Genomic DNA, 49,271 nt, shown 5'->3' with positions numbered 1-49,271 from the left:
TGTTTATCCCAGAGCCACATTAGGTGGGTTAATTTAACGCAAGTTCGATGGATAAAAAACAGCAAAAAGCTTGCTAGATATAAAACATGAGAAATTGAGCAGGTGCATTCGTGAGAGGTCAAGGTCAAATATCATTTGTCAATAGAGAATAGTACTTAAAATATTGCTAAAAATCGGGTCGGAAAGATAATTTTTGAGCAGTTGATCGCCTCATCTTAATACCTGGGTTTAGACTAGTTCGACGATAAAGCCGGTGCAAAAGTAAATTTCCAAAAAAAAATAAGCATACGAATTTAAGATGTTTCTAGGAACTAAAACTAAGGCTTTTAGGCTTTATAGAATGAGCCTTCTGAGTTTCGCACCGAGAACTAGACTAAACTCTAGCGATACACATGATTCATTCTTGCCCACTAAGTGCAGTACGGTAGTTAATTTAGTTACTTCGTTTCGTCTCCATTTCCAGCATAATTTCTAATTGACAAATAGTAAGTTTAGTTTGGATTCTCACCGATGAGGCAAGTGTAGTAATGTTGCTTTCTGGTTTGAAAGCTTATAAATACAAAATTATGGAGTCTATCTATTAACAATTGCTACAACTATAAATTAGGTTAGCGATCGCACGAAGTAATTTAGCTGGCTCCACTGGTTTGGTGATATGCTGCCCAAATCCGGCGGCAATTGCCTGTTGATAATCAACCTCACCAGCATAAGCTGTAAGAGCGATCGCGGGAATTTTTCCTCCAAGTTCTGGTGACATAGCTCTAATTTGACGAATCAGCATATAGCCGTCTACTTCTGGCATTCCAATATCGCTTAACAGCAAATTTGGCTGGAACTGAGGCATAATTCGTAGTGCTTCCATCGCAGATGCCGCCTGGATTACTACCGCGCCAGATTGCTCCAAAATGAAAGCAATTAACTCTCGTGTATCCCGCTCATCATCCACAAGCAGAACTTTCAACCCCTTGAAATCGGGCAAATTATCAGCTTGAGAGGCTATCTGATGGCTATTTAGATCGACCTTAATTAACGGTAGCATGACTGTAAAGGTTGCTCCCTGTTCTTCACCCAAACTTTCTGCCTTAACTGTGCCGCCATGTAGCTCGACAATGTGACGAACAATAGCTAATCCTAAGCCTAGTCCGCCAAATTTTCTAGTGGTTGCGCCATCAGCTTGTCGAAAGTAGTCAAAGACGAATGGTAAAAAGTCAGGGCTAATTCCCTTACCTGTATCACTGACTCGCAATTGAACTTGAGAACCAACAGACTCTAAACTGATTTCTATCTTTCCACCTTGGGGTGTAAACTTAATAGCATTGGAAACTAGATTCCAGATAACTTGCTGCAAACGACTGGAATCACCTCTAACTAAAAATTTAGAATTTGAAGTTTGGCATTTTAAATTGTTAGGTTGCTGATTAAAATCGATAGAGTCTAAATTTATTTGAGAATTGTCTAATCCAAAATCCTTCGATGGTTCCTGAGCCTTGTCCTTCGCGTAGCGTCCCGCAGGTAAGGACTGAGTGCTTGCGTCGAAGTCTAAAATCGTAAATTGCAAATCGATCGATTTGGCTTCAGCGGCTAGACGTACAGTTTCTATTGCTGCGGCGATCGCAGTTTCTAAATTCACATAAGCAATATTCAGACTCAGTTTACCTTGGAGAATGCGAGAAACATCCAGTAAATCTTCGATTAATTGGGTTTGCAGCTTGGCATTGCGTTCAATGGTTTCGAGAGCGCGAGTAGTGGTTTCTTCATCATACTTTTTCGTTTGTAGTAATTTCGACCATCCCAAAATCGGGTTTAGCGGCGTGCGAAGTTCGTGGGAAAGCACTGCCAAAAACTCATCTTTGATTCGATTAGCTTGGATTAATTCTTCTTTGCGTCGCTGTAACGAAGCCATTAACTGAGCGCGTTCCAGAGCAACCGCCACCTGATCGGAAGTTGCTTGTAATAAAGCTATTTCCCCAGAAGTGAAATTGGTACGGGTGCGACTGGCAAAGCAGAGGACACCAAGCAGCTTTCCTTGAGCAATTAACGGTTGACCTGCGTAGGCTGTAATTCCTAAAGCATGGAGGATGTCGGCATGGGGATGGGTAGAGTGCGGCACATTATTGACGACGATTTGACGGCGTTCTTGCACCACTAGTCCGCATATCCCTTGATTAAATTCCAGGTATTCAATTGCTTGAAATACTTCATCAGTAATGCCGTTCCAAGCTACTAACCGAAGTTTCTGCTTATTTTCGTGTGTATCGATTAAATAGTGAAAGTAACAGTGCAAATCCATTTGCGCCGAGAGTTTGCTAAACAAGCTGTTCATTAGATCCAAGGGGCGCTCGGTTGAAAGCAAATCACTGGTCGTTTCCGAAAGCAGTTTAAGTCTTTCACTGCGCTCTTGTAAGGCTTGTTCTGCAAGCTGACGTTCGCGAAGGGCGCGTTCGCGTTCGGTAATGTCAATTGCAACCCCTCCTACCAAACGTTGACCAGAGGCATCGGCAATCGGAAACTTATAAACAAAAAATTCGCCAAGGGTGCCATCTGTGCGTGGGGCAGACTCAATCGTTTGAACAACCTGATTCCTTTCGGCAACTATTCTAATGTTATCGAGGAGGGGTTGAGCAATTTGGACTGGGTATAGGTCAAAAATGTTTTTATCGATCGCCTTATTTGTTGCTACATTGAACATGCTCAAATAAGTTGGACTCAGGTAAAGTACGCGTCCGTATGCATTCGTAATCCATGCGGCGGCAGGAATATTATCCATAAAAGCTTGAAATTGCTCTTGGCTCTGACTCAGTGCTTTTTTAGCTTGTTTGAGATCGCTAATATCCAGAATAAATGCGACTGATTCATGCCGAGATTCTCCTAAAAGGGAGTAGCCAACTACAACTGGGACGCTGGAACCATCTTTGCGAATAAATTCCTTCTCATAAGGAGTACAGGTTCCCTTCGCTATTGCTTCGGCAATAGCCAATTCGTCTAAATATTGATACTCAGATGGCGTGATATCAGCCCAGCTTAATCTACCTGCTTGGATATCCTCTTGGGTATAGCCGACAATTCGCAAAAACTCGTCGTTGGCTTCAGTGATGCTACCATTCACATCACCAAAGAGAATGCCAACTATATTAGCTTTCACAAAACTCCTGAGCCGTTCCTCACTTGCTTGAATTGCTGCTTCTGCCTGTTTGCGTTTGCTGATATCTGTAGTGCTACCAACTAAACGTACTGGCTTGCCATCAGCATCCCGTTGCACCACTATTCCTCGATCTAATACATAGATGTACTGATTGTTTTTGTTGCGAATTCGGTACTCCGCAGCATAGCGATCGCTATTTGCCAAAGCAACTCGCGCTTCTTCTTGTACATATTGCAAATCCTCTGGATGGACAAGCTCACGCCACCAACTACCAGTTGCTTCAGCTTCTGCAAGAGAATAGCCCAAAATTCGAGTTAACCCATCAGTTCTTTCAACGCTATCTTGTTCTATATTCCAGTCATAAATCAGACAGTTGACCGCAGATGCGGCTAACTCAAACCGCTCGTTCGCTAACCTCAGACGTTCCTCTTTCTGTCGCAAAGTTTGTTCTACTTGTTTGCGTTCAGTGATGTCTCGGAAGAAAATGTCAAGACCATCTTCACTAGGATAGGCGTGAATTTCCAGCCACAAGTCATATTTGGGTGGTAAGTAGTAGTGATACTCGAAATGGACGGGAATTTGCTCTGCCATCGCCCGTCGGTAATTTAGCTCTAAATTTGTGCCTAACGATATCGGCCACTCCTCCCAGTGCAACTTACCAATGACCTCTGTGCGGGGTTTACCGTTAATTCGCTCTGCTTCGGCATTTTGGTAGATGATTCGCCAGTCCCGGTCTAGAGTAATAAATGCATCACTCATGTTTTCTAGAGTGCGTGTGTTCCGCTGATTGGCTTGCTGTAATGCCGCTTCTGCTTGTTTGCGATCGCGTAGCGCCGCTTGCTGTTCGCTCAAATCAACAACAAAGGCAATGACCGTTTCTTGATTATCTCCCAGCATTACAGAACCGAGCAGAACCGGAATGCGATCGCCATCTTTACGAATGTATTCTTTCTCAAAAGGCTTACATATTCCTGTAGTTTTCACTTCTTCCACTAAACGTTCGCTCAAAAGAAGATACTCAGGTGGGGTAATCTCGCGCCAGTTGATTTGGTTAGCCGAGAAATCTTCTCGCGTATAGCCGATCATCTTCAGAAAAGCATCATTAGCTTCGATGATGAAGCCGTTGTTGATATCAGTTACGATTACCCCAATGATGTTAGATTCTGCCAGTCGGCTAAACCGCATTTCGCTATTTTGCAACAATTTGAGGCTTGTCTCTGCTTTGCGTCTAGCAGTTCGCAACTCTGAAGAAAGCGCAGTAATTAAGAAGGATACTAGTGAGAATGTGGTTAATCGTACCAGAACTTTGAGACTGAGGAAATCGAAGGAGTAGACTGGATCGATCGAGAAATAGAGCGCAGTTGTCACAGATAAAGCGATCGCTAGTACTCCCAGTTTCATACCACCATACCAGGCGCTGACTGCCACAGCAGCATAAAATAATGTCAACACGCTCGGATCGAAAACTGGCAGTAACACTTTTGTCAACAGCAGTGCCGTTATGACTGCCAAAATCATCACACTAAATGCTATGAAGCGATAACGCATTATCCAAATTTTTTCAGGTACTTTCACCGCCATCCTAAAAGTCCTCCCGTTGCTCCGATTTTGGGAGATACTCATTCACTAATCTTTTATCTGCTTTGCCCATCCTTTCTAACATTTCTTCAATCAGCTTTAGTGCCATCTGTGAAGGCACTGTAGATCCGTTCTCCCAACGATTGATTGTTCGTAAGGAAACTCCTAACTTGGCTGCAAACTTTTCTTGAGAAAGATGGAGTTGCTGCCGAAGTTCGCGGATCAAATCTGAAATTTTGATTGGTTTTCTTAGTTCCATAGTAGGAAGAGTAGGACAGATGTCTCGCCATTCGTCTCCAGCTTGAGGATGAGTTTTAATAATCATCAGTCGTTATCAATTTCATCTTTTGGCGGAACATCAATATTCAGTTATCAGTGTTCGTGGCTTACTGTTGGCTGTAGAAGGTATATCTAAAATAAACATTAAATTTTGCCTGATATAAGATTCACAATAGTATTATTTAAAGCGGTTTAATTAAATTCCGATCGGCGATCGCGCACAGCTAAAAAATTGGTGGCGCGTGATATTTTCATGAATTGCATTGATATTAATTTTTCATATTTTTTATATAACAAGTATCTATATACAAGCTCATTTTGGATTTGATAAAAGCTTTTATCTCGCTAGTATAGCAACTACGGCAGATTGCCAAATGGTGAGTTACAGATAATCGTATGGGCACAACACGTTATGCCTTTATCCGTGTACTTCTCTGGTAAGATGGCAGTTACAAAACTAAGAAGCTATAATGCGCTTTTAATAAAATCATTTTGCCTAATCCTAATTTTTAACTGTTTTGATTAATCAACGCTCGGAAAACTTATTAAACAGTCAACAGGAAAATGTACCAGGTGAAGGCTATATATTTAACTGGTTTGATTGGTTTTGTCTTTGGTATCCTCCAGGGTGGCTAATTTTATTCAATCGCCATTGGCAGCACTACCACCCAGATCCAGATGGTTGGAATTGGCTAGAATATGGATTATTTTTAATTCCTGGTGGATTTTATCTAGCGTTGCTGAGTCGTTGGTTGCGTCTGGGTTTTCGTTCACCTCGAAAAGAAGTTGGTGAATTCGATCCTAAATATCAACAAGCTTTTGGCAAAGAAATTCTGGCCCCTATCGTTAAATACTATTTTCGGGGAGAGTTACAACAAGTTGAAAACTTGCCGCCAACAGGGCCATTGATTGTGGCAATGAATCATGCCGGGATGTGTTTTCCTTGGGACTTTTTAACCTTGGCTTATTTATTAAGTGAAGCCAAAGGATGGGTAGTCCAACCGATAGCAAATCCAGTATTATTTGAGCATCCTTGGGTGATTTGGTGGCTACCACCTCAATGGTCGCAGGTTTTAGGTGGAGTGCGAGCCGAATTAGATGATTTTGAGTCAGCTATTGCCCAAGGTAAAATTCTTTTATATGCACCCGAAGGTACTCGCGGGCCTGGTAAAGGTTGGAGAAGACGCTATCAACTAGAAAAGTTTCATGTGAGTTTTATTCAGTTGAGCGATCGCTATCATATTCCCATTCTGCCAGTCGTTTGCATCGGCAGTGAATCTCTGCATCCTTGGGCTGTTAATTTCACCAAGTTACAACGATTAGTCAAACTACCATTCTTACCTTTGTCGCCTTTGATGTTTGCCTTACTTCTGTTTCCCTCAATGGGAGTTTGGGCAATGAGAACTCGTTTGCGTTACTTTATTCAACCTTTGCAACCAGTAGAATTGGACAACTACTCAAAGAAAGGGCGTGCAGTTGCTTATCAACAAGCGCAACAATTACAAGAAAAACTGCAACTCCAAATTAGTCATTTTTTGGGTAAATATTAAGCTCGACTATATCCATATTTTCCGGTTTCCCCCCTTTACAAGGGGGGATTAAGGGGGGTGAAAATGTGATTAAAATCACAGCCAAACACTTTTAAAACAACCTCTAATACTACAAGCTAAATTTTGTTAATTACAACAAGTTTACGATGTGGTTAAATTAAATGAAAGCTGCTGTAAGTTTGTAGTGCATTTATGCAACCTGGGACGCTGATGGCTGTTGTGAGTGCGATCGCCACTATACTATTGACAAGCCAACAATAGAGAAAATCGTTGAAAACATTGGTAATGCTGTCTGGAGGTGTTGTTAAGAATAAAGTTATTGTTCCTACCACAGCTTGTCCGTTTGTTGGCAATACAACCTGTTTTGTTACCAATGCTTATCTGTTAGTAACGAAACTTATGCGTTCATTACCAATACAACTTATTTTGTTACCAATGCTTATTCGTTAGTAACGACACTTATCCGTTTGTTAGCAACACAACCTGTTTTGTTACCAATGCTTATCTATTTGTGGCAAATGCTAATGCCATCGTTTGCCGTCAACCCTTATGGAAAATTCCGAGATTTTTCTTGGATTTAGTAAAGAAGATATGGGTGCAAATAATCAGCTTCGTCTCTGAAAGGGGATTTCACAAATTATGATGCCTGTGGATTTATCCCTCGACTACAAACTTCGACAGGAATTAAAGCCGCAAAGACTGAGAAATATCAGTGATTCTCCTAAACAATTAACCAAATCTTTGTGAGTCGAAACAGGCCGCTAAACCGACTCCACTGAGGAAGCGCCGAAACGATAGCCTTTGCCGTAGACTGTGTGAATCAGCGTAGTTTCTTTACCTACCTCAATCTTACGCCGCAGCAAGCGAATTAATGCCGCTATCACATTGCTACTGGGTTGTTCTGACTCTTGCCACAAATTTTGCATAATTTGGGCATGAGTCAGAAGTTGTCCAGTGTGTTCCATAAAATATTGCAACAACTGACTTTCTTTTTGCGATAGCTCAATTATTCGTCCTTGGCGATAGGCTACTTGATTTTCACAATCGAGTTCTAAATCAGCAACGGTTAAACGTCCGGTGGTGGTTTCATAAATTTGAGTACCAGAACGACGCAATAAAGCACGGACTCTTGCTAATAATTCCCGTAGTTCAAAAGGTTTAACCAAGTAATCGTCCGCACCAGCATCTAAACCTTGTACGCGGTCATCAAGAGTATCTTTAGCTGTAAGAAACAATACGGGAGTGGTTTTGCTTTGGCGGCGCAATTCCTGACAAATCTCTAACCCCGTTTTTCCTGGCAGCATCCAATCTAAAATAAGTAGGTCATAACTGCCAGTCTGTGCAAGTTCGCTGCCAGATGTCCCATCATAAACGGCATCTACGGCATAACCCTCACGAGTTAACAAGCGGCTCAAAGGTTGAGTTAGTTCAACTTCATCATCAACTAATAAAATTCTCATGCTGCTTGTGGTAAGCATATAGAGATATTCTCAATATTATTCAACTGCCAAGACGCTAAGGATACCAATCAAAAAAATGCTGACTGTTGCATTGCCAAAAGGGGAACTACTTAAAAATAGCATCCGCTTGCTACAAGCTGTCGGATTAGATTTTAGTGCTTTTTTAGATTCAGGAACTCGCCAACTTCAAATTCCTGACACTAAGGGAGTTGCAAAAGCTTTACTGGTACGGGCGCAAGATGTACCTGTTTATGTGGAATATGGTCAAGCACAACTAGGGGTTGTTGGTTACGATGTGCTGCGAGAGAAGCAGCCGCAAGTTGCCCACTTGGTAGATTTGCAGTTTGGTCATTGTCGGATGTCAGTGGCGGTAAAAGAATCAAGTTCTTACCGCTCGCCTTTAGATTTACCACCGCATGGTAGAGTTGCTTCAAAATATGTAAATTGCGCTCGTGAATATTTCCATAGCCTGGATTTACCTGTGGAAATAGTGCCATTGTATGGTTCAGTAGAGTTAGGGCCAATTACTGGTATGTCAGAAGCGATCGTAGATTTGGTTTCTACAGGGCGGACTTTGCGCGAAAATGGTTTGATTGAAATTGCTAGTCTGTATGAAAGCACGGCGCGATTGATTGCTCATCCTCTGAGTTACCGCTTGAATACGGGTAATCTGAGTGATGTGATTGGCAAGCTGCGGGAGGCCGTTTTGGTAAAGGTTTAATAAATTCATGTAATTCGTAATAACGCTTTTTTAGATGCTCGTTCCTAACTAACGCTGTACTATTTTTTGTACAGCGTCTCGTATTCAAGTGACTTGCAACAGAAAAAATACTCAACTGTTATACCAATTCAATTAATGATTGCAACATATCCTTTGGTAAAGACGCGATTCATCGCGTCTCTACAAATGGTCTATTTGTTGCATTATTTTTTCAAATTGGTATAACTAACTTCTGCTGAAAAACTAGTTAATAAAAATTGTCGGTTGGGTTAAGCAAAGCACAACCCAACACTTCCTTGACTTTGTTGGGTAACACTAAAGTTCTACCCAACCGACGATTTTCTTAACTGAACGGTATTGAGTTGTATCTATAATTATTTTTGCAGACAAAGTAAGATGTTTTTGAGCTTTAAAATTTGATGCGATCGCAAAAAATAAAACTAGTATTGTTTTGAGCAAAGTTGTTAATAATAAAAAGCACTTTCCAATTATTCTTAACACGAAGTAGGTGAAAAGATGTTTCAAGCTACTCGCCGCCGTCTTGCAATTTGGTACACTGCGGTCACTGCTGTATTACTGCTACTGTTTGCCAGTGGCGTTTATTTATACGTTCGTACTACACTGATTGAGCGGATTGATGACACCCTTAACCATGTAGTGGAAATAGTGGAGCGTTGTCTCACAACCAGTGGTTGTGCATCTACACTAATATTTGAGCCAATTAATACTGATACAGATAAATTTCGCATTAATGTAGAAGCCAGTTTTGGTAATAATACCGACACTGGAGAAGATGACCACATTGATTTAGAATGGTTTAGTCCAACAGGTAAATTACTTTGGTCAACGCTATCTGAACCCCTAAATATTCCCATTCGTGTCAATCGCACTGGTGAAACTGTACGCGTAGTCAAAGCAGAAAGTGAAAATTCAAAATTCAAAATTTCTAACTCCCCACTCTTATTACGCCAAGTCACCCAACGCGTAGAAGTGAAGCGACAAGTATTAGGATATCTGCGCGTTAGTCATCCCTGGTTTGAAGTTACTAAACCTAGTCGCCAGTTAATTTTTGATTTGGCATTAGGTATTGGATTAATGGTGCTTTCTGTAGGTGCAAGTGGTTGGTTTCTTTCCGGTAAAGCGATGGAACCGGTGGGTGAATCTTATCAACGTCTTAAACAATTTACTGCTGATGCTTCCCACGAACTGAGAAGTCCGATCACTTTGATTCAAACTAACGTGCAGGTTGCCCTTGCTGACTTGGATTTAGCAGAAACAGAAACGACTACTTCTTTACAATATCGACAACAGTTAAAGGTGGTGGAACGGTTAACGCAACGTTTAGGTAAGTTAGTCAATGACTTACTCTTCCTAGCAAGACAAGATAGCGGTATTAGCAAAGATACTTTTTCACCTTGTCCGTTGGACGCTTTGCTAATAGAGGTGGTTGAAGAACAACAATTGTTAATCCCTGAAAAAGAAATTGCCCTTTCTCTAGACTTAGTTGACCCTCCTATCTCTGAAACTAGCCCCGAATTACTGGAGAATTGGTTCACCCTTGTAGGTAATTGGGATCAATTGGTGCGGCTGTTCACAAATTTAATTGCTAACGCTTTGCATTACACTCCAGCAGGTGGACGCGTGAAAGTGGAATTGGCGCGGATAGAAGGAATAAATCGTGTTTCTGGACTACGTAACACCAGTGCCCAGTTGCAAGTTAAGGTGAGTGATACCGGAGTTGGAATTCCAGCGGAAGCACTACCACGTTTGTTTGACCGCTTTTATCGAGTAGATCCAGCACGTACTCATAGAACAGGAAATACAGCCACAGCTAGCGCTACAGGTTCAGGATTGGGATTAGCGATCGCTCAAGCTATTGTCGAACATCATCACGGTCATATTCAAGTTGAAAGTGCCCAAGGCATTGGTACTACCTTTACTATCACTTTGCCAATAACTCTTGAGTATTAATTTATTAATAAATTTTTATTTCTTGTGATAGATGTAAAATTTTATTCGATTCAATTTGACTTTAATTACGATCGAGAAAATAAATCCTCTCGTAGTACGCTGAATTTGACTGCGATCGAAATGTATTTAATGACAATGATTAACATTTCAAATCTTGAGAATGAAATATTTCAAAATTTTTGAGATGATTTTCGTATCTTTAGCTAGATGCGATAAATCAAGTGGTTGGTTGAATATTTAGATGTACTCAAAGACCGATTAAAACCTAATTTAATTTTCGGCTAGAGAAATTTTTTTAACAAACAAATCGAAGTTTTCTAGGAGTCAAGAATGAATATGAAGTCTCAAAATTTTCGCCAGTCTAGCAAGTTATTTGGCGCTCTTTGTGGGGGATTGCTAATTAGTCTGCCAGCAATTCCTCAAGTATTAGCACAAAATTCTCCTGTCAAGGTTAACCCAAGTCCCAGCATTTTTAGCGAACCACCCTACAACCGCTCTCAGGCTCCCGGTTCGCCAGAATCAGGTGTCACACCACCACGCCCAGTTCCTCCAACTGAGGGGCAAGTATCTCCCGTACCACCACGCCCAGTTCCTCCGGCTGAGGGGCAAGTGTCTCCTGTGCCACCACAACCAGGTGCTAGACCATCACGCCCAATTCCTGGCGATCGAACTCAACAGCCTTCACCACCTACCGTTTCCAATGACCAACAACCACAGGTAGAACCACGGCAAGCCCCCAATGCGACGATCGCACTCACTAACGGGATGGTGAATATCAAGTTAGTGAATAATACTGCGGCTAGGATAACTTTCCAAGTGATTGGCGATACCGCACCGCGATCGCTAGAAGGTAAGTCAGATGTAACGCTGCAAGCTTTAAAAGCACCAGTAACAGTAACATTTGAACGACAAGATGGCGGACAGTTAATAGTGACTCCGCAAGGTTCTTCAGAACCAGGAAGTTTGGAAGTCACATTTAAGGAAGCCACTAATGCAACACAGGGCAGAAGTGCGATGAGAATTGAACGAAACGGTTCAGTGTTCTTGAATTAGTCGGGCTAAGGCGTGAATTAACTTATACAAAATAGGGGCAATTCATGAATTGCCCCTACTTTCAATAATGCAAAAGATTTTCGGTGTCTTATTGCTACTTTCGCTGAAGCATTTGAGTTAATTGATCCCGCAATTGCACTTCTTGTCTGCTATCTTGCAATGTCCGCGCCAGTATAATTGCCCTTTCGTAAAAATTGCGGGCAGTTAGGTAATTACCTTGTTGCTTATATAACTGGGCATAAGATTCAAAAGATTTTAATTCTTCGCGTAAATTTTGCAATTCTTTAGCGAGTGCTAAACGCTCCTCTAGTAAGTCAAAAGCGCGTTCGTAACGTCCTACAGCAGTGTGAGCCGTAACTAAACCGTCAATTGCCCGTAATTGATTAGTGCGATCGCGATTGGTTTTAGCTGTCCGCATTGCTTCACCATAAGTAGCAATGGTATCTTGATAATTTCCAGATGCTAAATAAGCATCTCCTAAGTTATTCAAGGTATTTGCTTCACCGATGGCATCGCCAGTCTGACGGCGGAAAATTAAAGCATTTTCATACAGTTTAATCGCCTTGTTATAATCTCCCAACCTGGCACTTACCAAACCCAAATTACTCAAAGACAATCCTTCACCTTCAATATTTTTCACCCCGTGAGCAATTGCGAGTGCATCTTCAATTGTTTCACCAGCAGCAGCAGATTCGCCTTTTTGCAGCAGAAATGTACCGATATTATTCAGCACAAAAATCTGAGATTGAAAGTCTTTAATATCACGAGCGATCGCTAATCCTCTTCTGAAAGCATCTTCTGCCTCTTTTGAACTACCAAGCTGCACATAAGCCTTAGCAAGCAAATTGTATGTCAAACCTTGTGCTTTTAGGTCGCCAATGGAATGATATAGTTCTAATGCTCGCAAACAAGACGCAATTGTTTTGTCGGCATGTCCTGAAGCGTATTCTTGTTGACCAATACGCAGCAAACCGTCTGCTTCATCTCTTGATTGTCGCCCAACGGAATTATTTAAAGGGCGATGGAGTTGTTCGGAAATATCAACCGCACCCGCGACAGGACTCAGCAAAAAAGCAAACAGTAAAAAGCTGTGTAAAAGTACCTGGGGACAAGAAATCGCACCTACACAAATTAAGCCTACCTTTTGGCAGGGAAATACAAGCCGTTGTTTCATAAAAATTACCCGTAAAGTTGCGGGTTTAAGTAGAAGGTCTAAGAAAAAGTTTTAAGTTTTAAAATTGAAGACAAGTAATATACGCATTTCTACTTAAGTTCTGATTGAGCCAAATCTTCTCCAAAGTATATAGCGCGGATATCTGTGGGCAATTTATCCTCTAGCATACGATAGCCTTCCTGGAGAAAATTGGCTACTTCGTTAGAAGCGATCGCTTCTCCTTCAGCTTGTAGATAAGCAGCGATTCTAGTTTCACTCCAGTGGAAAGTTTGAGCCATTAACACAATTAATCGTAAAACTGGCGGTAGTTGGTCTAATGCCTGTTGTACGTAGCACCATAGCGGCGGTGAAGTCGTTTGCAGAGAATAATGAATTGCTTCTGTGGGTGGTAGTTTAATCTCATTTATACAGAAAGCTGTCATATTAATTAACCAATTCTGCATAGTCAAGGCTTCCTCACCTGATTCAGAGTCAGTTAACTTGAGTCCACCGAGTTCGTAATAAATATGTCGCCACGTAAGGGCAAACAGATAATCTGCCTGCACAGGCGATCGCGCCGAATGCCGAATTAAGGTGTAGACTATGGGGCTATAACGGCAAAAAATCACCGTAAAGTACTTTCCGGCATCTGGATAGCGCTGAAACAGAGTCAGTAGTTCATGGTCGCTGTGATGGAACAGCGACTTCACCAGTGGGTGATTAGCTTCGGGAAAATGAGGAATTTGCACAAGTCTTGGAGTTGATAATTGTTAAAATAGTTTTGGGAATTGCACTCCCCTAGTTAATCGCATAATATCTTGGTGTTGCTCAGTTTGTAGACAAGACTCAGACTAGTTGAGTATTGATAAACTAAAAACAAGGACTTAATTTTAGTCTTAATCGACAATCATAAAATCAACTCTCTTAAAGAATCCTTATTTGTTCATGGTTATAGTAGTTAGTGCGATCTCGTTCCTGCTCAGTCCCCTTACTTTAGGCTCCTTTCTGCCTTCCCTGCCCTTAGATAGCCTATTCTCCACCCAAGGCATTATGGTGATGCTGCTAGCAGCTTACGCTGGTGCTATGTGGATGTTTCTCACCAGTGCCCCAAAAGTACACACTGTAATGGTGTCAGATTTGGAGATTGCCCGACAGTTGTATGAAGGACTGCTAGATTTGCCAGCAGCAGAGGTGCCATTGCACTACTACTACAACTACGAACAAACTATAGGCGCAACTGGCATCGATCCCTTATATATGTCTACAGGGCCGAGCTTGTCTAGCAAAATGATGAATAATGCCAACGATGGGCTGTGGTATCAATTGAAGAAAAATACCCAGCTACACGTCATTACTGGTGCAAGTTTAGGTAGTAAAAATCAGCAACGCCACGTTTGTTTTGACCACGACTGCCTGGAAATGATTTTAATGCGAGTCGAAATGCGCGGTTTGAAATTGAAGATTCGTAACCATAAACCCCTGAACTTTTTGGTCAAGGACTATGAAGGGCGAGTTATTGAGGTGGCTGAAGTAGCGAATTAGTTCTGAGGTTTTAGATTATTTGAGGTTGGGTTTAGCGTAGCTTGCTACCGTAGGCATCGTTAAACCCAATATTTATTTTTAGATTTTGGATTTTAGATACTTCGACTTACCTCGACTTCGCTCGGCACAAGTCGCTCAGTACAAGTTTTGGATTTTAGTGCAAGCGTTACCGCAGGGATAGGTAAGTAAATAGGTGTAAATAAACTGGAAAAAATGTACACATCTCACCTATATGAAACAGATTTCTATGATTGGACGCAAAAGCAGGTTAGCTTGCTCAAAATTCAACAGTGGGAACAATTAGATACAGTTAACCTGATTGAAGAAATTGAAACTTTGGGCACAAGAGAACGGCAAGAATTGCGAAATCGGCTAGGAGTATTGCTAGGACATCTACTAAAATGGCAATTTCAACCTGAAAAACGTAGCAATAGCTGGTTGGGTACAATTCGAGAGGAACGTGTTCAAATTAAGCTGCTTCTCTTCTGCAAGATAGCCCTAGTTTGAAACCCTATCTTGATGAAGTTTTCTTCAGTGTTTATGAACTAGGTTTGGCTTTAGCGATTCGAGAAACTGATACCATTTTGGATTTTAGATTTTAGACTTCGGCTCCTTTCGACTTCGCTCAAGGCAAGTCGCTCAGTCGAACGATTTTGGATTGTGAAACATCCATTGGATAAATGTTTCAGTTTTCCATCTGTCGCAATAATTTTTCAAATTGGTATGAGTTGGGTGAAAATGTTTTTCCAGAAATCTGTCCCTACAATTTAGACCAAACTTTGAATCCTAAATTATTACCAAATTCTAATCAGCTTTATGAATAAGGCGAGTAATTGCCCCAATACTATTATTTTCTCACCGTGAACCGTGGCAAATAAAAGCAGCCCAGTAATGAGGATTTGAAAAGGGAAATTGCTGAGTAGAGTTTTCGATTTTTTTAATTTGTCTGTTCAATTTAGTATACATATTATATTCAAGCTTCCATTGTTGATATTCGATAGAATCTAAAGGATATTTTTTTCTATTTCCTATCAGTTCTTTTTCCCTTGCTTCTACTTCCTGAAATATTTTATTTAGGTCTAATTTTGTAAATTCTCGTAGCTGAATTTGGGCTTTCTGTAATGCTTCAGGGCGGTTTTTACCTTCTTGTCGCTGCTGGTAGTAAAAAATAGAAAATAATGCTGTGGCTAAATCATTGACTGACCACAAAGTACTAACAACGCTTCTAGCACCAGCACACAAAAAACCTGTGGAGAGAGTAAGAATATCATCAGTTAAGGAAGGAGTACCCAAATTAGTTTCACAGCAAGACAGAAACACTTCTACAAGTTTAGGTAAACGCCAGCTAAGAGCAACCTTGAAATAACAAAGCGCTTGCTCTAAATTTTTTTCTAGATTTCCTTCACAAAGCTCACGGTAGGCATTGCCGAGATTATGTTGCACCATCGCCCAATCTTCTGCGTGAGATTCGTGTTTATATACCTCTAAAGCACTTTTATAGTAACTGATTGCTAGCTGTAAATTCTCTGAGGGATTTCCTCTTATACGATTTCGATAGGCAGAACCTAGAGTATTAAGAACCATTGCCCAATCTTCTGGGTAATCCTGATGAGTATAAATCTGTAAAGCATTGTTACAGCATAAAATTGCTAATTCCAAATTTTCCTCTCTATTACCACCTCTCCAATCAGAGTAAGCAGTTGCTAAATTATTTTGGATGCTAGCCCAATTTTCTGGAAAATTCTCATAAGTGTAGACTGATAAAGCATCTTGAAATGCTGTAATTGCTTGCTTTATATTCTGTACGAAATCACCGCGAAGACGGTCACAGTAAGCGTTACCTAAATCATATTGTATCTCGGCCTTTCTTAGAGGAAATGACTCTTGAGTAAAAACTAGAAGTGCGAATTCATAGCCAACAATAGCAATTTCAATATATGTAGCTCTCCTGAATGGTTCAAGTTCCGGGAGTTCTTGTATTATTTTGCTGAAATTACCAATAGCTAAAGCTCTTTCATAAGCTTGATCTGGCTCCAGTGTTGGTAGACTTGCAGTTGCCCAATCTCGTAGTACAGAGGGTAAATTATTATCCAGTTTGTTTAAATTCTCTTTAAGCAATCGATAAATCGCTTTTATATCAGTTTTACTCTTTCTAACTGCCCATAATATCTTTCGCAAAAACTCTATATAGTCTTTGCGTCTTTTTTTAACAATTTTTTGTCCTGTACCAAATCCTTTTACCATATTGATTCAGTCAAGTTACTAGTAATGCTTACCCAGAACTTCTGATAAATTTTCTATCAATTCTTCAACTATATCCAATAACTCAATTTCATCAATTTCATCACTAGTTTCGCGATTACTTTCTGCAACCGTCAGACTACTCACTAATACATTTTTAACACCAAAAATCCGCTCTTTTTCTTTCGAGAACCTCAAACATCTTTCCAACTCAACAGCAATCTCTTGGGCGATTTATCTTTTAGCTGCTTTTTTAGCCTCACCGCTACCAAGTCATCACTTTGCAGGAAATTAGTCACTAATTCAACAAAATTTTGCTGCTCATCTCCCTCTTATCCCCATGTTTCTAGCCAATCTCCATCAACATCATCACAATATAAATAAGCGGCTTCAAGCCCATACTTTATGATGTCATCCTGCACTTTTTGAGCAGCTTCTACAGCTTGTAAAAAAGTGTCTAATCTCTGTTGACGGTCAGATTGTTTTTCCTGAACCATAAGGACTTACTTTGTTAAGTAAGCCAAGGTAGATTGTAGTCTGTGTCATCCTAAATATCTGCCAACTTATTTAGCAATTCTTCAGCTAAATCTAACAACTCAATTTCATCAACTTCATCACTGGTTCCGCGATTACTTTCTCCACACGCCACATTAGCAGCCAAAACATTTTTCACAGCGAAAATCCTATCTTCTTCAGATAGACTCAAACATTTTTCCAACTCTACAGCAACTTCTTGGATTGTCCTTGAACCCAAACGCGCTCTTACTTTCATCGCTACCGAATCGTCACTTTCCAGCAGTTTTACTAAAGCTGTTTTCAGTCCATCATCCTCGCCAGAAAACTTCTCAACGGCGACGCGCACATATTCCCGCACACTCATGTTTGCCGCCAATGCTTTTTGGAAAACTACATCTGGTACATCTACCAGCAACATACCTTCGTTATCACTAGCTTGATATAAGTCATCCCCTTGTTTGACGGCTACCAGCAAATCTGCACCCAAGGTATGTAAATAGTGCAACACCGATTCCAACTCATGTTCTTTTAACGCCGACTCCAATTTAGACACAGCCGCTTGCTTTACTCCCAGTTTTTGCGCTAGCTCTGCCTGAGTCAATCCTGCTTTATTACGTATTTCCCGCATAGCATCAGTAAGATATAAGCGCAAATACTCTAACTTTCCCGCCAAAATCACCTCTGGTTCGTCGCTTACCTTCTGCTGTAACCAAGCTTGAAAATTAGGCTTTTTCATGACTTTTCCCTCAACTGCAATTCACGCAATCTTACTCTTGCAGGCTCTTTGTCTCTATCTTTAATAGCGTCGTTGTATTTCTTCATAAAGGCGTGCAGCACAACAAATCGCTGAGGAGTTGCAGCCGTTAAAATAAACCTTGGATTATGTTCGCTCTTAGTCATACGTAACTCATACAGGTCATCTTCGAGTTTCTCAAAGATGCCACTAGTGAGTGATGCGAGTCCTTTATTACACAGGTAGCCAAGGTTAACTTGCAAACGCCTAGTTTCGGAAAGACTTAGTAATGGCTTTGGTGGATTTTCTGGTTGCTCCTGTTCAGGAATCATCCTAATGAAAAAAGCAAGCAAATCTTTGGGGATTCCCCCATTGAAATCTTGATAAAGTTCCCAAGTCCAATTCACTTCCTACCTCAAAGTATAGTATTCCTTAGAAAGAATGCCAAAATTATTATTCTTTATAAGGAATATCATATAGATTACGGAAGTGCAACTAAGGTAATAAAACTAATTGCTACCTTATTCAATGCTGATGAATTGAGTTCACCCATATTACCTAATTTTACTTGTGCGATGTCTACGACGGGTGGTTCCTGAGCGTAGCCGTTCGCGCAGCGTCTCCGACAGGAGAAGGGCTACGCCTACGCACAACTATTTAATTAATATAAAATTACGAATTACGAATTACGAATTAGTTAACTGTGCTGTAAAAATTCAACTTTGGGCAATAACGGGTCAGTCACAATACCCACACCGCTAAAACCCCAGCGTTTGAGCAAATTTCCCAACTGTGTACGCGCAATGGATTCTACAGCAAAACGATTTGCCACTTCTGCTGCATGGGCGTTGAGATAGCTAAGGGCGTCAAAGTTTTCTTGAAACAGCAATAAATAAGATGTTTCAGTATCAGGACGAGCTATCAGATAATTCCCGTCAGTTTTTGAGCGCACCAAGTAATAGACATCAGACAGCATGGAGATGAAGTTTGTTGGGAAGAAAAAAGTCCTTCAAATAAAAAACATAGAGGAATATCGCACAACTTTAATTTCCGAGTATCCCTCATTGCTTTAATATCAACAATGTAATGTGAAATAAATATTTATCCAAATTTGCCGCTGACGTAATCTCTAGTATCTTCCTGCTGAGGATTGTTGAAAATTACTTCTGTTGCATCATACTCTACCATATAGCCATTACGGGTTCCTGTTTCGGAAGTCCGAACATTAAAAAAGGCTGTCTTATCAGAAACACGCGCTGCTTGCTGCATATTATGGGTGACAATGACAATAGTATATTGCTCTTTAAGTTCGTGAATCAGTTCTTCAACACGCAAGGTGGAAATGGGGTCAAGAGCAGAGCAAGGTTCATCCATCAGGATAATTTCAGGTTGTACTGCGATCGCGCGAGCAATACATAACCGTTGTTGTTGTCCGCCAGATAAAGACGAGCCACTTTGCTGTAGTTTATCTTTGACTTCATCCCACAAAGCTGCTTTTCTGAGACTGCTTTCTACCAATTCATCCAAATTACCTTTATAGCCGTTGATTTTGGCTCCAAAAGTAATATTGTCATAAATTGATTTGGGAAATGGGTTTGGTCTTTGAAACACCATCCCAATTCTTCGACGCACTTCTACAGGGTCGATGTCGGATGCATACAAATTTTTATCATAAAAAAGTATTTTACCTTCTGCCCGAAATGACTCAATCAGGTCATTGAGACGGTTATAGCATCGCAACAACGTACTTTTACCACAACCAGAAGGGCCGATAAAAGCAGTAACCTGATTTTTGGGTATATCTAGCCAAATATTCTGTAAGGCTAAAAACTTGCCATAGTAAACGTTGAGATTTTCAGTGCGTAAAACGGTATCAGTGTCATTCACTGTCCTAGTATTGGTAGCCATAAATTAAATCTAGTGTTTGTTTGAGCGATGGGGATCTGCACTGTGGATAGTTGCTTACTAAGCTTTTTTGCGAGTTACCCAGCGAGCGATGATACTTGTGATTAGAACCATCAATACCAAAATCAAAGATGCTGCCCAAGCTAGAGATTGCCAATTTTTAAACGGAGAAATGGCGTATTTGTAAACTAAAACAGCCAGGGAAGCTGTTGGTTGGAATAAACCATCTGGCCAAAAGTTAGAAAATAGGGCAGTAAATAGCAAAGGTGCGGTTTCTCCAGATGCTCTGGCGATCGCTAGCGTTGCCCCAGTTACAATAGCTGGTAAAGCTGCTGGTAAGACTACTTGACTTACAGTTTGAAAGTTAGTCGCTCCCAACCCTACAGAAGCTTGTCGCAAATCTTGCGATACTAACTGTAACGCTTCATCAGTAGTTCGCAGAATAATTGGCAACATCAAAATTGCCAGTGCAAACCCTCCAGCTAGAGCTGAATACGATCCTAAGTTCAACTTTACCATTGTCAAAACTACAATCCCATAGGCAAATACCCCAGCAATAATGGAGGGGACTCCGCTAAGGACGTTAGCCGCAAAACGCACCCATCTAGCTACTTTCGCCGAACTAAATTCTGTGATGTAAATTGCCCCTAAAACTCCAAAGGGAATACTAATCAAGGCAGCAATTCCTACCATCAGTAGCGTGCCTAAAATTGCATTACCAAAGCCTCCTCCTTTTTGGAGAGCTTTAGGTGGCAATTCAACAAACACGGCCAGATTCAGACTGCTAAAGCCTTTAATAATCACGTAAGAAAGCACTGCTAGCAAAGGTAAAAGTGCCAATACTCCGCAAGTAAAAGCGATTACGGTCATTACTGTATTAAACAGTGTCCTTTGAGACGTGGGAGAGCGAGTTAAACTGCGCTCTGGAAAATTAGAAGTCATAATTTAACTCAAAACTAAGCTATATTCGCTTGACTCTCAGAACGATCAACTCTGCCAGAATATTGACTACCAGTGTCAAAAAAAATAAAATTAAAGCCGCGTACATTAAAGCCGCAACTTGCAAACCACTCGCTTCTGAGAATTGATTTGCCAGTAGAGAAGAAATTGTATTGGCTGGTGCTAAAAGAGAAAGACTGATGTTGTTGGAGTTTCCTATTAACATCGTTACAGCCATTGTTTCTCCCATTGCCCGGCCAAGTCCCAGCATCACAGCACTAACTATGCCCGAAAAAGCTGCTGGAATGAGAACTTGCAAAATTGTTTCCCAGCGGGTTGCTCCCAGCCCTATAGAGGCTTGGCGCAAACTTGGAGGTACAGAAATCAAGGCATCGCGGGATAAGGCTGTGATGATGGGCAAAATCATAATTGCTAAGATGACTCCCGCAGGTAACATTCCTGGACCTGTAGGAGAAGTGCTAAAAAATGGCAGCCAGCCAAAGTAACCATTGAGCCATTTTCCCAAGTTGGTTAAGATTGGCACTAAAACGAAAATACCCCACACCCCGTAGACAACGCTGGGAATAGCTGCGAGCAGTTCTACTGCGAAAACCAGTACCAGTCTCACTTTAGCGGGCAAAAAATCCTCGCTCAGTACAACAGCAGTACCAATTCCAATTGGTACTGCAATCAGCAGACCAATAAAAGAACTCAAGAGAGTTCCATAAATTTGGGGTAGCACTCCATAGCTATCATTAACCGGATTCCAAGTGGTATTGGCTAAAAAGCTGACACCAAACTGTTGAATGGCAGGCCAAGCACTAATTGCAACCTGCCACCCAATCCATAATAAAGTACCAGCAACCCCAAAAGCGAAAATTTTAGTCAGCCAGATAAAACCCAAATCTAGGGATTTTTCGGCGTCAGAGCGATTTTTCATCGCTGATGACAGATTTTGAGAATTTGTAGTCATGAATACCGACTTTCAGAATTAAATCAGAGAAAAATATGGAGGCAACCAGATGAGTAAAATTGTCGCCTCATCATCTATTTAAGCTGACTTATACAATAGTAACTCTGTGTACAAAGTTACTACTGGATAGGGGTGTTTTATTACTTACTTGCTAGCGCTATTACCACTGGCAACAGAAATTTTATATTCTGGGCTGATTTGGTCAGCAGCAGCAGCTACCTTTGTAATCACATTTGAGGGTAGAGGAACATATCCTAATGCACTAGCCTGCTTCTGTCCATCAGTTAAAGCGTATTCGATTGCAGCTTCAATCGCCTTGGCTTTTGCCGCATTGGGATATTTCTTGTAAGCCAAAATCCAGGTGTAAGTAACGATGGGATAGGAATCAGCCCCTTCGGGATCGGAAATGAAGGAGCGAAGATTTGCGGGTAAAGGTACTGATTCGAGAGTTTTAGAAGCTGACTCCTCACTAGCTACAACAAACTTACCGCCTTTATTTTCCAAAGCAGCGAACTTGAGACTATTTTGTTTGGCATAGCCATACTCGACATAACCAATGGAACCTTGAGTTTGTTGGATTTGGGCAGTAACACCCTCGTTACCTTTAGCACCTACTCCCTTAGGCCAGTTGACGGTTTTGCCTTCACCAACTTTACTCTTCCACTCAGGGCTAATAGCGCTGAGGTGTTTTGTGAACACACCCGTAGTTCCGCTACCATCGGAACGATAAACGACTGTGATTGCCTCTTTCGGAAGCTTTGCACCTGGGTTAGCCTTGGCAATTTGGGCATCATCCCAGGATGTGATTTTGCCTAGTAGAATATCAGCGTAAACAGCTCGTGGCAGTTTAAGTTCTGGAACATCAGGCAAGTTGTAAGCCAGCACGATGCTACCAGCAGTTACAGGCAGTAAAATAACACCCCTATCTGCTGGGACTTTCTGAATTTCTTCATCCTTCATCGCAACATCACTGGCACCAAAGTCTACAGTACCTTTAATAAATTGTTCAACTCCAGAACCGCTACCAACTGATGCATAGTCAACTTGCAGATTGGGATATTTTTTGTTTAAATCTGTGAACCAGGTATCGTACAGTGGTGCCGGAAAAGACGCACCAGCCCCGCTTAACTTTATGGTTCCGCCAAGGTCTAATTTAGCTGGGCTAGAAGCAGTAGTATCTGTAGCAGTGCCAGAAGGCGTATTTTTGGTGGCTGTACCATCTGGTGTTTGCTGTCCGCCACAAGCTGCTAGGCTGATTGTCAGTGCTAACACTGAAATTGAACCTGTGAGGCGATGAGTTTTTATTGCACTAAGACGTGAGAGCATCGCTATCAATTTTTTAGTAACTTTTCAGGTGAGCGTTTCTAAGATACTCCTAAAGGACAGCAATAAAGATTAACAATAGGTTAATAGAACAAAAAATGCTTGTTTTTTTTTGATGAAGAACAAACCTTTATTTTTAGTTCTGCTTGATAATTTTTATACTCTTACTTAAATCACAAGTTACATCTAGCACTGGTTTAAGTAGCTTATACGCATTTACAAAACTTTATTATTAGAGTAAATTCTTTGGCTCAGTTGTGAAAAAATTCTAGTATGGAATAGCGCTTTTGCTTTGTATCCAATACACTTCTACCTCTCCTAAAAGGATAAAGGCTGTGAATCTTATTTCACTTCCTTGGTAAGTGGCTGTTCTTGTTAGGTCTGTATTAGACTCAACTGATAAGCACTATAAATATTAAGCACTTTGTAGCTCAATTTAGGCAATTATCTGAAAAAATAGTATAAATACCAAGCTCAATAATATAGATTTTACTATATTTACGGTCAAATACCAGAATTCAGAACACGCCTCAGTCAATAAAATTAGACAATAGACACCTAAGCTGAAATTCGTAAAACTGAAAAATTACATACCAAAAAGGCAAAAGAAAATATGCTAGTTCTTAAGATGTCAGCACAAATTTCATTTCAATATTAATGAATATACTAGTTGCTGTTGGTTTTCCCTTTTGCTTTTCCTTGGTTGCCTGATAAATGTTTGCTGCTTCCAATCAATTACTATGGTCTATGATTGGCTTACTCCTGACAATGGGTGGTACCTTCTTAGAAGTTTATGGCATCACCTTTCCTTGGACTTGGAGTCAGCACGGAATTCAGACTTTTTCTTTAGGTGTCACTTTTCAAATTGGCGCAGTATTGTTGGTGGGTTGTTTAGGAGGCAAAAATGCGGGTGCACTCTCGCAAATTGCCTATTTAGTCATGGGGTTAACCTTATTACCAGTATTTGCCGATGGCGGCGGTATTGGTTATGTCAAATTGTCTCAATTTGGCTATCTACTAGGTTTTATTCCTGGAGCTTGGATTTGTGGCTTAGTTGCTTTTAAAGCGAGACCTCGACTAGAAACTCTTGCTTTCAGTTGTGTCTGTGGCTTATTAACTCTCCACCTATGCGGTATTACTTATTTAATTATTAGCTATTTTTTTCAGTGGAAAGGCACAGAAAATCTAACCTTAATACAAGCAATCCTTAGATATTCCTGGTTTGCACTACCAGGTCAACTAACCGTGGTCTGTGCAGTTACTGTAATAGCATATATATTGCGTCACTTAATGTTTTATTAGTTCATTGCCTTTCGTCCTTTGTCATTTGTCAAAAGCTCATGACCAATGACCAATGACTAATGACCAACGACCAACGACCAATGACTAATTCGCCATGCATTTAAAAAATCGTCTTTTCTGGATCGCTGCTTTCATTGCTTTTTTCTTAGACCAAATAACAAAGTACTGGGTAGTACAAAGCTTTAGCTTGGGACAGACACTACCACTCTTACCTGGTATCTTTCACTTTACGTATGTCACTAACACTGGTGCGGCTTTTAGTCTGTTGAGTGGGAAAGTAGAGTGGTTGCGCTGGCTATCTTTAGGAGTGAGTTTAGTATTGATAGCATTGGCGTTACTTGGTCCAACATTAAATTTGTGGGATCAGTTAGGCTATGGCTTGATTTTAGGTGGAGCTATGGGCAACGGTATCGATCGTTTTGTTTTAGGCTATGTCGTTGATTTTCTTGATTTTCGCCTGATTAACTTTGCTGTATTTAATGTGGCAGATTCATTTATTAGTATCGGTATTGTTTGCCTGTTAATTGCTTCCTTGCAAAAAACACCGACTTCAACTGGCAGATCCCATTAAACTATTAAGCCTGGGATGATTAATCCCAGGCTATTGACTTAGTGAAACCCTTGCTCAGTCTTATATGCGAAGACTTTACTTATAAGGTTTTTATCAATTTTTATTTGTCACCTAACACCAGTTATGGAAACTGGTGCAAGAGTTCACGAAAGATGCACCGACGATCGCTGATGGCAAACCATTATTTAGATTATGCCCCAGCTTTAAATTTAGTTACCTGTCGTAGGAGTTTTTGGTGAACTAGAGCCGGGAGTACTGGGAGAGCTACCGGGTTCGAGGCTGCTGCCAGGAGTGCCAGGAGTGCCAGGTTGTTCTGGTGGGGTTGTGCTTCCTGGTTCGGTAGTACTGCCAGGAGTAGTAGGTGCGCTTTCAGGAGTGGTTGGGGTTCCTGATGGTGGAGTTAAGTTGCTAGGTGCGCCTTCAGGAGTGGTTGAGCTTCCTGGTGGAGTTAAGTTGCTAGGTGCGCCTTCAGGAGTGGTTGGAGTAACGCTTCCTGGTGGTGGAGTTAAGTTGCTAGGTGCGCCAGGTGCCGATGGGGTTGTGCTTCCTGGTGCTGGAGTGGTTTCGGGAGTACCAGATCCTGAAGGAGTGCTTCCTGGTGCAGTTGTGCTGTCAGGAGTGGTGGTGCTATCAGGCGTTGTTGTTTCTGCTGGTGTTGTTTCTGCTGGTACTGTAGTGCTACCAGGAGCGCTAGGGGTGAGTGCTGTGCCGCCGGGACAACGTGAATTAAGTGGAAAATTCTGGCAAAGAATTTTCTTACCTTCTGGTGACAGCTTGATTTCCGCTGGTGCACTAGTGGAGTCGGTACTAGATTGGGCTATGGGGGATTTACTGGATTCGGCTACAGCAATATTAGTGGTAAGTGCCAAAGATAAAGCTGTACCAATCAAGCTCAGAGATTTTCCCATCATTTCTCAAATTAACCTCAACAGAACACTCGCCCCATTAAAGCAGATAACCAGGATTTAGAAAATCCTCCTAAATGAAGATATTTCGGTTTGTTTCAGAATATGTGGATATGTAAAATTGGTAAAAATTAAATCTGTTATTTATTGACAACTAGTGTTTAAAAAGACAAAAGAAAAAAGTATATCTGTAGTTCTTGAACTCTTGATACTAGCTTATATAAGCTTTTGAAAATATATAAGAAATATTTATTTATATAAACAGTGATTAAAGTTACAAAATAATTTAAGCATTAACATAAATTAAAGTATAAATTGGCTCAAAAAGTTACGTATAGCTAATTTATGCTTTGGCTTATGAGTAAAATGATGAAAGACTAACATCTAAAATTGATTGTAATTCGCCCGATTCTTCATTAAAAACTGTGATGTGAATAGCCGATGAGTTCTCCCCAACCCCCTCACAAGCCACAAACGTTACTAGGTCAACTGACTCAAGCAGTACATACGATTCAAGCTAGGGTCGATTTTTCAAAATTGGCGCTCAAGCCTAATGCCAAAGTACCAGAACTTTGGGTGCAGGATGCGGGGGCGGATAAAGCAGAGGTATATCCACTGTTGGGCGATCGCTATATTCTCGGTCGTAGCTCGAAATCCAGCGATATCGTTATCCGTAACCCTGTTGTCAGCCAAATTCACCTCTCATTATCGCGGAATTCTACTCAGCGCACACCAGTTTTCACGATCAAAGACGAAAACTCCACCAATGGCATTTATCGTGGGAAACGTCGTGTTAGTTCTCTAGAACTGCGTCACGGCGATATTCTGACTCTGGGACCCCCAGAACTAGCCGCTTCTGTACGGTTGCAATATGTCGATCCACCAGCATGGTATGTCAAAGCTGCAAGTTGGACAGCTTATGGTGTTGGTGGTGTCAGTGCCCTGTTAACGCTGGTGATTGGCGTCGAATGGCTGAAATTTTCAGTCAGACCTCTACCGACAGCGACACGCGCCCCAGTAGTTGTTTACGCCCGTGATGGAGCCACTCCCCTGAGAGAACCTCGGACAATCTCTCATGTAGACATGAAGCGATTAGAGGAATTTGGCCCTTATTTGCCTGCTGCGGTAGTGGCTTCAGAAGATAGTCGTTATTACTGGCACTTTGGGGTTGATCCTCTGGGGATTTTACGAGCTGTGTTGATTAATAGTCGCACCGGGGATGTGCAACAAGGAGCCAGCACTGTTACCCAGCAAGTTGCCCGTAGTTTGTTCCGCGAGTATGTAGGTAGACAAGATACCCTTGGCCGAAAATTGCGGGAGGCAGTTGTCGCCCTAAAACTCGAAACATTTTACAGCAAAGATGATATTTTGCTGATGTATTTAAATCGGGTTTTTTTGGGAGGAGATACCTCTGGCTTTGAGGATGCAGCCCGATATTACTTTGAAAAGCCGGCTAAAGAATTAACTTTGGCAGAAGCAGCAACATTGGTAGGAATTTTACCAGCACCCAACGCCTTCGATTTTTGTGGGGATGGGCCAAATAAGCTAGAAGCAGCTGAATACCGAAATCGCGTAATTAAGCGGTTGCTGGAGATGGGCAAAATTAAAGCAGAGGATGCGAACCGAGCTAGACGTTCCACTGTTCAAATTAGTCCTAAAGTCTGCGAACAGCAAGCGAAAACGATCGCACCTTATTTTTACAGTTACGTCTTCTCTGAACTCGAATCAATTTTGGGTGAGGGAGCTGCAAGAGAGGGAAACTATATCATTGAAACCAAGCTCGATCCAACCATACAGAGACAAGCAGAAGCAGCGTTGAATAATTCGGTGAACAACTCTGGTAGAACTTTTAATTTTTCTCAAGGAGCATTAGTCACTCTTGACTCTAGTACAGGCAGTATCCTGGCAATGGTAGGCGGGACTGATTACAAAAAAAGTCAGTTCAATCGTGCTGTTCAAGCCAAAAGACAGCCAGGTTCCACCTTTAAAATTTTTGCTTACACCGCCGCGATTCAACAGGGAATTCCAGAATCAAAAAGTTATTCTTGCGCCCCTTTAACTTGGCAAGGCTTTACTTATAAACCCTGTCGTGCTGGTGCTGATACTAGTTTAGATATTGCCACCGGACTGGCGCTTTCAGAGAATCCCATCGCCTTGCGAGTTGCCAGAGAAATCGGGCTGGATAAAGTCGTGGCAATGGCACAGCGTTTGGGGATAAAATCAAACCTCGATCCGGTTCCCGGTTTGGTACTGGGTCAAAGCGTAGTCAATGTTTTGGAAATGACTGGTGCTTTTGGCGCTATTGGCAATCGCGGTGTGTCAAATCCTCCCCATGCCATTAACCGAATTTTAGACAGTGGTGATTGCAGCGATCGCAATGATATCAAAACCTGTCGCGTAATCTACTCCTTCGACCAAGATCCAGGTGCCAACAAACGAGTGTTGACAACTAATGTCGCCGATGAAATGACTAGTTTGATGCGCGGTGTAATCGCCAGAGGTACTGGTCGTAGTGCTGCCATTGGATTAGGTGAAGCTGGTAAAACTGGCACGACTGATAAAAACGTTGACTTGTGGTTTATTGGTTTTATCCCCAGTCAGCGACTTGTAACTGGTGTTTGGCTAGGAAACGACAATAATTCCCCGACATCTGGCAGCAGTGCTCAAGCAGCTCAATTATGGGGAAATTATATGCGGAGAATTACACGGTAATTGGGCATTGGGTATGGGGCATTAAGAATTGGGAACTATCGATCGATAAATGATCGATGGACTTTTGTAAGAATATTTGATTTTGAGGACTTAGAAGTTTATCAACTTGCCCAAAAGCTAGCTAATGAAATTTGGCGTATTGCTAAAGGATGGGAAAATTTTACTAAAGATACACTGGGCAAACAAATTGTTCGGTCTGCTGATAGTATTTGTGCGAACATCGCAGAAGGTAGAGGCAGGTACAACGACCAAGATAATCGGCGTTTTGTCAAGATTGCGAGAGGGTCTTTGTATGAAACTATCAGTTGGTTGAGGTTAGCCTACGCCAGATAGTTATTGACAAATGAACAGGCAAGCAGATTAAAACCAATTCTTGATGAACTATTACCCAAGCTCAATGCTTACCTAAAAACCATAGGAAATAGGGAATAGCAACTTAATTCTCTTGCCCTATGCCCAATTACTGATATCCCTTCCAAGGAGTGACTTCAAGCTTACCGTTAGGCTTGAATATCACTTGGAAATGGGCTAGAGGTTCTTTGTTATTGGGAGCAGCTACATTAGAACCATAAATGTCGTTAAACATCTTAGGAAGAGGTGTTTCTCGGAAATAATCAAAGGCGACTTGATTAAGTGGTTCATAGTCAGCAATTACACCATCTTTGTTGACCGCTACCCGATATTTCAAATCTCGCGTAAAGGTGGGAGTGCCACTCCAGTTTTGACGAACTGTATTATAAAGCTTTTGATTTAAACCTTTAGTGATATTAGAGTCAGTAATTTTTGCACCGACTACCTCTGGTGTCTTAGCATATCCTCGCCAAGGGCTAACTTGCAGCACACCATTTGTAGTAAACACTATTCGGAATTGAGCAATTGGTTCATTAGAAATGGGAGCGCGGTTAGCAGGATTATAAAGTAGGTTAGGCAGAGGAGTTTGCCCGACTTCTTGATTGGCCTCTTTATTCACCGCTTTATAACCAACGATCGCTCCATCCGCAGCTACACCCAAACGATAGATCAAATCCTGTTGCAATCCTGAACGCTTAGTCCAAGCTGGATGAACTTGGTTATACACTTGACGATTCAATGCACGCAACTGGGATGGATCGGTAATTTCTGGAACTGTATTTAAAAGTGCTTCTAAATCTTTAACTACTGGCTTTTCATTGGCTGTGGGTAGTGTCGTCTGTGTTGCAGCCTCGATGGGTGTTGCAGCCGCTGATGCTGGAGGATTAAGGTTCTTTGTTGTAGAGCTAGTTTGTTCATCTGGCTTAGGCTGCGGTGGACGAATTGGGGGAGGTGGAATCAAGTTAAATGCGATCGCTGCTACTGCTAAACTTGATACTCCTATAGCCGCAGGAACAGCCTGCTTGATTACAGCCTGACTGGCACCGCCATAGCGTCTAGTAACTGGTTGTAGTTCTAAGGATAATTCTGGTAAAGTCTGAGTATCAGCAAAAAACTGATCCACTGCTTCTACCAAATCAAACAACTGTACCGTATTCAAATCTATTTCAATCGGCGGACGTTTAGAATTATTAGAGCGATCGAACCCCTCTGGAGCATTCTCTGAATGTATGATTAACCTGTGGTGGTTGCCGTCAATTTTTTGAAACTCTACTAGCTCCGATTCCTGGTTGTGTGCTTGCGGATTGGGTACAGTACTCAGAAATTCTTGGGCGTAACCACTAACAGCCCTCACCAAACTTTCAAAAAATTCTCGCCCTCCGGTTAGGGGTTGATTATAACCAGATAAATAGCATTCTGCATTTACCAATATTGATAATTCTGGGCGCATTTCTTGGAACTGTGCAGCCCTAGTGACATCACTTAACCCTTCTAAAAGAAGAGTACAATTAGGTAGACTGTACTTACGTTGAATATTCATTCCACTTCACCGTCAAAAAGACTAATCCAGAACCGCTGCATTCCAGCAGTACCAGTACAAAATAGTAATTGTCCTAACAAATTTATTGCTAGCGCATCTAATTTTTCATCAGAAGTTAATGCTAGTACACCAGAACGTCGAGCATTCATCCGGCTTTTAAAATGCGCTCTAAACCGCTCTAAATAATTAGATAGCCGCAAATTCTGTTCTAATGGAATCTGTTTTTCTTCCATTTGTTGACATATCATTAATAACTGACGGATGACAACAGTTAAACGCCGTGCTATATAGCAAGCAATGACCACCAAAGCTTTTGCTTCCATAATAGTTAAAGGACGGCGTATGTGCGCTCTTCGTAGCGGGTTAGAGCTACGCATCCGCCATAAATTCACCCTGTCTTTAACAATTCCTTTAAGATCCAACTCTTGAGCAAAAGCCAGGATTGCTTCCGAACCACCAAGTTCTAAAGCTTCAATTGCCAGTAAAATCAGGTCAATTTGCAGCCTGGTTCTCCGAGGACACGTTTTGGAAGCGATCGCAGGATCTGGTAAAGTGTCCAGAATCATCGGCAGTGAATCTTGGGTTGGACTGTTGAACGGCGTTAAACTTGCTGAAACATTCATTCTATAAATACCTTGTGCGGTTCCAACAGACTAGATAAAACAAATTTAAGATCGGTAGCCAAGACTTGAGCCTTAGACTTGTGGCAGTAGCATGACTACCTGATATATACATTACTTAACTCTTTCTACTCAAAGTTTTCCCTATATTGAAATCAAAATTTTAAAACATAACTAAATTCACCTCATTTCTTAGTGAAATACCTTTTATAGCTTGGTTTAGATTCTAATTATCGTCAATGAAGAGCGAAGCTTCAGCCTTTATCCCTACTTGACCCCCAGCGTATGACATTATAGTGTACGATTTTTCAGGTATCTGAAATTGGGCATTAAGCACTTGTACTGAGCGACTCGTGCCGAGCAAAGCCGAGGTAAGTCGAAGTATTGGGCATTGGGTATTGCTGATTAATTTTTCTACCTCATTTCCCATGCCCCATTCCCCATTCCCTACTCCTTTATTCCCCATTTTATGGATTTAAAGTCTCTCGTTCGTAACATTCCAGATTTCCCGAAACCCGGAATTTTATTTCGGGATATTACTACGTTACTGCGCGACCCAGAGGGACTGCGCTACACTATTGACTTTTTAGCACAAAAATGCCATGAAGCTGGAATAACAGTTGATTATGTCATTGGTATGGAGTCGAGAGGATTCATTTTTGGTTCGCCTCTGGCTTATAAATTAGGAGCTGGTTTTATTCCCATCCGCAAAAAAGGGAAGTTACCAGCAGCCGTTCACTCAATTGAATATCAACTAGAGTATGGTACAGATTGCCTAGAAGTGCATCAAGACGCTTTACACCAAGGTAGCCGAGTTTTGATTGTCGACGACTTGATTGCCACAGGTGGAACTGCGAGTGCCACAGCTAAATTGGTGCAGAAAATTGGCTGCGAACTAGTAGGATTTGGGTTTATTATCGAGCTACGGGATTTACAAGGGCGTACACATTTACCGGACGTGCCGATTATCTCTTTAATTGAATATTAGTCATTAATCATTGGTCATGAGTCATTAGTCAGTAGAAAAACAACAGACAAATGATGAAGGACAAAGGACAAATGACAAATGACAAAAGACAAAGGACAAATGACAAATGACATCTACGAAAATTTCCTTGGAGACAGGTCGGGATTGGCTAATCAGGCTAGTCACGAGCGAAACTTTTGTTTATGTGGCAAAGCGACTATTGCAGGCACTGCTAACCTTGTTGTTGGCGTCAGCGTTGTCGTTTTTCATCATTCAACTCGCTCCCGGTGATTATGTAGATACGCTGCGGCAAAATCCGAAGATATCTCCTGAAAGAATTGAGGAAATCAAACGGCAATTTGGTCTAGATAAGTCTTGGCCAGAGCAATTTGGGCTGTGGCTATGGCGAATCTTGACCAAAGGAGATTTTGGCACGAGTTTTATTTATCAACGTTCAGTGGCATCGCTGTTGTGGGAACGAGTACCAGCGACTTTGCTATTAGCGATCGCATCTTTAATTGTCACATGGGCGATCGCCATCCCTCTAGGGATCTTTGCCGCTGTCAAACAAAATAGGCCAGCAGACCGGATTTTACAAGTGATTAGTTACGCAGGACAAGGCTTTCCTAGTTTCATCACTGCCTTAGCGCTGCTGGTTTTAGCCCAAATCACCTCACCATTTTTTCCAGTGGGTAGCATGACTAGCATCAATCACTCAGAACTGTCGTGGTTTGGCAGAATCTTAGATATCGGGTGGCACATGATTTTACCCACCATCGCACTCTCAATTACTAGTTTTGCGGGTTTGCAACGCATCACTCGCGGCGAATTATTAGATGTCCTGCGTCAAGATTACATCCAAACGGCTCGTGCCAAAGGTTTACCAGAAAACCGCGTCATCTATGTTCATGCACTCCGCAACGCTATAAATCCCTTAATTACTTTATTAGGTTTTGAATTAGCTGGTTTATTAAATGGTGCCTTCATCGCCGAATTTTTCTTCAACTGGCCTGGTTTAGGGAGATTGGCTTTACAGGCTTTACAAGCTCAAGATTTATATTTATTAATGGCAAGCTTGGTTATGGGCGCAGTACTTCTGATTGTTGGCAATTTAATCGCCGACTTGATGCTCAAAGCAGCCGATCCACGCATTCGCCTAGAAAATCTTAATTAACGTGAGTTCGACAAGCCCTTTTTTGACCTCTCCCAACCCCTCTTGGACACGGAGAGGGAAGCCAAAACCCTAATTTCTCTTTGCTCCTCCCTTTCCCCGTGGGAGAGGGAGGTTGGGAGGGAGAGGTACATCGAACTCACGTTTAATTAGCAGCAATTATAAAATTCAAAAAATCAAAACTTATTGGGCGTTTTCCAAAATCCTGCCAACTATAAAACAACAAAGAAATAGCCAGAGTGCGGATGTTGTTCAAGAAAGTGTTGCTTATTCCTCATCCTAGAATTTGGCTACTCTCAGTTTCAAGCTATTTCTGTACGCTGCAAAAAATTGTGAATTGCTGTTTAACTAATTATTTTACTAAGATTTAGACTTAGGTTTTCTAAGCGGGCGGCGGGAATCGAACCCGCATTAATAGCTTGGAAGGCTATAGTTTTACCACTAAACTACGCCCGCAATTTTCCAACTCTATAAACTTAACACAGCTTTTGCCAAAATTCAAGTATTTAGTTGGAATTGGCGGGTTGCATTTTGATCCTGACATACAAATTGCTCAATTCTGGTTTTGTGCCATCGTTATTGTGGGCAGCAAGAAAGTTTTCTGTTTTGAAAACTTCCCTCAATACTTGCTCGTATGTACTTTTTTCACTTTGCAGTTTTGCTGGTTCTATTTCTAGAACTACAGCCTGTTGAAAGTTGCCATTCTGATCGATTATCAAGCTAGCCAAAAGTTGTGCTGGTTCGAGTTTTGAATTCTGGATAAGAAAACTTGGGTCTAATTGTTTTGTGTTGCTTCCCTTGTATAAAGCGATAACATCGGGTAAAGCATCTTGTCGGAATCCTTTTGATTGTATCAAGCTAATCACTTCATCTCTAGATAAGGGAGCTACTATTGCTACCGATGCTCCTCCAGTCGAAGTTGCGGGAGTTTCTCTAGTTGAAGTCGCTGGAGTTTCCCTAGTCGAAGTTGCGGGAGTTTCTCTAGTTGAAGTCGCTGGAGTTTCTCTAGTCGAAGTTGCTGGAGTTTCTCTAGTCGAAGTCGCTGGAGTTTCTCTAGTCGAAGTTGCTGGAGTTTCTCTATTTTCAGGTTCTAAAACTGGTCGATTTGATGGAATACCTGTTGGTAGTTGCGTTCCCTTTCCCAGTTTAATTTCTTGACGACGCTTCCAAGGTAAATTACCGATTGGAACTGTAGGTGTCGGCGTGGCTTTAGCTATAGGTTTCGGTGTGGCTTTAGGTGTAGGTTTTGGTGTCGGTGTTGGTGTGGCCTTAGCTATAGGTTTCGGTGTGGCTTTAGGTGTAGGTTTCGGTGTCGATGTGGCTTTAGCTATAGGTTTCGGTGTTGGCGTGGGGACTATCTGCTGTCTAGAAGGTTCGCTATTAGGTTGAGAGGCGTAAATTCGGCTCTTTTTCTGGAAATTTTCAGGAGGATTTATTGCGCCAATCTCTTCATTTTTAGGCGTAGTTCGTGCTGTTTGTGATGAACGTGCTGGTACAGACTTTTGAGTAGAGGATAGTGGCTTTGACGAAACTATTTTGGCTGTTGATTTTGATTTGATTATTGATTTTGTTTTAGGAGCAATTTCTATCAATTCGATGGGAACAGCAGATTGATTTTGCTGGGGAAACCACAGACTAAATGCATTAGATGAGCGCATCAGCCAGAACACCAGCAAGTGCAGAGAGACTGAACTGACAACGACAAAAATCCACAAACCTGGTGGATCGGTGTGTCGTCTCCAGACCTTGGCTGGAATTGGAGTTTTGTCTGCAACCGATGGTGTCATATTATATAAACTGGATATGATTATGCACTTTTACTCATTGGTAATGCTTTAAAATACCAGTCTAAATTTTAGCGATTAACCATTACCTCTGGTGAAACAGCAAAAGTCAAAACTGTTTCATCTACTCCTTTAAGTTCTAGCGGACTCCCTTTAGTAATTTCTCCTTCCTGCAAATAATCTGCTACGGCAGCAGAAACTAGAATCGTACCGGGAATAGCGGCAGCTTGCAACCTTGCGGCAATATTGACACTTGGGCCAATAGCAGTATAATCGGCGCGTTCAGCGCTACCAAACATCCCCACAACAGCAGTACCTTGGTGAATACCACACCGGAACTGTACGCTATTAAGTTTGTCGCTATCGAATACACCTTGCTCTCGCCAGCGCTGGTTCAAGTCAGCTAGTGAGTGGTGCATTGCTCTTGCTGTATTAATGGCACGACGCACTTGTTCGTTAGGGGTTAGTTCTTCCGGCGCTCCATATAAAGCTAAAATAGCATCTCCCATAAATTTATCTACAGTGCCGCCATTGCTAAAGACAACTTTGGTCATTGCTTCTAAATATTCATTTAGCAGCTCTGCAACTCGTCGGGATCTGAGAGTATTTGCTAGCTGTGTAAAACCCACAATGTCGCTAAACAAAACTGTAATTAAGCGTGGTTCTGGGCGCAAATCTAACGTTAAATCTCCGGTTGCGGCTTTTTGCACCAATACAGCAGGCAAAAAGCGCTTTAGCACCGATTCTGTTAGATAAGTATTTAACTCCACAATTCGCCGTTCATTTTCTTTCAACGCTAAAAGATTGCGAACTTCCGCCAAAAGTTCCCGATCGTTGAATGGTTTTGCTAAATAAGCGTCCGCGCCATGTTCTGTACCTTCGATGCGGGTTTCTTCATCTACTTTTGCTGTCAGCAGAATGATTGGTGTTCCTTTCAACGTCTCCTCATTGCGGATCATCTGAATCATCTCAAGTCCGCTCACTAACGGCATCATTAAGTCAGTCACAATCAAGCTGGGTAGAATTTCCTTCGCTCTACTGTGCCCTTCATGACCGTTACGAGCTGTCTGTACATGATAGCCATTACGGCGGAAAATTTCAGATACATAGGTTCGCAAATCGGGGTTGTCATCTACAACTAAAATTGAGTGCTGAGTCTCATGTGCTGAGTCTTGAGTATCAACACTGGGAGAGAGGTTTATTGTAATATCTTCAATATTGTCTGTTGTTGACTCTACTAGTTCTAAATCAGCTAATTCTACGCTAGCGCGGTTTGTATTCAGTTCGGTAGGCGTTTCTAGTACTTGCTGTGCAGGTAAATGAGCATTTCCAGTCACCAGCCATAAACTAAAAGTAGTACCTTCACCATAAACTGATTCTACAGTGACTTGACCGCCATGTAATTCTACTAATTCTTTAACTAAAGCTAAACCCAAACCACTGCCTTCATAGGAGCGGTTTGCTGAACCTTCAGCTTGGCGAAAGCGCTCAAATAGGTGGGGAATTTGTTCTTTAACAATACCAATTCCAGTATCCTGCACTTGTAATATGCAGCGATCGCGCTCAGATTTTAGCCTGACACCGATCGTGCCACCTTCGGGAGTAAACTTCATGGCATTTGACAAGAGATTGTAAACCACCTTGTCAAATTTTTCCATGTCCAAGTACACTGTCGAACATTCATCTAACTGGGTGACGAGATGCAGTCTCTTTTTCTCACAGTAGGGACGAAAAGATTCCACTATTTGGCTGACAAATTCCACTAAATCGCAGGGATGGAAGCTAGGCTGCATTCTCCCCGCATTCAGGCGTTGTAAATCCAAGAGTTGATTTACCAGTCGCAGGAGGCGGCGGGAGTTACGCAGGGCGATCGCACTTTGAGAGTAAGATAATCCCTCACCAGCCGCTACTGCCGACTCTAAAGGCCCTTGAATCAAGGTAATCGGTGTGCGGAACTCATGGGAAATATTTTGAAAAAATTCAGTTTTTTGTTTGTCTAATTCCAGTAAGCGTTCAGCTTGTTGGCGAGTTTTTTGATACAAGTGTGACTGCTGCACAGCGATCGCGGCTTGTGCTGCCACTGCTTTCGCCAAATCGATATCAGATGGCAACCATTGGCGTACTTTTTTACCTTCGTGCAAAGTAATACTACCGATACATTTACCATCAGCCAATAATGGCACAAACATTAGCGATCGCGCTGGCATTTTTAAAGGTAAATCAAAACCCCGCATATCTAAAAGAGAATGGCTTACATTACCAATTACCACAGGTTCATGTGTCTGTAGCATTTGTTGGAGGATGGGATTTTCCTGAATCGATGCTTGAGAATAGGGTAATCGCTGGTTTGATAAGTGATGATTGCTACTTGAATTATTATCTGGGGCTGACGCTCTTAAATTTTCTAGATATTGAAAACTATCATACAAACCCACACATTCAACAAACTTATCTTCCTCTGTCCACAAAGACAAGACGCACCCATCAACTTGTAAAGCTTGTCCCAATTGTTGGGTAATAGCCGCAAAAATATCTTGAGGATCTAAGCTAGAGCGAATCGCGCTAGTAATTGTATTAATCAAGCTCTCTCGCTTGGCAAGGGCACGTACTTGTTCGTAAGCATAAGCTTGAGACAAAGCCAAGGCTGCCTGATCTGCTACCATCAAAACTAACTGCACCTCATCATCGCTCCAGAAGCGAGGAACAGAACACTGGTGCAGTGCTAGTACTGCCATCAGTTCTTGTTGGCAGATCAATGGCACAACTAAACTAGAACAAATGTTAGCAGCAGCAAAAGCTTGCGCCCGCAGACGCAGTTCGGGAGTGTTACCGTGAATGCGCTCATCATCAATCACATCGTGAATCACTTGAACTTCGCGGGTTTCCCACACTGTCTGAGCTAAAAGAGGGAGAGGAGTTGCAGAGGATATAGCGGGTAGAGGGGAAAGACTTACTGCCACTTCTTTTTTGCTCTCCTGCACCTCTGTCTCTTCAGAAAGAGGCTTCTGATAAATAAACCCTTTATCCGCCAACTGCTCATCTTGGAAGGGACGTAGCAGACAAACATCCACCTCCAACATGTGACCCACTGTGTCTACAATTGCTTGCAAAATTTGTCTGTAGTCTAAAGCACTGCGAATCGTATTGGTAACAGTATTCAGCAGCGATTCTTGACGGAGTGTGCGGGTAAGTTCGCGGGTTCTAGCTTTGAGGACATTGTGGGTATCCAAAGCTTGGCGTACCACTGCTTTGAGTTCCTCCGCCTCCCACGGTTTAGTGACATACTTAAATACCTTACCAGCGTTAATTGCTTCCACCAAGTCTTCGACATCGGTGTAGCCAGTTAAAATTATCCGAATAATATCTGGATATTGAGTTGCTGTCAGGCTCAAAAATTCTGTACCGCTCATCATTGGCATCCGCTGATCGGAGATGATCACCGCGATCTCTCCTTCTTGAGCCAGCAGATCGAGGGCCGCAGGGCCAGAGGTTGCCCTTAGCACCTTATAATCACGATAAAAAGTGCGGTAAAGCAAGTCAAGGTTGTCTGGTTCATCATCGACAACCAAAATTTTAGGCTTACTGTTTGCTTGGGATTTCATGCACCGCTTTCCTGCTGCAACGGCAGTCGGATAAAGAATAATCTGATCAGGTAAGGATTTTTCTGAGTCAGGTAAGAGCAGAGCATTTCGACCAATAGGGCTGTTTGGCTACATGACTGCTGAGTGTGGGAGCGTTTACTCACAGTAATTCGTCTCAATTGCTTGTGCCGATTACCGTTTGGGTTGGTGCAGGGTAATTGCTTTCATTGTCAGTTTTAGTGTTATAGAGTCGACGCTTGCTTGCCAAATCTTTTTTCACCTCCTGTGAGCAATGTCTGATAATACATACAGCGCTCATAGCCAGCAGAAAAATCCAGATAAAGCTGCATATTAAGTTTTCCCTCCACAGTTGTTGTAATAACACTTGCAGGTAAATTTTATTTATGGTAGTCATGGTAGAGTCAGCAAAATTAAAACAATAAGATTTAAAGCCAAAGTATACTATTAGACAAATACCTCTTTCTAATTTAGCAATCAGAACTATCATTAAGACAAGTGGTAGTGGTTGGGGAGTTAGAGATTAGGGATTAGGGAACCTTACAGATTCTTGTCACAGTAACTGTACAGCTTACTTCTAGGACTTAGTAGTAAAGTAGTATCAGTGTGCGGTAACTGCAAAAAACAAGTTCAGTACTGTAACCAAGGGTAGTTTGAAACCAGAGTTTGCCAATAGTGTACTTACTTAACAATTTTGGAGATGCTGCTTACAGATAAGTTATGCTATTCCTCTGCCCACTCGCTGAAAGCTCTATCACTTTAGAGATGTTTTTGTGGTAATCAGTTTGAGATTCTGCTTACCTAAAAGAAGGTATGCAATGAATATACTGAGTTTAAATAGATTTATGAAGTTGTAACTCCTAAGCTCGACTTCATCCAAAATTAAGAACTCGGTTTTCTTTATCCGGCAAAAATCCTGGCTTTTTGGCAAATACTTTTCCACGTCACAGATTATCAATGAAGTTAAAAAAGTAAAACTACCGTCCCACAAAGGTTTTAGCGATTGCGATCGCGTTGAAAAAAAATGGATAAAGTCGAGCTAATACTCTTTCAAAAATGCGGATTATAAAACTCCAAACTAAAATGTAAAATTTATTTAATCTACAAGAAAAAGCGAATTAGCAATATTGGTTCAGTTAAATCTCCTCGGCAACTCTATAAGTTCTGATTTAGTTTAAATCTTGTTTTAGGATATTTGAGAAAATTTTTGTTGAATAAAATCAATACTAAACTAGCCTTGAAATATCGGTTTTTTCACCCATACCACCAACAGCCAATCAATCCAGCTTCCTGCCAATTCCAAATTCGTACAGCTACACCTGCTGATTTGATTGGTGTTGCCCAAATTATTACTGAAAGCTTTCATTCCCACAACGGTATATGGGGATGGGCTTTTCCGTTGCTACGTCTGGGTATTTACGAAGACTTAAGGCATCGGATGGCATCACCTGCACCCCGTCATCTGTGCTTAGTTGCCCTTGAAGCTACTACTGGTGAGGCTAATAACTTAGTAGGGAGTGTGGAAATGGGTGTACGCTACAGTAGTGATTCATGGAGCGAGGTTGGTGTAGGTTTTCCTTACTTATCTAATTTAGCGGTTCACCCAAAATACCGTAGACATGGTGTGGCTTCAGGATTACTTACTAGCTGTGAAAAAGTCTCTCGCGAGTGGGGATTTCAAGACTTATATCTCCATGTTTTAGAAAATAACCATCAAGCACGACAGCTTTATTTCAAGCTGGGATATCGAGTGCATAAAGTCGAATCTAATTGGAATACATTTCTTCTAAGACGCTCAAGCCAGATGTTATTGCACAAGCACCTGAGTGCTGATTCCATTCTCTGAGTTTTATTTTGGCAATTGTCAAGTTTTGTATTCCATTCCAATTAATTCAATAAATCTGTAACTCATAGCGGTAATCAAACACAAACTAAGCTAAACCACGTCTACCTTTAGAACTATAATTATTTTGACTCAGAGAAAGCTCAAAACTCAAGCCAGGAGTAGATAATATACTCTTTTTAATAACTCTAGGTTTTCAAATGAACGGGGTTTAATTAGAAATTTAGCCAATATTATCTAAATATCCAGATAAATCCGCTTTGATTTCCAAGATTTACTTGATTTAGCAGGCAAGAGCTAACGATAAAGAAGGCTCTTTGAGTTATACTAAGTTTTTTCACGCAATCAAATAGGAGTCTTATTAAATCAAAACTCAAAGATGTTTGTTAATTTACAAAGCGAGTAAAAAGCTTTTGATAATTTTTTATCAAAAGAATATTTGATTTTAACTTGATTACGAAAAATGCCCTCGTCGCTATAAACAAATTATCTTTTTGGTAAATATTTTTAATATTAAAAAATGTTAACTTTCACGTTTGGGATTTATGCTTAACAAATTTTTTCAAGCATTTGATATAGATGAAAATGGACTATAATGGGAACATAACGCAAAATCGCGTTGAAAGAAATCATTGCTTCCTCATAATAACTTTGTAATTCATATATTCATCTTTATAAAAACTTTAAGAAAACATTAGTATGGTTTACAGACAAATCTAGTTATATCTCATAAAATATAATCACTCAATTACTGAAACAACGCCTATATATTGCTATTTTTAGTTAGATTGACAGAAAGGTCTTGATAATAAAAAAATTCAAAAACTTGATTTGATATAACAGCTAGTTCTGTTTTGAAGTGCATACTACAACAACATTCATTAAAAGTTTAAAAAACATGGATAGCGAACAGCATCGACGCTATCAGACCTCTATGGTATCAACTTATTACCCTGAAACTACTTTCCTTGACTCTGTTGTCATGTCAGACGGAACTGAGCAATCGCAAGGCTCGGATATCCTTACACGTTTGCACAGTGGAGAAGTTTTCATCGTCAATAGTCGTAGGCGAAATGGATTAATACTCTTTAAACGCTACCATGCAGAGTTTGCTGGGCCTGGGGCTGCTGTGGGTGGGGATTACGATTGTGATTGCCAAAGGGCACTGCCCATAGGTAATCTTTCTTTATTAACTCCTGAATCTAATGAAGAACGCCAGAAGGCTTACTTGATTAGGCGACAGTGGATTCGATTGATCAAACAAATTACAGAAAATCCACTGCCTGGGCAACGAGTCCAGAAGATTCTCGATCAATTTGAACAATACTTTCCACCAGAAATAGTGGCTCTTTTGCCGGATGTTGCTTTTGCTCTTTTAGTAGGTGTGCTGCCACAAACAGTTGGAGTAGTACGCCGTTTGGGCAGTGAGGTAAATAGCAGGTTTAATTACTGAGTAAATTGCTAAGATGACAAATTTGCCAAAGCAGCTTTTACTCGATTGACGGTGCGGGCGTTTTCTTCTATCGTTCCAACAGTAATTCGTAATCCTCCGCTAATGTGCCGTACAAGAGTGCCAAGTGTTCTAAGTTTCTGGTGGAAAGTTTTTAAAGCAGCTTCTTGTGAATTAAAGCCATTTGGTTTAAGACGCAGGTAAATAAAGTTGGCAGCACTTGGAGTAATTTGTAGTTTTGGTTGCTGGGATAAAATTTCGATGAGTTTAGCTCGTTCACTCAAGGTCTGGGGAATTGATTCCAGCAAGAGTGTACGATTTTGTAAACCAACTAAGGCAGCTGCTATGGAAAAACTGGGGAGATTGTAGGGTAAGCGAACTTTTTCTAAAATGGCGATCGCTTCGGGATGGGCAACGCAATAACCGATACGGAGAGATGCCAATCGGAAAGCTTTAGAAAAAGTGCGTAATATTACCCAATTAGGATGCTGTGCTAATTCACCTACTAGGGTAGTTTGACTGAATTCAAAGTAAGCTTCATCAATTACTACTAAAATATGGTGTGGCAAGCTTCTTAACCACGCTAACTCTGCCTCAGTTAAGCTGTTAGCAGTCGGCGAATTGGGATGGACTACGAAAACTACGCGAATGGGAGGATTTTGAGTTTGTTCGATCGCCGACTGTGCAGCGCTGATGTCAATTTCAAAATTTGTTTCATTTCTCCCCACCGCCACCACAGGAATGCCCAAAGTTTGCGCCAAAATTCCGTACATTGAGAAAGTAGGATTGGCGACAAGAATTGATCCTTCTCCTCCTAGACAAGTGGCGATTAATAAAGAGCGGATTAGTTCATCTGAACCATTACCAACAGAAATATTGGCAGCAGTAAATAACGATGATGAGAGGTCGGCTGACTGATTAACGTACTGTGCGATCGCATTCTTAAGTGTTTCATGTCCGCCATCAGGATAACGATTTGTTTCAATTACTTGCTGATAAGTCCACGCTAGCTTTTCTTTTAACTCAGGTGGTAAATCGTAGGGGCTTTCATTTGTATCTAACCGATCGAAATGTGTGGCGACAGAATTGGCTGTATCGCTGCTAGGATGAGGTTTATAGGCACTGAATTGGGCTAAATCTGACCGGATGAAGGGAAGCATAGTTTTAGTCATTAGTCATTGGTGAGCCGTGCGGTCTTGGGGAGCCAGTGCGGTCTTGGGGTTTCCCCAAGTGGAGCATCTGGCGTGGTTTCCCCCATGAGCAACTGGTGTTAGCGCAGCGCTAGCGAGCCTGCGAGCGTCACCCGAAGGGTCATTAGTCATTGGTCATTAGTAACTAACATAAGGACAAATGACTCAGAATATTCGTTATGTGTGAGTTTAATATTTTACAGCTTTAAGGTAATTGGCAAAAGAGGTGAATTGCCTGCCAAATTTCTTCCATAACATTACTCAAGGCGTGATCGCTGTCGAGTTCGATTAACTGCACCCAAGGACGCGATCGCGCAAAGTCACGACTAGCTTCGACAGGAATGACTTCATCCTTTTTGCCGTGCAAAATTAGCGTGGGGATAGGACGTTGCAAAAGTTTTTCTTGGTATTGGGCAGCATCTATGACGAAATCGTAACTTAAAGGAATTAATCGCTGCTCCCCATAGTGGTAGACCATGATATATTTTTCTTGCTGCCAACGCTGTACTTCTTCATCTCCTAGCTTGGGCAACCAATGAGATAAAAACCCAAAAGCTGGTGCTAGCAAAACTAAGCGTTGCACTTGCAAATTTTGTTGTCCCAAGTGGGCAGCGGTCAAACCACCCAAACTTGAGCCAATGAGTGTTAGTGGTGTAGAATCATTGCTGAATTCTGCGGCAACTTGCGCGAGCTGACGAGTGATTGTTAATTGGGAAAAATCGCCAGCATTGAGATCGGGAATTTTCAGCTTTGTCTGAATTTGGGTAAAGCGATCGCCTATATCCCGCGCTTTGGCAGATTTAGGACTAGAAGCAAATCCGTGAAGATATATGTAGTCCAAGATTGTTAATAGTTAGGAGTTAGGAGTGAGAAGTTATAAATTTTAAGTTTTAAGTTATCAGTTTATTTTTTCAACTCACAACTCGTAACTCATAACTATTATTACCGCAATGTGACAAATTCCTCTGCGGATGAGGGATGGATACCCACAGTGGCATCAAAGTCTTTTTTAGTTGCGCCCATCTTGACTGCGATCGCCACACCTTGGATAATCTCAGCCGCACTTTCACCTACCATGTGAGCGCCTAGAACTTTGTCGGTGTTACCATCAACCACTAACTTCATCATTGTCTTCTCTTGCTTACCAGTCAAACTGTGATACATGGGGCGGAAGCGAGTACGAAAAATTTTGACTGCATCACCGAGTTTTTCCCGTGCTTCGGCTTCTGTCCAGCCGACTGTCGCAGCTTCTGGGCTAGAAAATATGGCTGTGGGTACAGTTTCGTGACTGAATTCGCGGCGATTATTCCCAAATTCGCTATCGGCAAAGGCGCGACCTTCCCCAATGGCCACGGGAGTTAAATTGATTCGGTCGGTGACATCGCCAACAGCAAAAATATTCGCTTGACTAGTTTGACTATATTCATTGACTGCGATCGCACTTGTGGTAGGGTATCCAGGTCCTTCGATAGAACTAGCGACAATATCAACCCCAGCGTTTTCTAAACCTAATCCATCTATATTGGGAGTTCGACCGGTCGCTACTAAAAACACATCGGCAATTAGTGGTTCTTGGTCATCCCCTGATAAAGTCAGTTTCAACCCTTCTGGGACACGTTCAATTGCTTTCACCACATTATTCTTAATCAAGCGAATTCCGTGGTTCGTCATACCCTCTTCAATTTCTATGCGGACATCTTCATCAAAACCATTCAAAATCTTTTCACCTCTGGTAATTTGTGTCACCTCAGAACCCAAACCGCGCATAATACAAGCAAATTCCGTGCCGATATAACCAGCGCCAATAATGACGATGTGTTTTGGTTGTTCTTTTAAATGAAAGATTTCGTCGGAGGTAATCCCATGTTCCATCCCTGGCAAATCTGGTTTGACAGGACGCCCACCAACAGCAATTAAAATTTTGTCTGCTGTAACTTTACGTCCATCAACTTCTATGGTGTGGGGGTCTACCAATGTAGCGCGACCAGAAAATAGTTCTACTCCGGCTTTTTCCAAGAAGCTTATATGTAGTTGCGATAATCGCCGAACTTCCTTATCTATAGATGTAATGAAATATTCCCAGTCAAACTCAGCATTACCCACTTTCCAGCCATAGCCGGAAGCGTCGCTGAACAGTTCGGGAAAGTGAGAGCCATAGACCATGAGTTTTTTGGGAACGCAACCGCGAATCACACAAGTGCCACCAACTAAATCATATTCAGCGATCGCCACTTTTGCGCCGTAGCTAGCCGCTCGTTTGGAAGCCGCCAAACCTCCAGAACCCGCACCAATTACAAACAGGTCGTAATCAAAAGTCATAAGTTTATGTTCTCTTTAGCAACAAGTGAGTTCCTGGTAACTTACACACAGAACGTGATTGAACTATATAAGGATATCCGGTGAACGCTGTGTAAGTCCTGTCCTTGATTTAATCTAGCGTTAGCAGATGCTATCTGGTCGTAGGGAATATCACTTTTTGCTTTGGCGGCAGTAAAGGCAGTAGTTAACAGTTGTATAGTTCTGCCCCTAATCGAGCATAAGTTTGTGCTACCGCATTAGAGCAACTAAGTTCCACAGGAATTAGACAAAATTATGACAAGACGTACTGCCTTCGGCTTTCGCGTAGCATTTTTTACCCCAATTAGCAATTTTTATGTACTTGGAGAGTCAGTTGGAGTTACGGGTGTTACGGGTGTTACAGGTGTTGGAGTTACGGGTGTTGGAGTTACTGGTGTTACTGGTGTTGGAGTTACGGGTGTTACGGGTGTTGGAGTGACAGGTGTTGGAGTTACGGGTGTTACTGGTGTTACTGGTGTTGGAGTTACGGGTGTTACTGGTGTTACTGGTGTTACTGGTGTTGGAGTTACAGGTGTTGGAGTTACAGGTGTTGGAGTTACAGGTGTTACTGGTGTTACGGGTGTTACGGGTGTTGGAGTTACAGGTGTTGGAGTTACTGGTGTTACTGGTGTTACGGGTGTTGGAGTTACAGGTGTTGGAGTTACTGGTGTTACTGGTGTTACGGGTGTTACTGGTGTTGGAGTTACTGGTGTTACGGGTGTTACGGGTGTTGGAGTTACTGGTGTTACGGGTGTTACTGGTGTTGGAGTGACGGGTGTTGGATCTGTTGAGGTTACGGGTGTTGGAGTTACTGGTGTTACGGGTGTTACAGGTGTTGGAGTTACTGGTGTTACTGGAGTTACGGGTGTTACGGGTGTTGGAGTGACGGGTGTTGGATCTGTTGAGGTTACGGGTGTTGGAGTGACGGGTGTTACAGGTGTTGGAGTGACGGGTGTTACGGGTGTTACAGGTGTTGGGGTTACGGGTGTTACGGGTATTACAGGTGTTGGAGTGATGGGTGTTGGATCTGTTGAGGTTACAGGTGTTGGAGTAACAGGTGTTACGGGTGTTACTGGTGTTACAGGTGTTGGAGTGATGGGTGTTGGATCTGTTGAGGTTACAGGTGTTGGAGTGACAGGTGTTGGATCTGTTGGAGTGACGGGTGTTGGATCTGTTGGAGTGACGGGTGTTGGATTTGTTGAGGTGTTGGGTAATTTCTCAGTTGCAGTTGAGGTGTTGGGTAATTTCTCAGTTGCAGTTGAGGTGTTGGGTGATTTATCAGTTGCAGTTGAGGTGTTGGGTGATTTCTCAGTTGCAGTTGAGGTGTTGGGTGATTTCTCAGTTTGGCCAACTGGTGGAGTTAGCTGCACAAAAGAGGGGTTTTCAATTACTCCCTCGCCTTTTATAGGTGACTGTGCTTTCAAAGCCGCAGCAGTTTCGGCTTGAACACTAGTAATTGCAGGATCGGGCGTAGGCACAGGACTCTGCCTGTTCAAATCAAGTTCCCGAACCATCTGGCTCGTTTCATAAAAATTTCTTAGATCAAAATCATATAATCTCTGAAATTCGCCTTTAATTATAATCACCATTTGTCCTGCTTCCAACACCTGAGTTTGAGAAGCTTTCTTGTTAGAAACTTCAATGCCGCTATTTGTCAGCGCACCCACAATCGTGGTGTCTGTTTGTTGGTCGTAGCGTACAAATAATGCCGATCCACGAATTGCTGCTGCTGCATTTGGTGCTTGTATACGTGTTTGCCCCTTTCCTGGTGGGATGAGCAACAACACAGTCCCATTTGTCAGTTTAAAGTCACGAGTCTTCGGTAAAAATTGAAATAAGGCCTGTTCTCCAACTCGTGCCAAAGAGCCATCATTAAAACGCAAATCTGCGAGAGAAGCTCGACCAGTTGACAGCCCGTCTCCAGGGGTCATTGCATCTAATTTGCGTGCAGGACGTTTCTTCAATTTATCTTTGGGTATCAGTTGTACGATGTTGCGGAGATTTTGAATCTCTGCTCGCGTTAGAGGAGTTATAGCACTTACCCGATTTGGCAAAGGCAGTACTATAAGTCCCCATAAACCAATCACTAATAATGGAAACGATTTATAAAACATAGTTTGAGAAATTTTGACCTTCAACTAATATCATAAAAATTAAATTTTAAGCTAATACTAATTGTTGTAATAGTTTTTTAGGTAAATTAATTTAAATTTTAATTTAGATTTAATGCCTAAAATAGATAACAAGTGAAATAACTGACTCAGATTTGATGATTCTTTAAAACATTCAGTACACATCTATTGTTTTTTTCCTATTTACCTGTTCCTTATCTACGTAAGCAAGTTGATGAATCAAATTGGATTACTAATAACTATATGTATTTAGTTAATTTAACTTTTGCTGGTGAAAATGAAATTGTATTCAATAAAGTTTGTAGCATATTTAAAAGTTAGTATTTGATATAAATAATTAAATCAGAAGTACCTTACACATAATCCTTTATAATCAGTTCAGTTAGAGGCTCATTATTTATGAGGGACAATAACTTGCTAAGGATTTATTGTTAAATTACCCACTAGCTGTATTTCACTAAAATTTAAACAACAATTTATCGGAGCATCTCAGTTTGAGAAAAAATCTGGGTAAAAATCCGAAAAGCAGTAATTTTAGTTTGTAGTTTCAGTATATACCTACAAAGCTAAATATAGATACAATCAACTGTATCTTTGTAGTCGGAACTTCCGATACAGCTTGTGGGTCTACATTTGCCAAATGCAATCAATGCGATCTAACCAGATGCGACTCAAGAACTGGAAAAATTTGTTTTTTTGTATTTTGTTAACGTCCAGTGGTGGAAGCTGGTGTTGCATTAGAGTAGATGCGGCAGAATCTGCAATTACACATGTTTTACATCCTAATCATTTAGCAACTACACAGTTAACTCATGAGCAGTTATGTCATAAGTTGGAGCAAAAAGCAATTAACTCTTTGTGCAAGCTGTCGAGTGAGTCACATACTTTAGACTCTCGGATGCCGTTAAATCTAGCACAGCAAACACCAGAAACGACTCAAATCCCAGATCAAACCGAAGAACCTATAAATACTCAAAAGCAAAATGAACCGCCACAGCTAGAATCTCCGCCAAATAATTTGCCCATATCTCCTTCAGACTCAAAGGAGCAACTATTAAATTTACCTGAGAGAGAGTATCCTCAAAGGCGAGAGAGGTTGATAGAACTGCTACGATCGCCAAAACAACCGTTTGAATCTAATAGCGATCCCGAATTGGGATTGCGGGTGCGGTTACGACCCCTAGAACAACAACCCTTAGAACAACAGCTACCACCACCGACAGAACAACCTGTACCTCAGTTTAAACCTATCGGCTATCTACAAGGACGTGTCGGCTACTTCCAAACGAATAACATTTTTTCCTCAAATGATAATCCCATAGAAGATGGTTTAATTATTTCTGGACTGACACTAGCCTCTACATATTTTCCTTTGGGATCTAAGACTTTTGTAAATGGCTCAATTGATGGCAATCTGATTCGTTATATAAATCAGTCACAATATCATTACAACCAGGTGAGATTCAATCTCAGTATTTACCAGCAGCTATCTCAACGGATGTTTGGAGAAATCAGTTGGAGCAATCAACAGTTATTTTATGCCAACAGCAGCGATCGCCCCGATAGCTTCAAAGCAGGCGATCGCTTTTTAAATGAAAATTCCCTACAGCTATCTTTGGGACGCCGAGATCCCTTAACTTCAAGATTAACCCTAGATAGCTTCTACCAGTTGAATGTAAATTTTGCCGATCCCCAAAGTCGTAATCGGATAATCAATA

At 41.5% G+C, this 49,271-nt stretch carries 40 protein-coding genes, 1 tRNA gene and 2 pseudogenes (1 of these 43 cut by a window edge); 16 read left to right on the top strand and 27 right to left on the bottom strand.

All coding sequences use genetic code 11. The annotated features are described in order from the left end of the window. Window positions 1–580: 580 nt before the first annotated feature. Window positions 581–4,723, bottom strand: a complete 4,143-nt coding sequence (locus tag ACR5KR_RS35055) for a PAS domain S-box protein (RefSeq protein ID WP_448270026.1) — start codon at window positions 4,721–4,723, stop codon at window positions 581–583. 1 nt (window position 4,724) lies between these two features. Further along, window positions 4,725–5,045 (bottom strand): helix-turn-helix domain-containing protein, encoded by a 321-nt coding sequence (locus tag ACR5KR_RS35050; RefSeq protein ID WP_448270024.1) that lies wholly within the window; start codon window positions 5,043–5,045, stop codon window positions 4,725–4,727. 472 nt (window positions 5,046–5,517) lie between these two features. Between ACR5KR_RS35050 and ACR5KR_RS35045 the strand changes: the two genes are divergently transcribed. After that, complete coding sequence (locus ACR5KR_RS35045) at window positions 5,518–6,549, top strand: 1-acyl-sn-glycerol-3-phosphate acyltransferase (protein WP_448270022.1); 1,032 nt, start codon at window positions 5,518–5,520, stop codon at window positions 6,547–6,549. Between the two features lie 152 nt (window positions 6,550–6,701). On the opposite strand, the gene ACR5KR_RS35040 is transcribed toward ACR5KR_RS35045, so the two are convergent. Continuing rightward, window positions 6,702–6,923 (bottom strand): hypothetical protein, encoded by a 222-nt coding sequence (locus tag ACR5KR_RS35040; protein ID WP_448270020.1) that lies wholly within the window; start codon window positions 6,921–6,923, stop codon window positions 6,702–6,704. Between the two features lie 387 nt (window positions 6,924–7,310). Beyond that, window positions 7,311–8,009 carry a two-component system response regulator RppA gene (gene rppA, locus ACR5KR_RS35035; protein WP_445632011.1) on the bottom strand — a complete coding sequence of 233 codons (699 nt, stop codon included), beginning with the start codon at window positions 8,007–8,009 and terminating at the stop codon, window positions 7,311–7,313. Window positions 8,010–8,085: 76 nt separating this feature from the next. On the opposite strand from rppA, the gene hisG reads away from it, so the two are divergent. The 3 genes from hisG (at window position 8,086) to ACR5KR_RS35020 (ending at window position 11,754) form a co-directional block, all read left to right on the top strand. Beyond that, on the top strand, window positions 8,086–8,730 hold the full coding sequence (gene hisG, locus ACR5KR_RS35030; protein WP_445629718.1) for an ATP phosphoribosyltransferase: 645 nt from the start codon (window positions 8,086–8,088) through the stop codon (window positions 8,728–8,730). 516 nt (window positions 8,731–9,246) lie between these two features. Next, window positions 9,247–10,701, top strand: coding sequence for a sensor histidine kinase (locus ACR5KR_RS35025; RefSeq protein ID WP_448270018.1), 1,455 nt, complete (start codon window positions 9,247–9,249; stop codon window positions 10,699–10,701). A 330-nt stretch (window positions 10,702–11,031) separates the two neighbouring features. Then, window positions 11,032–11,754: a hypothetical protein gene (locus ACR5KR_RS35020; RefSeq protein ID WP_448270016.1), complete on the top strand. Its 723-nt coding sequence runs from the start codon at window positions 11,032–11,034 to the stop codon at window positions 11,752–11,754. Between the two features lie 94 nt (window positions 11,755–11,848). Here the strand turns inward: ACR5KR_RS35020 and ACR5KR_RS35015 are convergent, their stop codons facing one another. Together ACR5KR_RS35015 and ACR5KR_RS35010 are read right to left on the bottom strand one after the other, a co-directional pair. Next, on the bottom strand, window positions 11,849–12,928 hold the full coding sequence (locus tag ACR5KR_RS35015) for a tetratricopeptide repeat protein (protein ID WP_445629715.1): 1,080 nt from the start codon (window positions 12,926–12,928) through the stop codon (window positions 11,849–11,851). An 89-nt stretch (window positions 12,929–13,017) separates the two neighbouring features. Then, window positions 13,018–13,656 (bottom strand): sigma-70 family RNA polymerase sigma factor, encoded by a 639-nt coding sequence (locus tag ACR5KR_RS35010; protein WP_445629714.1) that lies wholly within the window; start codon window positions 13,654–13,656, stop codon window positions 13,018–13,020. 196 nt (window positions 13,657–13,852) lie between these two features. On the opposite strand from ACR5KR_RS35010, the gene ACR5KR_RS35005 reads away from it, so the two are divergent. Together ACR5KR_RS35005 and ACR5KR_RS35000 are read left to right on the top strand one after the other, a co-directional pair. Beyond that, complete coding sequence (locus tag ACR5KR_RS35005) at window positions 13,853–14,449, top strand: glyoxalase-like domain protein (RefSeq protein ID WP_445629713.1); 597 nt, start codon at window positions 13,853–13,855, stop codon at window positions 14,447–14,449. A 213-nt stretch (window positions 14,450–14,662) separates the two neighbouring features. After that, window positions 14,663–15,024 (top strand): annotated as a pseudogene (locus tag ACR5KR_RS35000) (DUF29 domain-containing protein); the annotation flags it as partial. Window positions 15,025–15,304: 280 nt separating this feature from the next. On the opposite strand, the gene ACR5KR_RS34995 reads toward ACR5KR_RS35000, so the two are convergent. The 10 genes from ACR5KR_RS34995 to pstS form a co-directional block, all read right to left on the bottom strand. Further along, complete coding sequence (locus tag ACR5KR_RS34995) at window positions 15,305–16,693, bottom strand: CHAT domain-containing protein (protein ID WP_448270013.1); 1,389 nt, start codon at window positions 16,691–16,693, stop codon at window positions 15,305–15,307. 18 nt (window positions 16,694–16,711) lie between these two features. Next, window positions 16,712–16,888: a hypothetical protein gene (locus ACR5KR_RS34990; RefSeq protein WP_448270011.1), complete on the bottom strand. Its 177-nt coding sequence runs from the start codon at window positions 16,886–16,888 to the stop codon at window positions 16,712–16,714. A gap of 134 nt (window positions 16,889–17,022) precedes the next feature. Further along, the gene (locus ACR5KR_RS34985; protein ID WP_448270009.1) at window positions 17,023–17,187 is read right to left on the bottom strand and encodes a hypothetical protein; all 165 of its coding nucleotides are present in this window, start codon (window positions 17,185–17,187) and stop codon (window positions 17,023–17,025) included. A 50-nt stretch (window positions 17,188–17,237) separates the two neighbouring features. Next, the gene (locus tag ACR5KR_RS34980) at window positions 17,238–17,942 is read right to left on the bottom strand and encodes a helix-turn-helix domain-containing protein (RefSeq protein WP_448270007.1); all 705 of its coding nucleotides are present in this window, start codon (window positions 17,940–17,942) and stop codon (window positions 17,238–17,240) included. After that, entirely contained in the window at window positions 17,939–18,346 is a 408-nt protein-coding gene (locus ACR5KR_RS34975) for a type II toxin-antitoxin system RelE/ParE family toxin (RefSeq protein WP_448270005.1), read from the bottom strand. The genes ACR5KR_RS34980 and ACR5KR_RS34975 overlap by 4 nt, the downstream gene beginning before the upstream one ends. A 290-nt stretch (window positions 18,347–18,636) precedes the next feature. Continuing rightward, window positions 18,637–18,915 carry a hypothetical protein gene (locus ACR5KR_RS34970; RefSeq protein ID WP_448270003.1) on the bottom strand — a complete coding sequence of 93 codons (279 nt, stop codon included), beginning with the start codon at window positions 18,913–18,915 and terminating at the stop codon, window positions 18,637–18,639. A 125-nt stretch (window positions 18,916–19,040) separates the two neighbouring features. Further along, window positions 19,041–19,847: a phosphate ABC transporter ATP-binding protein PstB gene (gene pstB / locus ACR5KR_RS34965; protein WP_322694172.1), complete on the bottom strand. Its 807-nt coding sequence runs from the start codon at window positions 19,845–19,847 to the stop codon at window positions 19,041–19,043. Between the two features lie 57 nt (window positions 19,848–19,904). After that, complete coding sequence (pstA, locus tag ACR5KR_RS34960) at window positions 19,905–20,786, bottom strand: phosphate ABC transporter permease PstA (RefSeq protein ID WP_448270002.1); 882 nt, start codon at window positions 20,784–20,786, stop codon at window positions 19,905–19,907. A 19-nt stretch (window positions 20,787–20,805) separates the two neighbouring features. Continuing rightward, the gene (pstC, locus tag ACR5KR_RS34955) at window positions 20,806–21,756 is read right to left on the bottom strand and encodes a phosphate ABC transporter permease subunit PstC (RefSeq protein WP_445629704.1); all 951 of its coding nucleotides are present in this window, start codon (window positions 21,754–21,756) and stop codon (window positions 20,806–20,808) included. Window positions 21,757–21,900: 144 nt separating this feature from the next. After that, the gene (pstS, locus tag ACR5KR_RS34950; protein ID WP_448270000.1) at window positions 21,901–23,082 is read right to left on the bottom strand and encodes a phosphate ABC transporter substrate-binding protein PstS; all 1,182 of its coding nucleotides are present in this window, start codon (window positions 23,080–23,082) and stop codon (window positions 21,901–21,903) included. 711 nt (window positions 23,083–23,793) lie between these two features. Here pstS and ACR5KR_RS34945 point away from each other — a divergent pair. Then, on the top strand, window positions 23,794–24,381 hold the full coding sequence (locus ACR5KR_RS34945; RefSeq protein WP_448269998.1) for a biotin transporter BioY: 588 nt from the start codon (window positions 23,794–23,796) through the stop codon (window positions 24,379–24,381). 94 nt (window positions 24,382–24,475) lie between these two features. Next, window positions 24,476–24,952: a signal peptidase II gene (gene lspA, locus ACR5KR_RS34940; protein WP_445629702.1), complete on the top strand. Its 477-nt coding sequence runs from the start codon at window positions 24,476–24,478 to the stop codon at window positions 24,950–24,952. Window positions 24,953–25,161: 209 nt separating this feature from the next. Here the strand turns inward: lspA and ACR5KR_RS34935 are convergent, their stop codons facing one another. Next, window positions 25,162–25,863 (bottom strand): hypothetical protein, encoded by a 702-nt coding sequence (locus ACR5KR_RS34935; protein WP_448269995.1) that lies wholly within the window; start codon window positions 25,861–25,863, stop codon window positions 25,162–25,164. A gap of 435 nt (window positions 25,864–26,298) precedes the next feature. Here ACR5KR_RS34935 and ACR5KR_RS34930 point away from each other — a divergent pair, with 435 nt between their 5' ends. Continuing rightward, the gene (locus tag ACR5KR_RS34930) at window positions 26,299–28,569 is read left to right on the top strand and encodes a transglycosylase domain-containing protein (protein WP_445629700.1); all 2,271 of its coding nucleotides are present in this window, start codon (window positions 26,299–26,301) and stop codon (window positions 28,567–28,569) included. After that, entirely contained in the window at window positions 28,570–28,902 is a 333-nt protein-coding gene (locus ACR5KR_RS34925) for a four helix bundle protein (protein WP_448269993.1), read from the top strand. It abuts the gene before it with no gap. 127 nt (window positions 28,903–29,029) lie between these two features. On the opposite strand, the gene ACR5KR_RS34920 is transcribed toward ACR5KR_RS34925, so the two are convergent. After that, the gene (locus tag ACR5KR_RS34920; protein WP_448269991.1) at window positions 29,030–30,460 is read right to left on the bottom strand and encodes a DUF4335 domain-containing protein; all 1,431 of its coding nucleotides are present in this window, start codon (window positions 30,458–30,460) and stop codon (window positions 29,030–29,032) included. Next, the gene (locus tag ACR5KR_RS34915; RefSeq protein WP_322675299.1) at window positions 30,457–31,083 is read right to left on the bottom strand and encodes a DUF3038 domain-containing protein; all 627 of its coding nucleotides are present in this window, start codon (window positions 31,081–31,083) and stop codon (window positions 30,457–30,459) included. Before ACR5KR_RS34915 ends, ACR5KR_RS34920 begins: the two co-directional genes overlap by 4 nt. A 466-nt stretch (window positions 31,084–31,549) precedes the next feature. Here ACR5KR_RS34915 and ACR5KR_RS34910 point away from each other — a divergent pair, with 466 nt between their 5' ends. Both ACR5KR_RS34910 and ACR5KR_RS34905 read left to right on the top strand, forming a co-directional pair. Beyond that, entirely contained in the window at window positions 31,550–32,068 is a 519-nt protein-coding gene (locus ACR5KR_RS34910) for an adenine phosphoribosyltransferase (protein WP_322675300.1), read from the top strand. 106 nt (window positions 32,069–32,174) lie between these two features. Then, the gene (locus ACR5KR_RS34905) at window positions 32,175–33,221 is read left to right on the top strand and encodes an ABC transporter permease (RefSeq protein ID WP_322675301.1); all 1,047 of its coding nucleotides are present in this window, start codon (window positions 32,175–32,177) and stop codon (window positions 33,219–33,221) included. A gap of 382 nt (window positions 33,222–33,603) precedes the next feature. On the opposite strand, the gene ACR5KR_RS34900 is transcribed toward ACR5KR_RS34905, so the two are convergent. The 3 genes from ACR5KR_RS34900 to ACR5KR_RS34890 form a co-directional block, all read right to left on the bottom strand. Next, a tRNA-Gly gene (locus ACR5KR_RS34900) sits at window positions 33,604–33,674 on the bottom strand. A 50-nt stretch (window positions 33,675–33,724) separates the two neighbouring features. Further along, window positions 33,725–35,005, bottom strand: a complete 1,281-nt coding sequence (locus tag ACR5KR_RS34895; protein ID WP_448269988.1) for a hypothetical protein — start codon at window positions 35,003–35,005, stop codon at window positions 33,725–33,727. 68 nt (window positions 35,006–35,073) lie between these two features. Beyond that, the gene (locus ACR5KR_RS34890; protein WP_448269986.1) at window positions 35,074–38,604 is read right to left on the bottom strand and encodes a response regulator; all 3,531 of its coding nucleotides are present in this window, start codon (window positions 38,602–38,604) and stop codon (window positions 35,074–35,076) included. 1,207 nt (window positions 38,605–39,811) lie between these two features. On the opposite strand from ACR5KR_RS34890, the gene ACR5KR_RS34885 reads away from it, so the two are divergent. Both ACR5KR_RS34885 and ACR5KR_RS34880 read left to right on the top strand, forming a co-directional pair. After that, on the top strand, window positions 39,812–40,447 hold the full coding sequence (locus tag ACR5KR_RS34885; protein WP_445629695.1) for a GNAT family N-acetyltransferase: 636 nt from the start codon (window positions 39,812–39,814) through the stop codon (window positions 40,445–40,447). Between the two features lie 895 nt (window positions 40,448–41,342). Further along, window positions 41,343–41,897, top strand: coding sequence for a hypothetical protein (locus ACR5KR_RS34880; protein ID WP_194043947.1), 555 nt, complete (start codon window positions 41,343–41,345; stop codon window positions 41,895–41,897). An 8-nt stretch (window positions 41,898–41,905) separates the two neighbouring features. Here the strand turns inward: ACR5KR_RS34880 and ACR5KR_RS34875 are convergent, their stop codons facing one another. The 4 genes from ACR5KR_RS34875 to gor form a co-directional block, all read right to left on the bottom strand. Further along, window positions 41,906–43,054 carry a histidinol-phosphate transaminase gene (locus tag ACR5KR_RS34875; RefSeq protein WP_448270429.1) on the bottom strand — a complete coding sequence of 383 codons (1,149 nt, stop codon included), beginning with the start codon at window positions 43,052–43,054 and terminating at the stop codon, window positions 41,906–41,908. Window positions 43,055–43,069: 15 nt separating this feature from the next. Beyond that, window positions 43,070–43,216, bottom strand: coding sequence for a hypothetical protein (locus ACR5KR_RS34870; protein ID WP_448269983.1), 147 nt, complete (start codon window positions 43,214–43,216; stop codon window positions 43,070–43,072). A 73-nt stretch (window positions 43,217–43,289) separates the two neighbouring features. Then, complete coding sequence (locus ACR5KR_RS34865; RefSeq protein WP_448270427.1) at window positions 43,290–43,928, bottom strand: YqiA/YcfP family alpha/beta fold hydrolase; 639 nt, start codon at window positions 43,926–43,928, stop codon at window positions 43,290–43,292. Window positions 43,929–44,026: 98 nt separating this feature from the next. Continuing rightward, window positions 44,027–45,403 (bottom strand): glutathione-disulfide reductase, encoded by a 1,377-nt coding sequence (gene gor, locus ACR5KR_RS34860; RefSeq protein ID WP_445629694.1) that lies wholly within the window; start codon window positions 45,401–45,403, stop codon window positions 44,027–44,029. A gap of 273 nt (window positions 45,404–45,676) precedes the next feature. On the opposite strand from gor, the gene ACR5KR_RS34855 reads away from it, so the two are divergent. Next, entirely contained in the window at window positions 45,677–46,867 is a 1,191-nt protein-coding gene (locus ACR5KR_RS34855) for a hypothetical protein (protein ID WP_448270451.1), read from the top strand. Between the two features lie 293 nt (window positions 46,868–47,160). Here ACR5KR_RS34855 and ACR5KR_RS34850 read toward each other — a convergent pair. After that, window positions 47,161–47,352, bottom strand: a pseudogene (locus ACR5KR_RS34850) (iron dicitrate transport regulator FecR); the annotation flags it as partial. 850 nt (window positions 47,353–48,202) lie between these two features. On the opposite strand from ACR5KR_RS34850, the gene ACR5KR_RS34845 reads away from it, so the two are divergent. Beyond that, window positions 48,203–49,271, top strand: partial view of a hypothetical protein gene (locus ACR5KR_RS34845; RefSeq protein ID WP_448269981.1) — the 5' portion only. The gene runs 263 nt beyond the window's last position; only the first 1,069 of its 1,332 coding nucleotides appear in the window; its start codon is at window positions 48,203–48,205; its stop codon lies beyond the right edge, outside the window.

The organism is Nostoc sp. DSM 114159, assembly GCF_053470285.1.
This window is presented reverse-complemented; position numbering and strand designations above follow the sequence as displayed.

What these genes read in the sequence shown, in the direction of transcription:
- ACR5KR_RS35055 (WP_448270026.1), bottom strand. Translation starts at nt 4,723, where the DNA reads ATGGCGGTGAAAGTACCTGAAAAAATTTGGATAATGCGTTATCGCTTC.
- ACR5KR_RS35050 (WP_448270024.1), bottom strand. Translation starts at nt 5,045, where the DNA reads ATGATTATTAAAACTCATCCTCAAGCTGGAGACGAATGGCGAGACATC.
- rppA (WP_445632011.1), bottom strand. Translation starts at nt 8,009, where the DNA reads ATGAGAATTTTATTAGTTGATGATGAAGTTGAACTAACTCAACCTTTG.
- hisG (WP_445629718.1), top strand. Translation starts at nt 8,086, where the DNA reads ATGCTGACTGTTGCATTGCCAAAAGGGGAACTACTTAAAAATAGCATC.
- ACR5KR_RS35025 (WP_448270018.1), top strand. Translation starts at nt 9,247, where the DNA reads ATGTTTCAAGCTACTCGCCGCCGTCTTGCAATTTGGTACACTGCGGTC.
- ACR5KR_RS35020 (WP_448270016.1), top strand. Translation starts at nt 11,032, where the DNA reads ATGAATATGAAGTCTCAAAATTTTCGCCAGTCTAGCAAGTTATTTGGC.
- ACR5KR_RS35015 (WP_445629715.1), bottom strand. Translation starts at nt 12,928, where the DNA reads ATGAAACAACGGCTTGTATTTCCCTGCCAAAAGGTAGGCTTAATTTGT.
- ACR5KR_RS35005 (WP_445629713.1), top strand. Translation starts at nt 13,853, where the DNA reads ATGGTTATAGTAGTTAGTGCGATCTCGTTCCTGCTCAGTCCCCTTACT.
- ACR5KR_RS34995 (WP_448270013.1), bottom strand. Translation starts at nt 16,693, where the DNA reads ATGGTAAAAGGATTTGGTACAGGACAAAAAATTGTTAAAAAAAGACGC.
- ACR5KR_RS34985 (WP_448270009.1), bottom strand. Translation starts at nt 17,187, where the DNA reads ATGGTTCAGGAAAAACAATCTGACCGTCAACAGAGATTAGACACTTTT.
- ACR5KR_RS34980 (WP_448270007.1), bottom strand. Translation starts at nt 17,942, where the DNA reads ATGAAAAAGCCTAATTTTCAAGCTTGGTTACAGCAGAAGGTAAGCGAC.
- ACR5KR_RS34970 (WP_448270003.1), bottom strand. Translation starts at nt 18,915, where the DNA reads ATGCTGTCTGATGTCTATTACTTGGTGCGCTCAAAAACTGACGGGAAT.
- pstB (WP_322694172.1), bottom strand. Translation starts at nt 19,847, where the DNA reads ATGGCTACCAATACTAGGACAGTGAATGACACTGATACCGTTTTACGC.
- pstA (WP_448270002.1), bottom strand. Translation starts at nt 20,786, where the DNA reads ATGACTTCTAATTTTCCAGAGCGCAGTTTAACTCGCTCTCCCACGTCT.
- pstC (WP_445629704.1), bottom strand. Translation starts at nt 21,756, where the DNA reads ATGACTACAAATTCTCAAAATCTGTCATCAGCGATGAAAAATCGCTCT.
- pstS (WP_448270000.1), bottom strand. Translation starts at nt 23,082, where the DNA reads ATGCTCTCACGTCTTAGTGCAATAAAAACTCATCGCCTCACAGGTTCA.
- ACR5KR_RS34945 (WP_448269998.1), top strand. Translation starts at nt 23,794, where the DNA reads ATGTTTGCTGCTTCCAATCAATTACTATGGTCTATGATTGGCTTACTC.
- lspA (WP_445629702.1), top strand. Translation starts at nt 24,476, where the DNA reads ATGCATTTAAAAAATCGTCTTTTCTGGATCGCTGCTTTCATTGCTTTT.
- ACR5KR_RS34935 (WP_448269995.1), bottom strand. Translation starts at nt 25,863, where the DNA reads ATGATGGGAAAATCTCTGAGCTTGATTGGTACAGCTTTATCTTTGGCA.
- ACR5KR_RS34930 (WP_445629700.1), top strand. Translation starts at nt 26,299, where the DNA reads ATGAGTTCTCCCCAACCCCCTCACAAGCCACAAACGTTACTAGGTCAA.
- ACR5KR_RS34920 (WP_448269991.1), bottom strand. Translation starts at nt 30,460, where the DNA reads ATGAATATTCAACGTAAGTACAGTCTACCTAATTGTACTCTTCTTTTA.
- ACR5KR_RS34915 (WP_322675299.1), bottom strand. Translation starts at nt 31,083, where the DNA reads ATGAATGTTTCAGCAAGTTTAACGCCGTTCAACAGTCCAACCCAAGAT.
- ACR5KR_RS34910 (WP_322675300.1), top strand. Translation starts at nt 31,550, where the DNA reads ATGGATTTAAAGTCTCTCGTTCGTAACATTCCAGATTTCCCGAAACCC.
- ACR5KR_RS34905 (WP_322675301.1), top strand. Translation starts at nt 32,175, where the DNA reads ATGACATCTACGAAAATTTCCTTGGAGACAGGTCGGGATTGGCTAATC.
- ACR5KR_RS34895 (WP_448269988.1), bottom strand. Translation starts at nt 35,005, where the DNA reads ATGACACCATCGGTTGCAGACAAAACTCCAATTCCAGCCAAGGTCTGG.
- ACR5KR_RS34890 (WP_448269986.1), bottom strand. Translation starts at nt 38,604, where the DNA reads ATGAAATCCCAAGCAAACAGTAAGCCTAAAATTTTGGTTGTCGATGAT.
- ACR5KR_RS34880 (WP_194043947.1), top strand. Translation starts at nt 41,343, where the DNA reads ATGGATAGCGAACAGCATCGACGCTATCAGACCTCTATGGTATCAACT.
- ACR5KR_RS34875 (WP_448270429.1), bottom strand. Translation starts at nt 43,054, where the DNA reads ATGCTTCCCTTCATCCGGTCAGATTTAGCCCAATTCAGTGCCTATAAA.
- ACR5KR_RS34870 (WP_448269983.1), bottom strand. Translation starts at nt 43,216, where the DNA reads ATGACTAATGACCCTTCGGGTGACGCTCGCAGGCTCGCTAGCGCTGCG.
- gor (WP_445629694.1), bottom strand. Translation starts at nt 45,403, where the DNA reads ATGACTTTTGATTACGACCTGTTTGTAATTGGTGCGGGTTCTGGAGGT.
- ACR5KR_RS34855 (WP_448270451.1), top strand. Translation starts at nt 45,677, where the DNA reads ATGACAAGACGTACTGCCTTCGGCTTTCGCGTAGCATTTTTTACCCCA.